The organism is Halomonas sp. YLB-10, assembly GCF_003856855.1.
Taxonomy (GTDB): domain Bacteria; phylum Pseudomonadota; class Gammaproteobacteria; order Pseudomonadales; family Halomonadaceae; genus Halomonas; species Halomonas litopenaei.
Genome location: NZ_RRCU01000002.1, coordinates 1 through 57,671, shown reverse-complemented (window position 1 = coordinate 57,671; position 57,671 = coordinate 1). Strand labels below are relative to the sequence as shown.

Annotated in this window: 44 protein-coding genes (1 of these 44 running past the window's edge); 28 read left to right on the top strand and 16 right to left on the bottom strand. The window is 64.0% G+C overall.

Annotated elements, in window-relative coordinates; all coding sequences use genetic code 11:
- A protein-coding gene (locus tag EBB56_RS04270; RefSeq protein WP_124803039.1) for a retention module-containing protein crosses the window boundary here: on the top strand, positions 1-4,166 show its 3' portion. Its footprint begins 2,518 nt before the window's first position; the window shows 4,166 of its 6,684 coding nt (coding positions 2,519-6,684); the start codon falls outside the window, past its left edge; it ends in the stop codon at positions 4,164-4,166.
- A 212-nt stretch (positions 4,167-4,378) separates the two neighbouring features.
- Here the strand turns inward: EBB56_RS04270 and cobO are convergent, their stop codons facing one another.
- Entirely contained in the window at positions 4,379-4,984 is a 606-nt protein-coding gene (gene cobO / locus EBB56_RS04265; protein WP_124803037.1) for a cob(I)yrinic acid a,c-diamide adenosyltransferase, read from the bottom strand.
- Positions 4,985-5,062: 78 nt separating this feature from the next.
- On the bottom strand, positions 5,063-6,625 hold the full coding sequence (locus EBB56_RS04260; protein WP_045992570.1) for a RimK family protein: 1,563 nt from the start codon (positions 6,623-6,625) through the stop codon (positions 5,063-5,065).
- A 317-nt stretch (positions 6,626-6,942) separates the two neighbouring features.
- Here EBB56_RS04260 and EBB56_RS04255 point away from each other — a divergent pair, with 317 nt between their 5' ends.
- From EBB56_RS04255 to pepN, 4 genes are all read left to right on the top strand, one after another.
- Positions 6,943-7,563 (top strand): GNAT family N-acetyltransferase, encoded by a 621-nt coding sequence (locus tag EBB56_RS04255; protein ID WP_124803035.1) that lies wholly within the window; start codon positions 6,943-6,945, stop codon positions 7,561-7,563.
- Between the two features lie 27 nt (positions 7,564-7,590).
- Positions 7,591-8,076 (top strand): YajQ family cyclic di-GMP-binding protein, encoded by a 486-nt coding sequence (locus EBB56_RS04250; RefSeq protein ID WP_124803033.1) that lies wholly within the window; start codon positions 7,591-7,593, stop codon positions 8,074-8,076.
- Positions 8,077-8,250: 174 nt separating this feature from the next.
- Entirely contained in the window at positions 8,251-8,631 is a 381-nt protein-coding gene (locus tag EBB56_RS04245; protein ID WP_231498735.1) for a YbaN family protein, read from the top strand.
- Between the two features lie 123 nt (positions 8,632-8,754).
- Entirely contained in the window at positions 8,755-11,388 is a 2,634-nt protein-coding gene (gene pepN / locus EBB56_RS04240; RefSeq protein WP_124803031.1) for an aminopeptidase N, read from the top strand.
- A 112-nt stretch (positions 11,389-11,500) separates the two neighbouring features.
- Here the strand turns inward: pepN and EBB56_RS04235 are convergent, their stop codons facing one another.
- Together EBB56_RS04235 and EBB56_RS04230 are read right to left on the bottom strand one after the other, a co-directional pair.
- Positions 11,501-11,794 (bottom strand): hypothetical protein, encoded by a 294-nt coding sequence (locus tag EBB56_RS04235; protein WP_045992573.1) that lies wholly within the window; start codon positions 11,792-11,794, stop codon positions 11,501-11,503.
- A gap of 297 nt (positions 11,795-12,091) precedes the next feature.
- Entirely contained in the window at positions 12,092-13,714 is a 1,623-nt protein-coding gene (locus EBB56_RS04230; protein WP_221621141.1) for a cation:proton antiporter family protein, read from the bottom strand.
- Positions 13,715-13,972: 258 nt separating this feature from the next.
- Between EBB56_RS04230 and yegS the strand changes: the two genes are divergently transcribed.
- Together yegS and EBB56_RS04220 are read left to right on the top strand one after the other, a co-directional pair.
- The gene (yegS, locus tag EBB56_RS04225) at positions 13,973-14,902 is read left to right on the top strand and encodes a lipid kinase YegS (RefSeq protein WP_045993797.1); all 930 of its coding nucleotides are present in this window, start codon (positions 13,973-13,975) and stop codon (positions 14,900-14,902) included.
- A 448-nt stretch (positions 14,903-15,350) separates the two neighbouring features.
- Positions 15,351-15,911, top strand: coding sequence for a hypothetical protein (locus tag EBB56_RS04220; protein ID WP_052704433.1), 561 nt, complete (start codon positions 15,351-15,353; stop codon positions 15,909-15,911).
- Between the two features lie 286 nt (positions 15,912-16,197).
- Here EBB56_RS04220 and EBB56_RS04215 read toward each other — a convergent pair whose 3' ends face one another.
- Entirely contained in the window at positions 16,198-16,404 is a 207-nt protein-coding gene (locus EBB56_RS04215; RefSeq protein WP_045993796.1) for a cold-shock protein, read from the bottom strand.
- A 357-nt stretch (positions 16,405-16,761) separates the two neighbouring features.
- Here EBB56_RS04215 and EBB56_RS04210 point away from each other — a divergent pair, with 357 nt between their 5' ends.
- The gene (locus tag EBB56_RS04210) at positions 16,762-17,187 is read left to right on the top strand and encodes a TM2 domain-containing protein (protein ID WP_185696381.1); all 426 of its coding nucleotides are present in this window, start codon (positions 16,762-16,764) and stop codon (positions 17,185-17,187) included.
- Positions 17,187-17,840, top strand: coding sequence for a LysE family translocator (locus EBB56_RS04205; protein ID WP_045993794.1), 654 nt, complete (start codon positions 17,187-17,189; stop codon positions 17,838-17,840). Before EBB56_RS04210 ends, EBB56_RS04205 begins: the two co-directional genes overlap by 1 nt.
- A gap of 157 nt (positions 17,841-17,997) precedes the next feature.
- Here EBB56_RS04205 and EBB56_RS04200 read toward each other — a convergent pair whose 3' ends face one another.
- The gene (locus tag EBB56_RS04200; RefSeq protein ID WP_124803029.1) at positions 17,998-19,941 is read right to left on the bottom strand and encodes a transglycosylase SLT domain-containing protein; all 1,944 of its coding nucleotides are present in this window, start codon (positions 19,939-19,941) and stop codon (positions 17,998-18,000) included.
- Positions 19,942-20,201: 260 nt separating this feature from the next.
- Here EBB56_RS04200 and EBB56_RS04195 point away from each other — a divergent pair, with 260 nt between their 5' ends.
- The 3 genes from EBB56_RS04195 (at position 20,202) to htpG (ending at position 23,921) form a co-directional block, all read left to right on the top strand.
- Positions 20,202-20,558, top strand: a complete 357-nt coding sequence (locus EBB56_RS04195; RefSeq protein ID WP_045993792.1) for a YkvA family protein — start codon at positions 20,202-20,204, stop codon at positions 20,556-20,558.
- 196 nt (positions 20,559-20,754) lie between these two features.
- The gene (locus EBB56_RS22105; RefSeq protein WP_240184312.1) at positions 20,755-21,774 is read left to right on the top strand and encodes a PaaI family thioesterase; all 1,020 of its coding nucleotides are present in this window, start codon (positions 20,755-20,757) and stop codon (positions 21,772-21,774) included.
- Between the two features lie 242 nt (positions 21,775-22,016).
- Complete coding sequence (gene htpG, locus EBB56_RS04185) at positions 22,017-23,921, top strand: molecular chaperone HtpG (protein WP_045993791.1); 1,905 nt, start codon at positions 22,017-22,019, stop codon at positions 23,919-23,921.
- 117 nt (positions 23,922-24,038) lie between these two features.
- Here htpG and EBB56_RS21835 read toward each other — a convergent pair whose 3' ends face one another.
- Together EBB56_RS21835 and EBB56_RS21830 are read right to left on the bottom strand one after the other, a co-directional pair.
- On the bottom strand, positions 24,039-24,944 hold the full coding sequence (locus EBB56_RS21835; RefSeq protein ID WP_185696380.1) for a tetratricopeptide repeat protein: 906 nt from the start codon (positions 24,942-24,944) through the stop codon (positions 24,039-24,041).
- Positions 24,944-25,444 (bottom strand): hypothetical protein, encoded by a 501-nt coding sequence (locus EBB56_RS21830; RefSeq protein ID WP_185696379.1) that lies wholly within the window; start codon positions 25,442-25,444, stop codon positions 24,944-24,946. Before EBB56_RS21830 ends, EBB56_RS21835 begins: the two co-directional genes overlap by 1 nt.
- A 370-nt stretch (positions 25,445-25,814) precedes the next feature.
- On the opposite strand from EBB56_RS21830, the gene pflB reads away from it, so the two are divergent.
- Both pflB and pflA read left to right on the top strand, forming a co-directional pair.
- Positions 25,815-28,091, top strand: coding sequence for a formate C-acetyltransferase (gene pflB, locus EBB56_RS04175; protein ID WP_124803025.1), 2,277 nt, complete (start codon positions 25,815-25,817; stop codon positions 28,089-28,091).
- A gap of 88 nt (positions 28,092-28,179) precedes the next feature.
- Positions 28,180-28,923 carry a pyruvate formate lyase 1-activating protein gene (pflA, locus tag EBB56_RS04170; RefSeq protein WP_124803023.1) on the top strand — a complete coding sequence of 248 codons (744 nt, stop codon included), beginning with the start codon at positions 28,180-28,182 and terminating at the stop codon, positions 28,921-28,923.
- Between the two features lie 126 nt (positions 28,924-29,049).
- Here the strand turns inward: pflA and sstT are convergent, their stop codons facing one another.
- The 3 genes from sstT to trpB all read right to left on the bottom strand — a co-directional run bounded on the left by sstT (position 29,050) and on the right by trpB (position 32,800).
- Entirely contained in the window at positions 29,050-30,270 is a 1,221-nt protein-coding gene (gene sstT / locus EBB56_RS04165) for a serine/threonine transporter SstT (RefSeq protein ID WP_045993786.1), read from the bottom strand.
- 429 nt (positions 30,271-30,699) lie between these two features.
- The gene (gene trpA / locus EBB56_RS04160; RefSeq protein ID WP_045993785.1) at positions 30,700-31,527 is read right to left on the bottom strand and encodes a tryptophan synthase subunit alpha; all 828 of its coding nucleotides are present in this window, start codon (positions 31,525-31,527) and stop codon (positions 30,700-30,702) included.
- 25 nt (positions 31,528-31,552) lie between these two features.
- The gene (trpB, locus tag EBB56_RS04155; RefSeq protein ID WP_045993784.1) at positions 31,553-32,800 is read right to left on the bottom strand and encodes a tryptophan synthase subunit beta; all 1,248 of its coding nucleotides are present in this window, start codon (positions 32,798-32,800) and stop codon (positions 31,553-31,555) included.
- A gap of 322 nt (positions 32,801-33,122) precedes the next feature.
- On the opposite strand from trpB, the gene EBB56_RS04150 reads away from it, so the two are divergent.
- The 6 genes from EBB56_RS04150 to EBB56_RS04125 all read left to right on the top strand — a co-directional run bounded on the left by EBB56_RS04150 (position 33,123) and on the right by EBB56_RS04125 (position 41,624).
- Positions 33,123-34,064, top strand: a complete 942-nt coding sequence (locus EBB56_RS04150) for a LysR family transcriptional regulator (RefSeq protein WP_124803021.1) — start codon at positions 33,123-33,125, stop codon at positions 34,062-34,064.
- A 177-nt stretch (positions 34,065-34,241) separates the two neighbouring features.
- Entirely contained in the window at positions 34,242-35,237 is a 996-nt protein-coding gene (gene folE2, locus EBB56_RS04145; protein ID WP_124803019.1) for a GTP cyclohydrolase FolE2, read from the top strand.
- Positions 35,238-35,917: 680 nt separating this feature from the next.
- Positions 35,918-36,394 (top strand): oxidoreductase, encoded by a 477-nt coding sequence (locus tag EBB56_RS04140; RefSeq protein WP_045993782.1) that lies wholly within the window; start codon positions 35,918-35,920, stop codon positions 36,392-36,394.
- A 24-nt stretch (positions 36,395-36,418) separates the two neighbouring features.
- Positions 36,419-38,683, top strand: coding sequence for an ATP-binding protein (locus tag EBB56_RS04135; RefSeq protein ID WP_124803017.1), 2,265 nt, complete (start codon positions 36,419-36,421; stop codon positions 38,681-38,683).
- Between the two features lie 103 nt (positions 38,684-38,786).
- Positions 38,787-39,281, top strand: coding sequence for a molybdopterin-dependent oxidoreductase (locus EBB56_RS04130; RefSeq protein WP_108133826.1), 495 nt, complete (start codon positions 38,787-38,789; stop codon positions 39,279-39,281).
- Positions 39,282-39,287: 6 nt separating this feature from the next.
- Positions 39,288-41,624 carry an ATP-binding protein gene (locus EBB56_RS04125; RefSeq protein ID WP_124803015.1) on the top strand — a complete coding sequence of 779 codons (2,337 nt, stop codon included), beginning with the start codon at positions 39,288-39,290 and terminating at the stop codon, positions 41,622-41,624.
- 54 nt (positions 41,625-41,678) lie between these two features.
- On the opposite strand, the gene EBB56_RS04120 is transcribed toward EBB56_RS04125, so the two are convergent.
- Both EBB56_RS04120 and EBB56_RS04115 read right to left on the bottom strand, forming a co-directional pair.
- Positions 41,679-42,938 (bottom strand): threonine ammonia-lyase, encoded by a 1,260-nt coding sequence (locus EBB56_RS04120; RefSeq protein ID WP_124803013.1) that lies wholly within the window; start codon positions 42,936-42,938, stop codon positions 41,679-41,681.
- Between the two features lie 125 nt (positions 42,939-43,063).
- Positions 43,064-43,765 (bottom strand): gamma-glutamylcyclotransferase, encoded by a 702-nt coding sequence (locus EBB56_RS04115; protein ID WP_045993778.1) that lies wholly within the window; start codon positions 43,763-43,765, stop codon positions 43,064-43,066.
- A 295-nt stretch (positions 43,766-44,060) separates the two neighbouring features.
- Between EBB56_RS04115 and EBB56_RS04110 the strand changes: the two genes are divergently transcribed.
- The gene (locus EBB56_RS04110) at positions 44,061-44,501 is read left to right on the top strand and encodes a YtoQ family protein (protein ID WP_045993777.1); all 441 of its coding nucleotides are present in this window, start codon (positions 44,061-44,063) and stop codon (positions 44,499-44,501) included.
- A 207-nt stretch (positions 44,502-44,708) separates the two neighbouring features.
- Here EBB56_RS04110 and trxA read toward each other — a convergent pair whose 3' ends face one another.
- Complete coding sequence (gene trxA / locus EBB56_RS04105) at positions 44,709-45,032, bottom strand: thioredoxin (RefSeq protein WP_045993776.1); 324 nt, start codon at positions 45,030-45,032, stop codon at positions 44,709-44,711.
- 334 nt (positions 45,033-45,366) lie between these two features.
- Here trxA and cysB point away from each other — a divergent pair, with 334 nt between their 5' ends.
- Positions 45,367-46,338 (top strand): HTH-type transcriptional regulator CysB, encoded by a 972-nt coding sequence (gene cysB / locus EBB56_RS04100; protein ID WP_124803011.1) that lies wholly within the window; start codon positions 45,367-45,369, stop codon positions 46,336-46,338.
- Between the two features lie 122 nt (positions 46,339-46,460).
- On the opposite strand, the gene EBB56_RS04095 is transcribed toward cysB, so the two are convergent.
- Both EBB56_RS04095 and pabB read right to left on the bottom strand, forming a co-directional pair.
- Positions 46,461-47,252, bottom strand: coding sequence for a phosphoadenylyl-sulfate reductase (locus EBB56_RS04095; protein WP_108133822.1), 792 nt, complete (start codon positions 47,250-47,252; stop codon positions 46,461-46,463).
- Positions 47,253-47,318: 66 nt separating this feature from the next.
- The gene (pabB, locus tag EBB56_RS04090) at positions 47,319-48,683 is read right to left on the bottom strand and encodes an aminodeoxychorismate synthase component I (RefSeq protein WP_124803009.1); all 1,365 of its coding nucleotides are present in this window, start codon (positions 48,681-48,683) and stop codon (positions 47,319-47,321) included.
- A gap of 221 nt (positions 48,684-48,904) precedes the next feature.
- Here pabB and EBB56_RS04085 point away from each other — a divergent pair, with 221 nt between their 5' ends.
- The 6 genes from EBB56_RS04085 (at position 48,905) to EBB56_RS04060 (ending at position 57,444) form a co-directional block, all read left to right on the top strand.
- On the top strand, positions 48,905-49,642 hold the full coding sequence (locus EBB56_RS04085; RefSeq protein WP_045993772.1) for a GntR family transcriptional regulator: 738 nt from the start codon (positions 48,905-48,907) through the stop codon (positions 49,640-49,642).
- A gap of 28 nt (positions 49,643-49,670) precedes the next feature.
- The gene (prpB, locus tag EBB56_RS04080; RefSeq protein ID WP_124803007.1) at positions 49,671-50,564 is read left to right on the top strand and encodes a methylisocitrate lyase; all 894 of its coding nucleotides are present in this window, start codon (positions 49,671-49,673) and stop codon (positions 50,562-50,564) included.
- 74 nt (positions 50,565-50,638) lie between these two features.
- A complete protein-coding gene (gene prpC, locus EBB56_RS04075; RefSeq protein WP_045993770.1) occupies positions 50,639-51,766 on the top strand; it encodes a 2-methylcitrate synthase in 1,128 nt (375 codons plus the stop codon).
- A gap of 173 nt (positions 51,767-51,939) precedes the next feature.
- Positions 51,940-54,531 carry a Fe/S-dependent 2-methylisocitrate dehydratase AcnD gene (acnD, locus tag EBB56_RS04070; RefSeq protein ID WP_045993769.1) on the top strand — a complete coding sequence of 864 codons (2,592 nt, stop codon included), beginning with the start codon at positions 51,940-51,942 and terminating at the stop codon, positions 54,529-54,531.
- Complete coding sequence (prpF, locus tag EBB56_RS04065) at positions 54,531-55,733, top strand: 2-methylaconitate cis-trans isomerase PrpF (protein ID WP_124803005.1); 1,203 nt, start codon at positions 54,531-54,533, stop codon at positions 55,731-55,733. The genes acnD and prpF overlap by 1 nt, the downstream gene beginning before the upstream one ends.
- A gap of 229 nt (positions 55,734-55,962) precedes the next feature.
- Entirely contained in the window at positions 55,963-57,444 is a 1,482-nt protein-coding gene (locus EBB56_RS04060) for a bifunctional 2-methylcitrate dehydratase/aconitate hydratase (RefSeq protein ID WP_124803003.1), read from the top strand.
- Positions 57,445-57,671: the final 227 nt, after the last annotated feature.

The window sequence follows — 57,671 nt, the reverse complement described above, 5'->3', positions numbered from 1 at the left end:
GCACCGCCAGCGACGCCGTGCAGGACGCCTTCAGCGTGGTGGTGACCGACTCCGACGGTGACGCCAGTGATCCGGCCACCCTGACCATCGACATCAAGGATGACGTGCCCGCGGCCAAGGATGACACCGCCGAGACCGACGAGAACCAGCCGATCACCGTCAATGTGCTCGACGGTACGGCGGGCGAGCCTGACGTGGCCGGGGCCGACGGTCCCTACACCTTCGTCACCGACAGCGTGAGCCTGGAAAGCGGCAGCGGCACCATCACCAACGTCGACGCCAACGGCAATATCACCTTCACGCCGGCCGACGGCTTCGAGGGTGACGCGGTGATCAACTACGCGATCCGCGACGCCGACGGTGATATCAGCAGCGCGACCCTGACGATCACCGTGGACGCCACGCCCGAGGTCGAGGTCAATCCCGAGTCGCCCAACGCCTCGGGCAACAGCGAGGTGGACGAGGCGGGTCTCGACGATGGCGGGAGCAAGGCCGCCACCGACCTCGAGACCGCTCTGGGGTCGCTCACCATCGACACCGGCAGCGACAGCCTGGCCAAGGTGGAGATCGATGGTATCGATGTGACCGACGGTACCGAGGCCAATCCGGTCGAGGTCGGCGGAGACCTCGGCACCCTGGAGGTGTGGAAGGATAGCGCGGGGACCTATCAGTATCGCTATACCCTGACCGACAACAGCACGGACCATACCAGCCAGGGTACCGCCAGCGACGCTGTGCAGGACGCCTTCAGCGTGGTGGTGACCGACGCCGACGGTGACGCCAGTGATCCGGCCACCCTGACCATCGACATCAAGGATGACGTGCCCGCGGCCGTCAATGACGAGGTCCAGACTGACGAGGGCGAGCCGGTCACCGTCAATGTGCTCGACGGCACGGCCGGGGGCAAGGATATCCCTGGTGCCGATGGACCGATCACCATGGATATCGACAGCGTGAAGCTGGAGAGTGGCAGCGGCACCATCAGTGGCGTCGACACCAGCGGCAATATCACCTTCACGCCAGCCGACGGCTTCGAGGGTGACGCGGTGATCAACTACTCGATCCGCGACGCCGACGGTGATATCAGCAGCGCGACCCTGACGATCACTGTGGACGCCACACCCGAGGTCGAGGTCAATCCCGAGTCGCCCAACGCCTCGGGCAACAACGAAGTGGACGAGGCGGGTCTCGACGACGGCGGGAGCAAGGCCCCCACCGACCTCGAGACCACTCTGGGGTCGCTCGCCATCGACACCGGCAGCGACAGCCTGGCCAAGGTGGAGATCGATGGTATCGATGTGACCGACGGCACCGAGGCCAGTCCGGTCGAGGTCGACGGAGACCTCGGCACCCTGGAGGTGTGGAAGGATAGCGCGGGGACCTATCAGTATCGCTATACCCTGACCGACAACAGCACGGACCATACCAGCCAGGGCACCGCCAGCGACGCCGTGCAGGACGCCTTCAGCGTGGTGGTGACCGACTCCGACGGTGACGCCAGTGATCCGGCCACCCTGACCATCGACATCAAGGATGACGTGCCCCAGGTGTTCTCCGAGGCGGAGCACGCCCTGGAGAGTGGCAACGGCACTTTGGACTTCGGGCCCAACGTCGGAGCCGATGGGGTCGGGGAGGTGGTCTTTGCCGCCGCCCTCGACGGACAGCCGGCGACGGATAGCCAGGGCAACGCGCTGCGGGTCGACGGCAAGCCGCTGAGCTATCGTTTGAGCGCTGATGGAACGACGCTGTATGCCGAAAGCGCCGACGGTGCCGAGGACGGCTTCAGCGTCACCCTCAACGCAGCAGGTGACGGCTACAGCGTCGAGGTGATCGGTGCGATCACCAATGGCGAGGCGTTCGACTCAAGCCCGGCAGATGCCCAGACGATCGGTGACTACCTGGCCTTGCACGCCGGTGATGACGTCGCGGTCAACGACCTCTTGCTATCGGGAACGACCGACCAGGATAGCGACGGCCGTATCGCCCTTGGTACCGACGGGACCCTACGCATCGATGCGCTCAAGGGCGTTAGCGCCTCCGGGACGACGCCCGAGTGGCAGGACCACGTTGGCCTGACGAGCTATTCGCAGAAGGTCCATGTGACCAACGGTGTCACCGCCGCTCTGTTGCTCTCTGCCGTCGTGTTCGATGCTGAAGGCGCAGGCAACGGTGATCCAGGGGCGACCAGCGGTGCCGCCATGGATCTGAGCGTCGATGACGTCAAGGTGTTCGACGCTCGGGGCGTGGATGTCACGGGAAGGGTGTTGTTGGTCGATACCGGCGATGGCATTGAGGTCGACGGCTTAAAGGATGGCTGGGAGGTGCGCCTGAGCACCGGTGACGATCGCCCCTTCGAGGCGGTCTCCATCGAGGCGCAGCAGAGTGGCAGTGAGTCCCCTGGCGATCTGTCACTGGGTGACATCAACCATCGCAGCGGCGAGCAGCGCGAGGACTTCGAGGTGCCCCTCGGTCTGGTCGGTGTCGATGGCGACGGCGATCGGCTCGAGAGCACCCTGACCCTTAACGGAGAGGCGCCGGATACCCTGTACGTGGATGACAACGACAACAGCGAACAGGCCGGTGGTGATGGCGACGACGTGCTGATCGGCGACGCCGGCGGGGTGGCCCAGGCGCAGCCGGAGAATTACAACCTGTCACTGATCATCGACAGCTCGGGCAGCATGGGCAATGCGTCGGGCACCGCCGGCAAGACGCGGATGCAGCTGGCCAAGGACGCCCTGGAGAATCTTCTTGTCCATCTCCAGACCTACGGTGGGACCATCAATCTGCAGATCGTGGACTTTGACAGTGGCGTCCGGGTTGGTACGGACGGTGGCGGTGTGGTCGGGGTCGATTCGATTACTATCGAAGACTTTGACGCTTCGGATCTGGCCGCCGCCATGGCCTTTATCGACGCCATGGTGGCCGAAGGCGGCACCAACTACGAGGCGGGCTTCCGTGAGTCTCAGGAGTTCTTCAGCGAACAATACACGTCGACACCCGGATACAAGAACCTGGCCCTGTTTCTCACCGACGGTGAGCCGACGTTCTATCTGGACGACGCTGATGGAGATGGCACCCCCGGCCGCTACGGCCCCGGGGGAAACAACAGCGTCCCCGTCATGAACAACTCCCTGGAAGCGTTCCAGGATCTTGCACCAACCACGCCGGGAGCTGGCTATCCGCAAGTCGAGGTGGCCGCTATCGGCATCGGCAACGGGATCAACGAGGAAACGCTTGAGTACTTCGACAACAGCAACGTCGATGGCACCGGAGGCCTGACCATTGGCGGTACGACGTTTAATGATCCGGTCGGCCAGGTTCAGATCGTCAACGACGAGGACGGTCTCAACAGTGCCATCCAGGAAGCCGCAGGAGGGCTTCTGCAACTTGGCGATGACGTCCTGTCGGGCGGAGGCGGCGGCGACATCCTGATCGGCGATGTGCTCAACAGTGACCATCTGGCCTGGACGAATACCGACACAGGTGAGGTCTTTACCGCGGGCGGGCATGACGGCCTGGGCTACGAAGGGCTCTACGAATACGTCAAGTGGGGAGTCAATGGTGGTACCGAACCCACCGATGGCGAAATGATCGGTTATATCCGAGACAATCTCGACGATCTGATCGACGACACGCGAAATGATGGCGGTAGCAACACCCTGGACGGCGGCGATGGCAACGATACCCTGATTGGTGGCGCCGGGGGGGATACCCTCCTTGGCGGCGAAGGTAATGACACCCTGGTTGGTGGCAAGGGCAACGATACGCTCGATGGCGGCGCGGGCAACGATATCATCGATCTGGGCACCGGTGCCGATGTGGTCGCCTGGAATGATGGCGACGCTGGGACCAGTGCTGCGCCTGCCAGTGATGAGATCAATGACTTTACCCTGGGGGAGGTCGGCAGTGACGCCGAGGCCGATCGCCTGGAGATGGCGGATCTACTCGATGGAGCGACCGAGGCAAGCGTCAATGACTATCTTTACGCCGAGGAGGACGGTAGCGGCAATACCGTGTTGTACGTGAAGAGCGATGGTGGCATCGGCAATACAGGAGGCGATGCCGATCAGGTCATTACCCTCAATGGCGTCGATATGGGGGGACAGGACTCGGCGACCTTCCTGCAGCAGATGATCGACGACGGCCAGTTGCAGGTGGAGTAGCAGGTGGAATAGCAGGTTGAGTTGCAGGGCAGCGGTCTCCCTCGGCGCACCCGGGGGAGGCCGACGCCGGGCAGGACTGTCCGGTCTCGGCGAGTGACAGGCAACAGAGCCCGGCTGGCGTCGGGCTCTGTGTCGTCGGGTCGAGCGGCTCTTGTGGCACGCGGCGCGAGGTGCCTATCGTCGCTCGCGGCGCTTGCTGGCGTCGGGTGTGGTCAGAAGTCGATGCCGCGGCGGGCCTTGAGGCCATTGGTGAAGCCGTGCTTGACCTCCTGCATCTCGGTCACGGTGTCGGCCATGGCAACCAGTTCGCGATGGGCGTTGCGCCCGGTGATGATGACCGTCTGCTCGGCAGGCCGGTTGGCGATGGCCGTGCGCACGGTGTCGATGTCCAGGTAGCCGAACTTGAGCATGTAGGTGATCTCGTCGAGCACCACCAGGTAGACCTCGGGGTCGCCCAGCATGCGGCTGGCCTCCTGCCAGACCTCGCGGCATGCCTGGGTGTCCGACTCGCGATTCTGGGTATCCCAGGTGAAACCGGTGGCCATGATCGCCACCTCGAGGTTGTCGTCGGCCTCGAGACGGTCGCGCTCTCCGCACTCCCACAGTCCCTTGATGAACTGCACCACGCCCACCCGGTAGCCGTAACCCAGGGCGCGGGTGACGGTGCCCCAGGCGGCGGTGGTCTTGCCCTTGCCGTTGCCGGTAAACACCAGCATCAGCCCGCGCTCCTCGTCGGCGGCGGCGACCTTGGCGTCGACGTGGGACTTGAGCTTCTCCATGGCCTTCTTGTGTCGGGTGTTTCTGTCCTGCTCGCTCATGCCGGCTCCCGCTGTCTGGTGAAAAGCGCAGGGTAGCCGAGGTGGACGCCGGCGTCAGCCCGGATACGCCTTTCCGCCTCAGCCGGGATCATTGGCTGGAAGGCTCTGGCGTCCCGCCTGGGGCGAAGCCGTGTTAGCCGAGCGTGCCTGTCGGCGCGCCTCCATGCGTCTGGCGAAGACCTCCATCAGGCGATCGTAGAGCGCCGCACCCAGCACGCTGTCCTCGATGCCCGCATCGATGTTGGGATTGTCGTTGACCTCGATCACCAGTACACGGTCGCCGACCTGCTTGAGGTCGACACCGTAGAGGCCATTGCCGATCAGCCGGGTGGCCTTGAGCGCCGCACGCAGCACTGCGGCCGGCACCTCGTCGATGGGGTGGCTGCTGAAGCCGCCGCTGCGGGTGCGAGCACCGGAATGATCGTAGATCTGCCAATGGCCGCGGGCCATGTAGTAGCGGCTGGCGAACAGCGGAGCACCGTCGAGCACGCCGATGCGCCAGTCGTATTCGGTAGGCAGCCATTCCTGCAGCAACAGCAGGTCCGAGCTCTTGAACAGGGTATCGGCTTCCCGCGCCAGCGATTCGCTGGATGTCACCTTGACGATGCCACGGGAGAAGGCGCCATCGGGGACCTTCAGCACCCTCGGGTAGCTGAGACCCTGCGTCTGCTCGAGGAGACGTGCTCTATCCGAACGCTTGAGCAACAGTCCCTCGGGAGCGGCGACCCCCCGGGTGCGAAGCAGTTCATGCAGATAGACCTTGTTGGTGCAGCGCAGAATGTCCTGGGGCGCGTCGATGACCACCAGGCCCTCGTGTTCGGCACGCCGGGCCATGCGCCAGGTGGGGTGGTCGAGGGCGGTGGTCTGGCGCAGAAACAGAGCGTCGAACTCGGCCAGCCGGGCGCTGTCGCGATGGGTGATCAGCGAGACATTGATGCCCTGGCGCCGACCGGCGCGGATAAATTGCTTGAGCGCGCCCTTGTTGCTGGGCGGCAGGTGTTCTTCAGGGTCGATCAACATGGCCAGGTCGAAGCGATAGCGCCTCCGCGCCCTGGGGGTACGCCAGATCTTCAGCGAATGGCGATTGAGGGCGCGAGCGAAGGCGTCCTGCTCGTCTTCATGAAGCCGCCCAAGCGCAAGCGGACGCAGCCGCACCAGTCGATAGCCCTGGGCGGTGCGATTCAGGCGCGCCTCCATCAGCGGACAGGGCAGGCGCTCGAACAGGCGGCGGGCGACGCGTGCCAGCAGGGGCTCGACGCATTCGCCGAACAGCACCCTGAAATGGACGTCATCGCCGAGTCGCTCGACTGCAGCGGGCCGGCTCAGCTCATCGAGCAGTCCGGTAAGGCCCTCGAGCTGCATGTCGGTGGTCGACTTGCGGCGCAGGGAGTTGAGGGTATCGACACTGGGGATCACTCTGGCGCCTCGCGCCTGGGCGAGCAGCGAGACATAGTAGCCTCGGCCCAGGTAGCCAAGGTCGGAACACAGGTTGATGACCTGTGCGCTGGTGGCGCCCGAGGTGGCCTTGGCATCGGCGATGTCCGCGGCGTCGACATAGTGGTCGGCGTCGATCACATCGTCACTGGGGTGGTAGGGCTGCCAGTCGCGCTGGCGGTCGACAACGATACGCAGGGCGCACATCGCAAGAATTCCTCGGCAAGGGGCGAGATAGGGGCGAGACAAGGGGCGAAACTGGGACGAGACAATGGCGGAGCAAGGGTGAAGCAAGGCCGAAACAAGGTGATAGCCCGAAGCCGGAGGACACCGCACGAGTCGGGGTAGAGGTCAGGGCCGACGGTGGCAGGATGCGCCTGGGTTGGCGGCAAAGCAATACGGCAAGAAAGTGAAAAATATTCATTCTGGCGGCGGCTGACAGCGCCGTGTGGGCCAGACAGAATCAACAGATAACACACGTCGCCCGAGTCGGGCGTCGGGCTGCCGAGACGGGACCTCTCACTATGCCACTTGCCTTGCGTTCGGCCACCCCAAGCGATCTCGATGCCCTGGAGGGACTGGAGAGTCGCGGTTTTTCGGGGGACCGCTTCACTCGTCGCCAATTGCGCCACCTGCTCCAGCGCGCCCATGGGCTGACCCTGATCGCCGAGGACGCCACCGGCTCCGTTTTGCCGCTCGGCTACGGTACCTTGCTGTTTCGCCGCAACAGCCGCGCAGCGCGCCTCTATTCGCTGTGTGTGGCCCCCGAGGCGCGTGGCCAAGGAGTGGGAAAGGCCTTGCTCGAGGCGCTCGAGCGTGACGGGCGCAAGCGTGGCTGCGAGCGCATGACGCTGGAGGTGCGGGCCGACAATCGTGTTGCTCTCGGCCTCTATCGACGGGCGGGCTTTCGCCTGGCTTGCTGGCTCGACGACTACTACGAGGATGGCTGTGCCGCCTGGCGCATGGTCAAGTCGCTGGGCCTGTCTCGAGAGCAGCCTGCCGTCGTGCCTCAGGGTTCACCGTCCGTGGCAGCTCCAGCGACATCTTCGGCGCCGTCTTCTACACCACCTTCCGAGCCGTCCTCCGTGACATCCGGGGAGGACTCGGTAGTGACACCCTGCGGGTCGCCGTCGATGGTAGACTAGCGTTTTTGTCAGCGGAGCAGAGCGAGCATGCCCTCTTTCGATATTGTGTCCGAATTCGATCGCCACGAAGCCCAGAACGCCGTGGACCAGGCTAACCGTGAGGTTCAGGGGCGCTTTGACTTTCGCGGTGTCGACGCCGGCTTCGAGCTGTCCGATGAATCCGTGGCGTTGCACGCCGAGGTCGACTTCCAGCTCAAGCAGATGCTCGACATCCTGCGCAACAAGCTGAGCGCCAGAAGCATCGACCCGCGCATCATGGACGTTCAGGACGCTGAGCTGTCCGGCGTCAAGGCGCGTCAGACGGTCGCCCTCAAGCAGGGGCTGGAGCAGAAGGAAGCCAAGGACATCGTCAAGCGCATCAAGGACTCGAAGCTCAAGGTCCAGGCCCAGATCCAGGGCGACAAGGTACGCGTGACCGGCAAGAAGCGCGATGACCTGCAAAGTGTGATGGCACTGCTGCGCGGTGATGAGGGCCCTGATCTGGCGCTGCAGTTCGACAATTTCCGCGACTGACAGGATCGGCGGCTGACATGTCTCTGTTGCCGGCATCGTGAGGCGAGTGGCCCTGCGGATTCGGCAGGCTACTGGCCTGATAGCGGCGTCCGATTGGCCTCTTCGCACCTGCTGCGTTTCAATAAGTGAATTCTTGACCAATTGGCGTGGCGAGTGCGCCGCCGGAGTTCGCCCTTGATTTCCACCACCCGTCGCCTGGCCTGGCAGTTGCTGGCCTGGACCAGCTTTGCCCTCGGTGTCATCGGGGCCTTCGTGCCGCTGCTGCCCAGCACCTGCTTTCTGCTGGTGGCGGTGTGGGCGGCGTCGAAGGGGTCGCCGCGGTTCGCTCGCTGGATTCGCAGTCATCCCCGGTTCGGCCCTGCGGTGGTGGCCTGGGAAGAATCCGGTGCGATTCCCCGTCATGCCAAGTGGATGGCGCTGGCGATGCTGTCACTGTCGGTGGTGGTGCTGTTGATCACGGTGTCACTGTGGTGGTTGAAGCTTGGGTTGACCGTCATGCTGATCGGGATCGCCATCTGGATCGTGACCCGGCCCGAGCCCGCCTCCTCGTCCTGACGTCTGCCGCCCTGATCCGTTTCGCCTGATGGTTCCGACGTGCTCCGGGTCGCGCCGGTTCTTTGAGCCCGGCACGTCCGTACCCGTACAATATCGACGACTTTTCTGATTGGAGCATCCCCGATGTCCGACCCCCAGCCGATCCATCTGAGCGACTATCGTCCGCCGGCCTACCTTGTCTCACGCACCGAGTTGACCTTCGACCTGGCGCCTGGCGCCACCCGCGTCAAGGCACGCCTGCATCTGGAGCGTCATCCCGAGCGCGAGGCCGGTGCACCGCTTTGGCTGGATGGCGAGCAGCTTTCGCTCAAGGCCATCGCCATCGATGGCCAGCCGCTGGAGGAAGGCGAGTACGAACTGACCCGCAAGGGACTGTCGATTACCGGTGCGCCGGAGGCGTTTGTTCTGGACACCGAGGTCGAGATCTCGCCCGAGGACAATACCGCGCTATCCGGCCTCTACCGTTCCGGTGGCATGTTCTGCACCCAGTGCGAAGCCGAAGGGTTCCGCCGCATCACCTTCTACCCGGACCGCCCGGACGTGATGGCGACCTTCTCGACCACCGTGATCGGCGACCTGACCCGCGAGCCGGTGTTGCTGTCCAACGGCAATCCGGTGGAGCGGGGTGAGCTGCCGGATGGCCGCCACTTCGTGACCTGGGACGATCCTCATCCCAAGCCCGCCTACCTGTTTGCACTGGTGGCCGGTGACCTGAAGAAGGTCGAGGACCGCTTTACCACCATGAGCGGCCGCGACGTCACCCTGCAGATCTGGGTCGAGGAAGAAAACCTCGACAAGACCGACCACGCCATGGGCTCACTCAAGCGTGCCATGCGCTGGGATGAAGAGGCCTACGGTCGCGAGTACGACCTGGACCTGTTCATGATCGTGGCGGTCAATGATTTCAACATGGGCGCCATGGAGAACAAGGGGCTCAACATCTTCAACTCGGCGGCGGTGCTGACCCACCCCAACACCGCCACCGACGCTGCCTTCCAGCGGGTCGAGGGAATCGTCGCTCACGAGTACTTCCATAACTGGTCGGGCAACCGCGTTACCTGCCGTGACTGGTTCCAACTGTCGTTGAAGGAAGGCTTCACCGTCTTCCGCGATCAGAGCTTCTCGGCCGAGGTCAATTCCGCACCGGTCAAGCGCATCGAGGAAGTGTCGTTCTTCCGCACCGCCCAGTTCGCCGAGGACGCAGGCCCCACGGCGCACCCGATTCGCCCCGACTCCTACATCGAGATCGGCAACTTCTACACCCTGACCATCTACGAGAAGGGTGCCGAGGTGGTGCGGATGCTATCCAACCTGGTGGGGCCGGAGACCTTCCGCGAGGGCTCGGATCTGTACTTCTCGCGCTTCGACGGGCAGGCGGTCACCATCGAGGACTTTGTCGACTGCATGGCCGAGGTGTCCGGGCAGGATCTCGAGCAGTTCATGCGCTGGTACTCCCAGGCGGGTACGCCGGAGATCGACGCCTTCGGCGAATACGACTACGCCAACTCCCGCTACCGCCTGATCCTGCGTCAGCGCACGCCGGCCACCCCCGGCCAGCCGGAGAAACAGGCGCTGCATATCCCCATTCGCCTGGGCCTGGTCGGCACCAAGAGCGGCCGCGACCTGTCGATGACCCTGGACGGCGAGAGCCTGGGTAGAGACGCCGTGATTCATCTGCGTGAAGACGAGCAGGAGTTCATCTTCAGCGATATCGAAGAGGCTCCGGTGCCCTCGCTGCTGCGCGGGTTCTCGGCGCCGGTCAAGCTGTCCTTCCCCTATTCACGGGAGGATCTGGCCTTCCTGATGGCCCACGACAGCGATGGCTTCAACCGCTGGGACGCCGGCCAGCGGCTGACCCTGCTGGCCTTGGATGATCTGATCGCGGCCCACCGCAATGGCGTCGAGAAGGTCATGGATACGCGCCTGGTCGAGGCCTTCCGTGCACTGATCGAGGAAGGCAATGACGACAAGGCGGTGCTGGCCGAGATGCTGCAACTGCCGAGCGAGGCCTACATCGCCGAACAGCAGCCGCTGGTCGACGTGGACGCCATCCACGCCGCGCGCACCTTCATCCAGCAGTCGCTGGCGCAAGAGCTGCGTGACGAACTGCTGGCACTGTATCGCGACAACCAGAGCGACGCCGCCTACGCGCCCACGCCCGAGCAGATCGGCCAGCGCGCCCTGAAGAATGTCGCGCTGTCCTACCTGATGAGCATCGAGGACGAGGTGGCGATCGAGCTGGCCCAGGCCCAGTTCGAGGCCGACCACAACATGACCGACGTGCGCCATGCGTTGACCCTGCTGGTCCACAGTAGCCGCTCGGATATCGCCGATCCGGCACTCAAGGCCTTCGGGCGCAAGTGGTCCCACGATCCGCTGGTGATGGACCAGTGGTTCAGCCTGCAGGTGACCCGTCCCCAGGCGGACGCCCTGGATCGGGTGCGCTATCTGATGGAGCACCCGGCCTTCTCGCTGAAGAACCCCAACAAGGTGCGCGCGTTGATCGGTGCCTTTGCCGGGCAGAACCGGGTCAACTTCCACCGCCTGGATGGCGAAGGCTATCGCCTGCTGGCCGACGTGGTGATCGAGTTGAACCGGCTGAACCCCGAGATCGCCGCACGCATCATCACGCCGCTGACCCGCTGGCAGCGCTTCGACGAGGCTCGCCAGGCGCTGATGCGCGCCGAGCTGGAGCGCATCCGTGGCGAGGAACTCTCGCCCAACGTCTACGAGATCGTGGAAAAGGCGCTGGCCTGATGTAGCGACGACGATCGCTGCTGGAGCCACCGTCACAAATGCCAACGCCGCCCCTCGGGGCGGCGTTGTGCTGTGTGCTACCGGCTCGGCTGGCCTTGAAGACCGTCCCGCTTCAGGGCAGCAGCATGCCCAGGGTCAAGAGGCCCAGCAGTGCCCACAGCAGGGCGGCGATGGGGGAGCCTGTGAGGATCGCGCGTAGACCCCGCCAAAGAAAGAAAAGGCCCAGCACCAGCAGCGCCAGGGTGAAGAAGGTCGGTGCGATGCCCAGCGAGCGAGACAGGCCGTCGATAAAGCCGGCGGCGGCGTCATCGATGCTGTTGAAGAAGGTGCCCAGAGTATCGACCACAAAGCGAATCAGGGTGCCAAGGGCCTCGCCCAGCCAGGTAAAGACGTCTTCCACCGCCATGCATCCTTGTCGTGGAGCTTGCAAAGGGCCTCGGCGCGCGCCTTGAGCACGAGCCTTGGCCATGGGAGCCCCGAGTATCCGCATCCGACCTGTCCACGGCAAGCCCCGTGGCCGAGCGCGTCTGGGTGTTGCACAGGTCTGCGCGCGCCACTTGCTAGGGCTTGTCTGAAAAGTGCCTGCGCTCGGTAATACGGCGTTAAAAATCGGATCAACATGCTCATTTACACCCCGTAAACTGCGCTGTCTCACCGATTTTTGCCTTGTCTAACCTTCGCTCGTCGACTTTTCGGACAGCGCCTAGCCGAGTTGTTCGGTACGCGAGATGATTCCCGCTTCCTCCGCCGCGCTGTCGGCCAGGGCGCGGCCGGCCTCGTCGTAGACGTGGTAGACCGCGTGGGCGCCCAGTTCGCGGATGGTGTCGATCTCCTCCAGGTACTCGACCACGGCGGTGATCTTGCCCGGGAAGTGGCGGCTTCGCAGCTGCTTCAGGGCGAACAGGTTACCGGCATGGTGGGGCATCGCCAGCACCACCAGTTCTACCTGAGAGGACATCAGCATCTTGTCCCAGAAGTCCGAGTCTACGGCGTCGCCCTCGACGATATTGAAGCCCTTGTCGGCCAGCATCTTCACGCTCTTGGGATTGGAGTCGACCCCCAGCACCTTGAGTCCATACTCCTTGGTCAGGCGACGGTAGACGCTGCGACCGATACGGCCCATGCCCAGCACCACCGCTTCGGCGTCGCCGACCTCGATGGGGCGGTCGCTGGGGGACAGCGACGCCTCGTCGACCGGTGGCAGGCGTGGCTCAAGCCAGCGGTAGAACTGCTCGCTGACGGCATTGAGGATCGCCGATACCACGAAGCTCAGCGCGACCGCGAGCGACACCACCACCAGCCACTGTGGCGCCAGCCAGCCGCTGGATACCGCGATGGCACCGACGATCAGACCGAACTCGGAATAGTTGCTCAGGCTCAGGGTGGCCAGCACCGAGGTGCGGTGGCGCATGCCGAAACGCATCAGAATAAACTGGTAGAGCAGGCTCTTCAGCGGCAGCAGCGCCACCAGCAGCAGGGCGATGCCGAACAGCGACCAGCTGGGCAGGGCGGTAAGGCCGATGCTCAGAAAGAAGCCGACCAGCAGCAGTTCCTTGATATTGAACATCGAGCGCGACAGCGTCTGGGCGGCGGGGTGGGGCGCCAGCAGCATGCCGATGATCAGCGCCCCGAGATCTCCCTTGACGCCGACCGCCTCGAACAGGCCGTAGCCCAGCACCAGGGCCATCACCACGCCACACAGCATCTGCATCTCGCCGTGGCCCATGCGGTCGAGCAGCCGTCGCAGCAGCGGCGCCAGCGGCAGCAGCGCGAACAGTCCCAGGGCCCAGGGGCTCGGCAGCTTACCGGTGGAGGCGGTGAGAAAGATCACCGCAAACAGGTCCTGCATGATCAGGATACCGATGGCCAGGCGTCCGTAGGCCGCATGGGTCTCGCTTCGCTTTTCGAGGACCTTGACCACGAAGACGGTACTGGAGAAGGACAGGGCGAACGCCAGCACCAGCAGCGTCGTCAGGTCGAGTCCGGCGAGCAGACCGTTGGGTGACGTCAGCCAGCCGAGGGTGACGATCGCCTTCAGGACAGCCAGAATACCTACGAACAGCACGACGCTTGCCAGCATATGCAGGCTGGCGCCTCCCCAGACGTCCGGGCGCAGCAGGGTCTTGACGTTGAGCTTGAGACCGATGGTAAACAGCATCAGGGTGACGCCAAGGTGGGCGATCAGCGTCAGGACCGGCGTTTCGTCGTAGCCGAGTGCATTGAGGATGAAGCCACCGGCGAGAAAACCCACCAAGGGTGGTAGTCTGAGGGCCATGGCGGCCAGGCCTGAAACAAAGGCGGTCAGCACAAAAATTGGTTCAATCATGCAGGAACTCGGTCGCAAAGGGGGGCGTGTCTTGATCAATTGTAAGGGAAATACGGGTCAAGTCAGCGCTATGGCTGCGATTGTGCCCGTCCCGCAACAGCATAGGTGCGGCGTCGGCAGCAGGACGTGGCTGGAGGCCGGCATGTGTCGGATCGCCGCTGCGGGCCTCCATGCCGGGGGAAGGATATGATGAAATAGGCGCCGCACAGGGAGGATGTGCGACTTTCATGAACCTCATGTGAAAAAGGAAGCGTCAGGATGACCCAGCCGCCGGGCACCAATCGGCTGATCCTCAACGGACAATCGGCGCAATTGCCGGAAGTGCGAAGCGCTGTCTTCGCCTGTCGGCGAGGCGGCCTCGATGTCGATGTGCGTGTCACCTGGGAAAAGGGCGACGGCGAACGCCAGGCCACCCAGGCTGGACGCGATCGGGTCAAGCGGGTCATCGCCGGCGGTGGTGACGGTACCGTGCATGAGGTGGTCAACGGGCTGATGCAGTTGCCGCGCGAAGAGCGTCCGGAGCTTGCCATCATGCCGTTGGGCAGCGCCAATGACCTGGCCAAGTCCCTGGGCCTGCCGCTCGGCCAGGCAGCGTCGCTGGACGCCGCCTGTCGTCTGCCCAGCCGCTGGGTGGATGTGCCAAGGATGAACGATCGCTATTTCATCAACATGGCCACCGGAGGTTTCGGTGCCGAGATCACCACATCGACGCCGAAGCCACTCAAGCGCTTGATGGGCGGGGGAGCCTACTCGGTGTTCGGTGCCTTCAAGGCCTGGCGTTATCAGCTCTACCAGGGCCACCTGGCCTGGGACGGCGGGGAGAGTCGAGCGGGCATCTTTCTGCTGGGTATCGGCAATGGCATCCAGGCCGGTGGCGGTCAGCAGTTGACGCCGGCGGCGCGACTGGACGACGGCCTGTTCGACGTGCTGCTGGTGCGTGACTTCCGCTCGCTGCGTCAGCTTCGGGCGATGATGCAGGAACTGCGGGCCAGGCCCTACCATGGGCAGTACGTCGACGCATTTCGCAGCGCCTGGTTGCGCTTTGAAGCCGATGGCGAGGCGCGCCTGCCGCTGACGCTGGACGGCGAAGCCTGCTATCAGCGCGCGTTCGAGGCCCGGGTCATGCCGTTGGCGCTGCGTCTGACCATGCCCGACAGCTGTCGCATGGCCTCACCCCGGGGAGAATGATCAGGGCGGGAGCCGCCATAGACGTCGCCCGATAGGCGAGATTGCGGCGTGCTGCAGCGCCAACGCAAGTTGCGTGGCCGGGGTGGCTTTGTTGCAATAGCGCGCGATCAATCATGGAGATTGGGCGCATGGACAAAGGCTTTATGGAGAGAAGACGATGGCAATGACCCCTCGAATGGCGGCGGCCCTGGTGGCGCTGAGCGTACCGCTGTGGCTGGTTGGGTGTGATGGCGAGGAGCCCCCGGCGTCTCAGAGTGAGCCTTCAGCTGCTCAGGAAGAGCCTTCAGCTGCTGAGAAAGAGCAGTCAGCAACTGACGAGGAGCCTTCAGCTACTGAAGAAGAGCCTTCAGCGACTCAGCAAGAGCCCTCAGCTACTGACGAAGAGCCCTCAGCTACTGACGAAGAGCCCTCAGCGACTCAACAACAGCCATCCGATTCCGAGAGCGGGATGTCCGCAGCCCAGTCAGAGTCATCGAGTGAAGCGGCGTCGAGCGGGGCCGACGGGGCGCAGAGCAACAGTGACGCCGATGGGGCCGATGTAGACCTCGGCAGCAGTGCCACCGACACCCTGGAGCAGGGCCAGGCGCTGCCGGGGGAAAGCACCGAGTCAGATGTCGATGCCATCCTCGAGGAGACCGAGCGTCGCTTCGAGGAAGCGCAACGCAAGATCGACGAGACCTATAAGCAGGCCGAGGCAACGAGCGCTACCCAAGGCACACCGGACAGTGAAGGGCAGCAGAGCGACGCAGGCGGCGGAGAAGCCTCGGCGCCCTCGGTGCCGGACCCTGTCGAGGAACCGGTGCAACTCGAGGGATCGAGCGAGGAGGTCGACGCCATCCTTCAGGAAACCGAACGCCGGTTCGAGGAAGCCAAGCGCAAGATCGACGAGACCTTCGAGCAGGCCGAGCGCCAGGTCCCCGAGGAGGTGCCCGCCGACGCGGACGCGTCCTTCGATGCCGACGTCAACGCCGAAGGCGACGTCGAGACCCGTACCGACAACGCGCCCTGAGCCAGTATTGGCAGGGCATCAGGTCCGGGTGGCTTAGTCATTCATGGCTTAGTCATGGCTTAGTCATGGGCCCAAGGCTTGCAGGCAAGCTCTTACGGCATCCGATCGGCCCCCCGGCAGGCTCTGCCGACCAACAAGAAAGGCCCACCGTATGGTGGGCCTTCTTGTCGCATGATCGAGGATCGTCACAACTTGCGGCAATCCTGCTCAAGCGCTGTTGCTTCACGGGGTGGCTAGATCACCTTGAATGCGATCTCCCCGTGACAAGGTCAGACAGGCACTAGGCTCAGTCGGCGACCTTGATGTTGGAGGCCTGAAGGCCTTTCTTGCCCTGAGTCACCTCGAAGGAGACCTTCTGGCCGTCCTGCAGGGACTTGAAGCCTTCAGCCTGAATCTCGGAGAAGTGGGCGAACAGGTCGTCTCCGCCGTCGTCCGGAGAGATGAAGCCGTAGCCCTTGGTATCGTTGAACCACTTGACAGTGCCAGTTGCCATTGTCGATTTCCTTAACTCGCTAAATGATGGTGCAGGCTCAACCACCCGGGGAGCTTTTCTCCCGTCGTGTGGTCTGAACCCTGTTGCGTGGGCATGACAAGAAAGAAGGGCGCATTGCGTGTTTCGACAATAGAGCGATCGAACTACCACTGCTGACGTTTCTACTTGCTGTCCTACGCTGCGGTCGAGTTCGCGATTCCGATCACCCGGGAAACGACACCTCTGGTGTCGACCACCCCTGGCAGGCGAGAATGGCTTACCTCGACTCGCCAAGTTACTGTAGATCGAAAGGCCAGCAGCGTCCAGCCGGACGCCCGTTGCTGCCTCTTAACGGAAAAGATGACACAAGGAATTCACATGACTGCCCCCGTGATCCATAGCGACGATACCCACTCCAAGGTGGTGGGCTACCTGTTGTGGCTGTTCGGTTTCCTCGGCGCCCACCGGTTCTATTACGGCAAGCCGGTGACCGGCACCATCTGGTTTCTGACCCTCGGACTGTTCTTCATCGGCTGGATCATCGACCTGTTCTTGATCCCGAGCATGGATCGCGAGGCCGACCTGCGGTTCCGCGGTGGTCCCACCAACTACACCCTGGCCTGGGTGCTGCTGACCTTCCTCGGGGTATTCGGCCTGCATCGTTTCTACATGGGCAAATGGTTGACCGGCATCATCTATCTGCTCACCGGTGGTCTGTTCTTGATCGGCATCCTCTACGACTTCTGGACGCTCAACGACCAGATTTCGCTGAAACACTCCGATAGCCTCGAGTCCGTGCGCTGATGGAAGGCTGGATCGATGCCCAGCTGCTGGGCTTCGTGGTGGCGATCACGCTGTTGAGCGTCACTCCCGGGGTCGACACCTTGCTGGTGATTCGCAACACCGCTCGGGGCGGTCTGCGCGACGGTGTGCTGACCAGCCTGGCGATCTGCTCGGGGCTGTTCGTCCACGCCACCATCTCCGCCCTGGGGGTATCGCTGATCCTGCTGCAGTCGGCCTGGGCGTTTTCGGCGTTGAAGATGATCGGGGCCGGCTACCTGGCCTGGCTGGGAGTCGCCAGCCTGCGTCAGGCCTGGGCCGGCAAGGGGCTCGCGGTGTCGGCGGCGAGTGGCGCCCGCCGCCAGCGCGTATCGCCGTGGCGGCCGCTGCGCGAGGGGTTGCTGTCCAACGTGCTCAATCCCAAGACGGTGGTGTTCTACATGGCCTTTCTGCCCCAGTTCATCGCCCCCACGGATCCGGCCTTGCTGAAGTCCCTGTGGCTTGCCGGTATCCACTTCGTGATTGCCAACCTGTGGCAGATCCTGGTCGCGGTGTTGGTGGGCAGCGCCAGCCACTGGCTCGCTCGGCCGGCGTTCTCGCGCGTGCTCAACGGCTTGACCGGCGGTGTGCTGGTGGCGTTCGGGGTCAAGTTGGCGTTGACGCGGGCGCCGTCCTGAGCCGATGCGATTGGCGCGGAGGTCAATAGCCCGAGACACAGGCCAGCGAAGCTACCGCAGAAGCCGGACCTCGACAGCAAGAACCCCCGACCACAGGCCGGGGGTTCTTGCTTTGCGAGGCGCTCTCACCTCATCGACGCACCGGGGCTCCGCTACATCATCGACGTACCATGGAACCGTCGTAGCGCGAGCTCTTCTCGGCCGCTGTCAGCACCTGCACGCCCTGGGTCGAGCCCTGGGCCAGGCTCTCGAACACTACCCGGTACTCGAGCACCGCGCGGACGTAGCGGCGGGTTTCCTTGAAGGGGATCTCCTCGACGAACAGGTCGAATTCGCCCGGCGCGCGGGCAAGCCAGGTGTCGACCCGGTGGGGGCCGGCGTTGTAGGCCGCCGCCGCGGCGATACGGTTGCCGCCGTAGCGCGCGATCATGTCACGGATATAGGTGCTGCCCAGACGAATGTTGGTGGCCGGGTCGAGCACGCCGTAGGGTCCAGGATCACCGATGCCCACCTGGCGTCCTACCAGCGCGGCGGTACCCGGCATCAACTGCATCAGGCCCCTGGCCCCGGCGGGTGATAGCGCTTCGGGGTTGTAGGCGCTCTCGCGACGGGCGATCCCCATCAGCAGGTAGGGATCGACATTGTTGGCCTGGCCCCAGCGGCGGAAGTCCTCCCGGTAGGCTTCGGGAAAGCGCCAGGGCAGGGCGTCGAGCATCTTGCCGACGATGGTCGTCTGCACCAGGCGTACGTGCCAACCGCGTCCTGCGGCGTAGTCCGCCAGGCGCCGGGCGTCGGTGGGGCCTGCGCTGCGTACCGCGTGATTCCACTCGAGGTTGGCAAGCCCTTCCTGTCCGACGCGCAGCAGCGCCTCGGTGCGACGCACCGTCGGCCAGCCGGCGACCTGGGCGCGCTCGGCTTCGCTGAAACGCGTGTCTTCCATGTTGAGATCGTAGGACTGGCCGAGGCGGTCGGCGGCGACGAAGCCGAAGAAGTCGCGTTGACCCGCTGCCCGGGCGTAGGCGGCCTGCGCGTCTGCCTGCTGCCCGCGCAGGGCCAGCGCGCGGCCCAGCCAGTATTGCCAGCGCGCCTTGGCCTGGGTCTCGGCGGGCATGATGCCAACGGTGCGCTCGACGGCGGCCCAGTCGCGATCGCGGATGGCCAGGCGTGCACGCAGTTCGAACACCTCCGGATCCTGCTGGCCGGCCAGGGCGCCGTCGATCCAGCCGAGCAGGCTGCGCTGGTCGCGGCGCAGGGCGTAATAGATGATCTCGCGCTCCAGCGCCTGGCGAGACTGGGCCGGCAGGCTCACACTGCCGGAGACCTGCTGCCAGGCGGACAGCGCCGCCGCCGGGGATGACTCTGCAGTGGCGATGATGGCGGCCCGCACAAAGGAGGCGGTGCCGGCGCAGTTGGGGCCGACGCAGCGCGCTACGCTTGCCAGTCGCGACGGGTTGGCGGCCACGCTTTGCTGCGCTGCTGCAGCGGAGCTCCAGGCGGGTCCCAATTGACGGCCAAGATAGCTGACCAGTCCGTCTTCGCCGTTTTCCCAGGCCAGCATCATGCGCTCGAAGATTTCCGTGCCACCGATCTCGCCGCGGGCGCGCAGGGTGGAGAATAGGGAGTCGCAGGCATCCGGCTGGGAGCGACCCACCAGCCATAGTTCGCGGCCGCCCTGAGCGGCGACGGCGGGGCTTTGGCCCAGTTGCGCGGTGTAGTAGTAGCACTGCTCGGCGGTGGTCTCGGGAACGCCGCCGGCGACGGCCAGCAGATCGCCGTAGCGCCCGGCCTTGCCGTAGCGCAGGATGGCCTGCTCACGCATCCAGTCACCCAGCGGCGCATCGGCATTGGCCGAGATGTAGCTGAGAACTTCCTGAGGGCTGGCGTTGGGCAGGCGATCGCGCAGACGATAGTACGCCACATAGCCGGCCAGTTCGTGGCCGCGAATGGCGGCGTCGTTGATGTTGTGGAAGTTGCCGCTACGGGCGGCTTCCAGGGCGCTGCGCATGGCGCCGTCACTGCCCTGGGCGGTAGCCGTCAATGGCATGCACAGTGCCGTGGCTGCCACCAGCGGCACGAGGCGACGAAACAAGGCGAATGGCATGGAGACCCTCCTGGTCTGTGAAGAAGAAGACATTGCTGCCTTTTTGTGCCGTAGACGGCGAATCGATGTCGGATCGAAGCCACATGGTGACCGAACCGGCGGGCCTTGAACAGTTGCCCGGCCAGGTTACGAGACTTGACCCCGGTCAGCTTCGCCCCCATGTTGCGATAAGACGACGTCGACGCCATGAAGATAGCCGTTGACACCCGATAAATACCATCGGCAATCGTTGGTGCTGAATTGAGTCGAGGAGACTATCCATGGCCCTGTTTGATCGAATCCCCGTTATTGGTCGCTTTACCCAACGCACCCGAGCGTTCAAGCATATAATGCGGGCGCTCAAGCTGTTTATCCCGATGCTGCAGGACGTGCTCAGCGGTCGCTACCGCCCGGTGCCCTGGGCGGCTTTCGGCTGGATGGCGGTGGCCTTTGCCTATCTGGTGTCACCGCTGGATCTGATTCCCGATGTGCTGCTGCTGTTCGGTCTTCTCGATGATGTGGTCATCGTCGGCTGGTTGCTGACCAAGGTGGACAATAGTCTGGCCGACTATCGCGCCTGGCGTGGTATTGGCGAGGACGATGCTCCGCGGGAGGAGCGGGATATCCACGACATCTAAGGTGCCTTGTTCTTGATTTTCTGGCTCGAAGTGTGCGGATTCGAGCTTTTTGCGTTTGCTTCAGGGTACGTCGTCTGTTTCTGACGCTTGGCGAGCATTTGGCGGGTAAAAGGTAAAAATGCGGACCAAGGACCTATTGTGGCGTCGGCGGGCTGGGTCTAGATTGTCAGTCAAACGTTTGAATTCGAGCCCGCTCATGTCCTCCTCGCACCGCACCCTGCAGCCACCCTCCGTGTCGCTCTGGCGGCAGGCGCTTCAGCGCTTTGTCGATGTCATTCCACATACCCAGGCGCTCGGCATGCGCGTCGTTGCGGTGGATGCCAGCGGCGTCACCCTATATCTGCCCGGGGGCGCCGAGTTATGCGGTGATCGCTCGAGAAGCCTGGTGCACAGCGGGGTGCTCAGCGTACTGCTGGACACCGCCTGCGGTGCCTCGGTCCTGCCGGCACTGCCAAGTCCTGAGGTCTGTCCCACCCTGGATCTGCATATCAGTCATCGTCGCCCTGCCTGTCAGGGGGCGTCATTGTGGGTACGTGCCGAAGTGGAGGCCATCACCGACTCGGTGGTGTTCACCGAGGCCCGGGCCTGGCAGCACGAAGGACAGGTGGTGGCCTGCGCCCGCGGGCACTTTGCCCGGCTGGGGCCGCGCAACACGCCAGCAGGTTTTGCCGAGGCCATGTTCGCCGGTCTTGTGGAAGACGAGGGCGATCCCCTTATCGAAGAGAAGGCCCCAGTTGGCGATGCCGACAGTGGTGCGATAGCGGCGGCTCCACACGAGAGTGTCAGCGGCTTGCTGGAACGTGGGCGTGCCAGCGGTGAGATCAACGCCTGGCTTGGCGAGGTGCCCTACGCCGACTTCATCGGGGTGAGGGAGGACCGCGATGAGCACGGCAGGCGCTTTGTACTGGAGACGCGTCCCCACAACGTTGGCAATCCGATGCTGCCGGCGCTGCACGGTGGTGTGGTGTCGGCCTTTCTGGAGACTGCTGCAGCGCTGGATACCCTGGCGCAGACCCGTGAGCCGCGCCTGCCGAGGCTGGTCAACGTCACCGTGGACTACCTCAGTTCGGCCGGGGTGAAGCCAACCTTCGCGCGTTGTCGTCTGGTGCGCGAAGGGCGGCGCATGGCCAATGTCGAGGCATGGGCGTGGCAGGACGACGAAGACGCGCCGGTTGCCCGGGCTCGCTTGACCTACGTGCTGGGGGCGCCGGCGTAGGTGAGAGCCGGCCTGGGCAGCCGTTAGCCGGGTGACCACGGCCAGGGACGTCGGCCCAGGTCTGGCCAGCCTTGATGTGAAGGTGCCAGCCTTGACTTGGTGGCGCCAGCCTTGAAAAGCGCAGCACGGACCCCATATCGATTGTCATCTTGAATGACGTGCGGCGCGAGCCGTGCACTCTGGACCGCCAGCGAGCCATCGCTGGCCCGGAAATCGCCATGTCGAAAGGGGTTCGATCTACCATGACCACCGCTACCCACGAAGAAACCCTGGGCTTTCAGACCGAGGTTAAGCAGCTTCTCAACCTGATGATCCACTCGCTGTACTCCAACCGCGAGATCTTTCTTCGGGAGCTGATCTCCAACGCCGCCGACGCCTGCGACAAGCTGCGTTATCAGGCGCTGGACAATGATGCGCTCTACGAGGGCGACAGCGAGCTGCGCGTCGAGATCGAGCACGACAGCGAGGCCGGCACCGTCACCCTTCGTGACAACGGTATCGGCATGAACCGCGAGGACGTGATCGCCAACCTGGGCACCATCGCCAAGAGTGGCACCGCCGAGTTTCTCAAGCAGCTTTCCGGCGAACAGCAGAAGGACGCCCGGCTGATCGGCCAGTTCGGGGTCGGCTTCTATTCTGGTTTTATTGTCGCCGACGAGATTACCGTGCGTACCCGCAAGGCCGGTGACGCCGCCGATGCCGGCGTCGAGTGGCGCTCGAAAGGCGAGGGCGAGTTCGTGGTCGCCGAGATCGAGCGCGAGAAGCACGGCACCGAGATCATCCTCCACCTCAAGGAGGACGCCAGGGAGTTCGCCGACGACTATCGCCTACAGAGTCTGGTGCGCAAGTACTCCGACCATATCGAAGTACCGGTGAAGATGCCGCGTACCGAAAAGGCCACCGACGACGATGGCAACGAGGTCGACGGTAGCGAGGTCACCACCTGGGAGACCGTCAACGAGGCGACCGCGCTGTGGGTGCGGCCCAAGAGCGAGGTCTCCGAGGACGAGTACAAGGCCTTCTACAAGCACGTGGCCCACGACTTCTCCGACCCTCTGACCTGGAGCCACAACAAGGTCGAGGGCAACCTGGAGTACACCAGCCTGCTGTACGTGCCGGGCCGCGCACCCTTCGACCTGTACGAGCGTGACGGCGCCCGTGGGGTCAAGCTGTACGTCCAGCGCGTGTTCATCATGGACGATGCCGAGCAGTTCCTGCCGCTGTACCTGCGCTTCATCAAGGGGGTGCTGGACACCCGCGATCTGTCGCTGAACGTGTCCCGTGAGCTGCTGCAACAGGACCCGAAGGTAGAGAAGATCAAGTCCGCGCTGACCAAGCGTGCCCTGGACATGCTCAAGAAGCTGGCCAAGGACAAGGAAGCCTACCAGACGTTCTGGAACACCTTCGGTTCGGTGCTGAAGGAAGGCCCGGCGGAGGACTACGCCAACCGCGACAAGATCAGCGGCCTGCTGCGTTTCTCTTCCACCCACACCGACAGCGCCACCCAGGATCAGTCCCTGGCCGACTACGTGGAGCGGATGAAGGAAGGTCAGGACAAGATCTACTACATCGTCGCCGATGGCTTCAACGCCACCAAGAACAGCCCCCACCTGGAAATCTTCCGCAAGAAGGGCATCGAGGTGCTGCTGCTCCACGATCGCATCGATGAGTGGCTGATGAGCCATCTCACCGAGTTCGATGGCAAGAAGTTTGCCGATGTTGCCAAGGGCGATCTGGACCTGGGGGACGTCGAGGACGAGGACGAGAAGAAGGCGCAGGAGGAGACCGCCAAGTCCAAGGAGGATCTGGTCAAGCGGGTCAAGGAAGCGCTCGGCGAGGAGGTTCAGGAGGTCAAGATCACCCACCGCCTGACCGATTCACCGGCCTGTGTGGTGCTGCCCGAGCACGAGATGGGCTTCCAGATGCGCCGTATCATGGAGGCTGCGGGCCAGAGCCTGCCCGAGGTCAAGCCGATCCTCGAGCTCAATCCGGACCACGCTCTGGTCGCTCGCCTGGAAGGGGCCGACGGTGACGGCTTTGGTGATCTGGCGCGGATCCTGCTTGATCAGGCGATCATCGCCGAGGGCGGCCATCTCGACGATCCGGCCGCCTACGTCAAGCGTCTTAACGCCCTGTTGAGTGCCTGACAAGCTGGCTGCCTAACTCAAGAGCTCAAGCGCCCCAACCACGACGCCACCTTCGGGTGGCGTCGTTGCGTTCAGGCAACTGCAAGGCGACGTCCTTGCCGCGCCGATGGCGGTTGTTCAGCGTTTCAGGCTGGCGAAGAGCTCGGGGCACTGGCGCTGCAGCTCCCTGTCGTCGAGCATGGCCTCACGCTGACGCTGGATGGCGTGACCTCGGCGCTTGAGCACCGCATCGATGTCATCGCCGCTGGCGCAGCTCACCTTGAGCAGGTTGATCAGTGCGTCCAGCCGCTGGGGAGAACTCGCCAGGGCCGCCTCGATATCCGCCCGGGCCCTGTCGTATTGGCCCAGGCGGTAGTAGGCGTAGCCGCGGTAGGAGAGCGCGTCGTTGTTGTTCGGGTCGATCGCAAGCGCCCGGGTGTAGTCGGCCACCGCCCCCTCGAAGTCGCGCTCGATGCGCTTTCCACGTCCCGCGCTGACCTGCTGCTGGGCCGACTGCATGGGGGCCTGGCGGGTGATGATGGTCAGGTAACGCGGCGCCACATCGCTGCCGAGGGCCAGTGCGGCCTCGAAGTAGCTTCGAGCCTTGTCGAGCTCACCGGCGGAAAAGGCGTTGATGCCAGCGTTGTTGAGGGTCTTCAGGCGCACCTCACGCAAGCCGTCATGACCTTGACTCGCCCTGAGCGCCTGCTCAAACAGCGCTGAGGCGTCAGCGTGGCGGCCTTCCCGATAGAGAATCCAGCCCTGGGCGTTCAAGCCTTCCATCCGGGCCAGCGGATCAGGACTTTCGAGCAGAGGACGTAGTTCGCGCAGGGCGGCCTGGTTGTCACCCTGCTGCAACAGCGCCTTGGCCCTGGACAGCGGGGCCTGCTGGGCAGCCACCGGCCACGCCACCCCGACGCTCAGCAGCACGATCAGCAGGGCGTTTATCGTAGACGTGGGGTGGCGCCGTCGTTTTCCCTTCGCTGGCCCGGCCAGGTCTGTCGCCATCGCGCGCGACGCCAAGGCGCCCTGCCTGTTCTTCATTAGAAGCCTACCTGCGGAGAATCTCGCTCCGCTGCAGCGATGACGTCGGCCAGTTGGCTCTTCAAGGCGTCGCGCTCCTGCTCGATGGCGATCAGCCGGCCGTGCAGATCGTTGTTCAAGATGCGCAGCACATTGTCGTCCTGGACCTTCAGCACGACCGTGCCCCGGCCATCCAGCGGCATGTCCCGCTCCTGCAGGCGGATGACCGGCAGCACGCCTTCCGGCGGGGCGATGGAAAGATTGACCTGGCTCGAGGGTTTCATCATTGCCATGGCCAGCCCACCGACGAAGAACAGCATACTCAGCGCCATGAACAGCCTGGCGTTCTTGGAGATCTCCTGCAGATAGCGAATGCGCAACTCGGTGCCCTCTCGGGTCTCGCCAGAGCGCTCGTTTAGCAACAGGGTGTGGGTCTTGTTGAGCAGGTGGTAGCCGAGGATCAGCAGCACCACGGCGAAGCCTGGCAGACCGTACTCCAGAAGCGTGGGAAAGCTGTTCATCACGGGCACCCGGCGGTGGGACAGGGCTCAGGCCTACGTATGCCCTTGTCAGCATAGCGCAGGCGGCCGTCCTCGCCGCGCGAAATTGGCCTGGTACAGGTTTCTTGGCCGCTTCGCTCGCGCTGTATCGCCGTCCCGTGGCGCCATGATGCGGGTCAAGTAGGGGCGACGGGACTACTGCTAAGGTCGAATTGTGCTCTCGAGGGCAGGTGTTTTTTCGCCGATCGAGAAGCGTGCAGCACACCCGCCGCCTCCGATGCGGCGACCGCTGCTGCCACCGAACAGGCGGGTCGGCTGCCATCTCCGAGGGATGGCCGTCGCTCAGCATGCAGGACTAGCGTTGTCATTTACTCTGTTGAGGTGCAAGTCGATGAAAGAGCAATTCGCGCGAGCGTGGGAAGGGTTTGCCGGGGGCGAGTGGAAGAAGGGCGTCGACGTACGAGACTTCTTGCTGGCCAACGTGACCCCCTACGAGGGTGACGAGCGTTTCCTGGTCAGCGAGCCGGCGGCCAGCACTCGCGAGCTGTGGGACACTGTGATGGAAGGCGTCAAGCAGGAAAACGCCACCCATGCACCGCTGGACTTCGACACCTCGCTGGTCTCGACCATCACCGCTCATGACGCCGGCTATATCGATCAGCGTCTCGAGACCATCGTTGGACTGCAGACCGACGCGCCGCTGAAGCGGGCGATCATGCCCAACGGCGGCATCAAGATGGTGGAGGGCTCATGCCAGGCCTACGGTCGTGAACTCGATCCTCAGGTCAAGAAGGTCTTCACCGAATTTCGCAAGACCCACAATCAGGGGGTGTTCGATGTCTACACCCCGGACATCCTCAAGTGTCGCAAGTCAGGGGTGCTGACCGGACTGCCGGACGCCTACGGTCGTGGACGCATCATCGGTGACTACCGCCGGGTCGCCCTTTACGGCGTCGACTTCCTGATGCGTGACAAGCAGGCGCAGTTTGCCTCGCTGCAGCAGCGCTTCGAACAGGGCGAGGACCTGGAGGCGGTGATCCAGCTGCGCGAGGAAGTCGCCGAGCAGCATCGTGCACTCGGCCAGCTCAAGGAAATGGCCGCCAAGTACGGCTTCGACGTCTCGGTCCCGGCTGCCACCGCCCAGGAGGCCATCCAGTGGACCTACTTTGGCTACCTGGCGGCAGTGAAGTCGCAAAACGGCGCCGCCATGTCACTGGGACGTACTTCCAGCTTCCTCGATATCTACCTGGAGCGTGACCTGCGCCAAGGCGTGATCGACGAAGCCCGCGCCCAGGAGCTGGTCGATCACTTCATCATGAAGCTTCGCATGGTGCGCTTCCTGCGCACCCCTGAGTATGACGAGCTGTTCTCCGGCGACCCGATCTGGGCCACCGAATGCCTGGGCGGGATGGCACTGGACGGACGCACCCTGGTCACCCGTACCAGCTTCCGTTTCCTCAACAGCCTCTACACCATGGGCCCGAGCCCGGAGCCCAACCTCACGGTGCTGTGGTCCGAACAGTTGCCCGACGGCTTCAAGCGCTACTGCGCCAAGGTGTCCATCGATACCTCGTCGATCCAGTACGAGAACGATGACCTGATGCGCGTGGACTTCGCCTCCGACGACTACGCCATCGCCTGCTGCGTGTCTCCCATGGTGATCGGCAAGCAGATGCAGTTCTTCGGTGCCCGAGCCAACCTGGCCAAGACGCTGCTTTACACGATCAACGGCGGCGTCGACGAGAAGCTGAAGATCCAGGTCGGCCCCAGGAGTGAGCCGATCGCCTCCGAGGTGCTCGACTTCGACGAGGTGTGGGCACGCATGGATGGCCTGATGGACTGGCTGGCCCGCCAGTACGTGACCGCTCTCAATGCCATCCACTACATGCACGACAAGTACAGCTACGAGGCGGCGCTGATGGCGCTGCACGACCTCGACGTCAAGCGCACCATGGCCTGCGGCATCGCCGGGCTGTCGGTGGCGGCGGACTCGCTGTCGGCGATCAAGTACGCCAAGGTGCGCCCGGTGCGTGATCCTGACGGCGTGGCGGTGGACTTCGAGATCGAGGGTGACTACCCCTGCTTCGGTAACAACGATCCGCGCGTCGACGATATCGCCTGCGAGCTGGTCGAGACATTCATGAACAAGATCCGCAAGCTCAATACCTACCGTGGCGCCGAGCCGACCCAGTCGGTGCTGACCATCACCTCCAACGTGGTCTACGGCAAGAAGACCGGCACCACGCCGGACGGTCGTCGCGCCGGCGAGCCCTTCGCCCCGGGTGCCAACCCCATGCACGGGCGTGACACCAAGGGTGCGGTGGCCTCGTTGACGTCGGTGGGCAAGCTGCCCTACGCCCACGCCAAGGACGGGATCTCGTATACCTTCTCCATCGTGCCGAGGGCGCTGGGCAAGGACGAGGGCGCCCAGCGCAGCAACCTGTCAGGCCTGCTCGACGGTTACTTCCACCACAGCGAGCGTCAGGAAGGCGGACAGCACTTGAACGTCAACGTGCTCAACCGCGAGATGCTCGAGGACGCCGTGGTCAATCCGGACAAGTATCCTCAGCTGACCATTCGCGTGTCCGGCTACGCGGTGCGCTTCAACTCCTTGACCGCGGAACAGCAGCGCGACGTGATCTCCCGGACCTTCACCGAAACGCTCTGAGTCGATAGTCGTCTCGCCCGGGGCCGCGACAGCGGTCCCTTTCCGGGCTCCGGGTCTCTCCCGGAGCCCCTTTTCGTGAGGAGTCCCGATGATGATCACTGGCCGTCTCCATCACCTGGAGAGCTGTGGTGCCGTGGATGGCCCAGGCATTCGCTTTCTGGTGTTTCTACAGGGCTGCGTGATGCGCTGTCAGTACTGCCACAACCGCGACAGCTGGGATCGCCAGGGCGGACGTGAGGTGACGGTGGACGAGATACTCACCGAAGCCAGGAGCTATCTGCCGTTCATGCGGGCGTCGGGGGGCGGCATCACCTGCACCGGCGGCGAGGCGCTGCTGCAACCGGCGTTTGTGCGCGACCTGTTTCAGGCGGCCAAGGCCGAGGGCATGCACACCTGCCTCGACACCAATGGCTACGTCTGCCACTACGATGAGGTCCTCGACGAGTTGCTTGCCGCCACCGACCTGGTGCTGCTGGATCTCAAGCATCTCGACGAGGGCGTGCACCGCGAGCTCACCGGTATCCCCCGACGCCGTCCCCTGGCCTTTGCCCGTCATCTGGCGGCGATCGGCAAGCCCACCTGGATTCGTCAGGTGATCGTGCCTGGCTTTACCGACAGCGAGGCATCCATGCACCTGCTGGGGGAGTTCGTCGAGACCATGGACAACGTCGAGCGTATCGAGCTGCTGCCCTATCACGCACTTGGCGAGTACAAGTGGCAGGAGCTGGGAGAGCACTATCCGCTGGCAGGAGTGGCGCCACCGAGTGGCGAGACCATGCAGCGCCTGGTGACGATCGCCTCGCGGTATCATCCGGAGGTCATCGCTGGCTGACGTGGCGATGTCGCCCGCTCGAACAACACAGCGAGCCCCTTTCACCCTTTGGTGAGAGGGGCTCGCTGTTGTTTCAGGAGAGCTGTTGTTTCAGGAGATGAGCAAGCGCGGCAGCGCCTCTGGGCGTCAGTCGCTCAGTTCGCCCCTGCGGCTGGCGGCGGCGGTGAACAGCACATCGGTGGAAGAGTTGAGGGCGGTCTCGGTGGAGTCCTGGACCACGCTGATGACGAAGCCGATGGCGACCACCTGCATCGCCACGTCGGCGGAAATGCCGAACAGGCTGGCGGCCATGGGAATCAGCAGCAGCGAGCCACCGGCCACGCCGGAGACGCCGCAGGCGGCCAGGGCGGAGACCACGCACAGCAGCAGGGCGGTGACGAAGTCCACGCTGATGCCCAGGGTATGGGCGGTGGCAAGCGTCATGACGCTGATGGTGATGGCGGCACCGGACATGTTGATGGTGGCGCCGAGCGGGATCGAGATGGAGTAGGTGTCCTCATCCAGCTTCAGACGCTTGCACAGCTCCAGGTTGACCGGGATGTTGGCTGCGCTTGAGCGGGTGAAGAAGGCGGTGATGGCGCTACCGCGTAGACAGCTGAAGACCAGCGGATAAGGGTTCTGGCGAGTGGCCAGGAAGACGATCAGCGGATTGGTCACCAGGGCGACGAACAGCATGCAGCCGACGATCACCGACAGCAGTTGGGCGTACTCCAGCAGCGCACCGATTCCGGCTTCGGCCAGGGTGCCGGCGACCAGTCCGAAGATACCCAGCGGTGCCAGACGAATGACCCAGCGCACCAGGGTCGATACCGCCTGGGACAGGTCCTCGATCATGCCCTTGGTAGCGGCACTGGCGCTGCGCAGCACCAGGCCGAGGCTGACGGCCCACACCAGGATGGCAATGAAGTTGGCGTTCATCAATGCGCTGACCGGGTTGGCCACGGCGCTCAATAGCAGGTTGCGCAGGATCTCTACCACGCCGCCTGGCGGATTGCCGCTGGCCTGAGCGGTATTCAGGGTCAGTTCGGTGGGGAGGGCGAAACTGGCCACTACTGCCACCAGCGCCGCCACCAGGGTGCCGATCAGATACAGCACCAGTACGCTGTGGATCTGGGTCGGCTGGCCGCGCTGATGGCCGGCGATGGCGGCCATCACCAGCACGAAGACCAGCACCGGGGCGACCGCCTTCAAGGCCGAAATGAATACCTGGCCGAGCAGCGATACCGAGGCGGCGAGCTCGGGGGACAGGGTGGCGACGGCGATACCGCAGAGGATACCGATCACGATCTGAGGGATCAGCCCCAGACGATTCAGCGCCTTGAAGGGGGCGCTCAAGGAGGTGGACATGGCTCTGGTCTCGAAGCGTGGAGTGTGCATCGACCGTCGCGTCAGGACGGATGGGCGTCGGCTTGTGGCCGGAAGGAGGGCGATTCTATCACCGTCGGCCACACCCAACGGTTCGACTTAAGCATGATATCAGCAGTAAGAATCTGGCATGGATCAGCAGTTGCATAGATGGTGTGGCTGCATTCCAGGTGTCCGCTGAAAATATTGACTGGGTCGGGGAGATGTTCGGCCCGGTGGCAGCAAGCCCCGCCTGATCGGCGGGGCTTGCGTGGGGAAGAGAGGCTTCCCGGGAGTGGCTTGGCGCAAGGCCTGGCGTGAGTCTCCTCGAGGCGTCTTTCTGTCGAGCAGACGCCGACAGGGCCTTTGTACCGGGATCACGCGATAAGGAGTTCTTTACCGGGGTTCTTGACCGGGGTTCTTTGCCAGGGCTTAGCGGGCGCCGGTCAGCGCCTGGGCCAGCTCGCGCGTCAATTCGAGCACGGCTTGGGTACCTTCGGCGGGAGTGTCGCCGCTGGCCTGGGCATCGATCAGCGCCGAACCTACCACCACGCCGTCGGCGAAGGCGCCGATCTCTCTGGCCTGGGCGGCGGTGCGAATACCGAAACCGACGGCGATGGGAATATCGCTGTGCTCGCGGATGCGGGCTACCTCCTGTTGCACGCGTTCGGCGCTTGGCGCAGCACCGCCGGTGACCCCGTTGCTCGAGACGTAGTAGAGGAAGCCCGAGGTATTGGTGAGCACCCCCGGCAGGCGTCGGGCATCGGTGGTGGGGGTCGCCAGACGAATGAAGTTGAGCCCGGCTTGATTGGCAGGCAGGCACAGCTCGTCGTCATGTTCCGGCGGCAGGTCGACCACGATGAGACCGTCGACGCCGGCAGCCTTGGCCTGATCGAGAAAGCGTGTCACGCCACGGGCGTAGATGGGGTTGTAGTAGCCCATCAGCACGACCGGTGTCTGTTGATCGGTCCGACGCAGTTGGCGGACCATCTCGAGGGTCTTGTCCATGGTCTGGCCGGCATCCAGCGCCCGGCGGGTCGCATGCTGGATGGCGGTGCCGTCGGCCATGGGGTCGGTGAACGGCATGCCGAGTTCGATCACATCGGCGCCGGCCTCGCCCAGGCCCTTGAGAGTCGCGAGGCTGGTGTCATAGTCGGGATCACCGGCGGCGATGTAGGTCACCAGGGCGGCGCGTCCCTGCTGGCGAGTCTCGGCGAAGCGACGTGCGAGGCGCCCCTCGGCGGTAGTGGTCGTGGTCATGGTCTCTCTCCTGGAATCCGGGGTGTCAGTCCTGCTGGTCGGGCTTTCCCAGGCCCAGTTCATCGGCAAGACATTCGGTGGCGGTGGCCATGTCCTTGTCGCCGCGGCCGCTCAGGTTGACCACCATCAGATGATCCGCCGGCAGTCGCGGGGCGCGCTTGATCACCTCGGCCAGGGCGTGGGAAGACTCCAGCGCCGGGATGATGCCTTCCTTGCGACATAGCAGGGTGAAGGCGTCCAGCGCCTCACGATCGGTGGCCGCCACGTACTCGGCGCGCTCGATGGCATGCAGCCAGGCGTGTTCGGGTCCGATGCCGGGGTAGTCGAGGCCGGCGGAGATGGAGTGGGCGTCGCTGATCTGGCCTTCGTCGTCCTGCAGCAGAAAGGTACGGTTGCCGTGCAGCACGCCGGAACGTCCACCCTTGAGGCTGGCCGCATGGCGTGGGGTGTGGAGGCCTTCGCCGGCCGCCTCGACGCCGACCAGCGCCACTTCAGGGTCGTCGAGGAAGGGGTGAAACAGGCCCATGGCGTTGGAGCCGCCGCCGATACAGGCGACCAGCGAATCCGGCAGGCGTCCTTCCTTGGCGGTGATCTGGTCGCGCACCTCTCGCCCGATCACCGACTGGAAGTCGCGCACCAGCGCTGGGTAGGGGTGGGGGCCGGCCACGGTGCCGATGATATAGAAGGTGGAGTCGACGTTGGTGACCCAGTCTCTCAGCGCCTCGTTCATGGCGTCCTTGAGGGTTCCGTCGCCGGCGGTGACCGGAATCACCTTGGCGCCCAGCAGTTGCATGCGCTGGACGTTGGGCTGCTGGCGATGGATATCGGTGCTGCCCATGTAGATGACGCAGTCCATGCCGAAACGCGCGGCGACGGTCGCGGTGGCCACACCGTGCATGCCCGCGCCGGTCTCGGCGATGATGCGACGCTTGCCCATGCGACGGGCGAGCAGGATCTGGCCGAGGGCGTTGTTGATCTTGTGGGCGCCGGTGTGCATCAGGTCTTCGCGCTTGAGATAGATGCGCGCGCCGCCCAGATGCTCGGTCAGGCGCTCGGCGAAGTACAGCGGACTCTGGCGTCCGACGTAGTCGGCCGACAGCGAGGCCAGCTCGTCAGCGAAGCTCGGGTCCTGGCGTGCGGCGTCGTATTCCTGCTCGAGATCCAGAATCAGCGGCATCAGGGTCTCGGCCACGAAACGACCGCCGAAGTCACCGAAGAAACCACGAGGGTCGGGTCCGTGACGGAGGCTGGGAGTTGGGCGTTGCTGGTTCATGACGGGCTCCAAGGCTGACCAGGCGCGATCTGCGCCCCGAATGGCATGGACAGCAGCGTAGCGCTGCATGAGGCCGGAAAAAATCGAAATAACAGCCAGGATGTGTGAGAAAATCTCACTAGTTGAGGGGCAGCAAGACCACTCGGCCCTTCACTGTGGTCCCGAACTAGGCCGTGAGCCGTGCCCCGGAAGTCCGCACGCACGGCACGCGGTGGCACCAGTCAGCTGACCTCTGGGCGCCGGGGCACACCAAGCCCAGACAAGACAAGCCCAGACAAGATAAGACAAGACACCCCATGCCAAGCCGGGAGAGACGCTCGCCATGACATCGCACAACCAGGACGTCGCGTTGCCCTCGCTCAGGGCGCTCAGGGCCTTCGAGGCGCTGGCGCGCCACGGTAGCGTGTCGCGGGCGGCGGCCTCGCTGCACCTGACCCATGGTGCGGTCAGTCGTCAGATCAAGCTGCTCGAGGACCAGTTGGGGGTTGCCCTGGTCGAGAAGGAAGGGCGGGGGTTGAGACTGACCGATGCCGGCCGTGAGCTGGCCGACGCCGCCGGATTCCATCTTGGCGCCCTGGCACGGGTCTGCGCCGAGGTCGCTCGCACCAGCGTCCAGTCGCCCTTCGTGCTGAGCTGCCCAGGCTCCTTCCTGGCGCGCTGGTTCATTCCTCGACTGGCCCGCTTGAAGCAGGCTCTGCCGCAGTTGGAGTTGCATCTGACCGCCGGTGAGGAAGGTGTCGCGACGCTATCCGGGGTCGATGGTGTGCTGCGCTTTCAGCGCTTGCCGGAAGGGGAGCCGCCGGGCGAGGTCACCCGTATCCTCGGGCAGGAGCGCATCGGTCCTGTGCTCAGTCGTGAGCTTGAGCTGCATCGGTCCGGCGGGGCTACAGCAAGCCCGCCCGACCCGCGGATACTGCTCGGCCAAGCGCTGTTGCATACCCGTTCACGTCCCTCCGCCTGGGGCGACTGGAGTCGCCGCCAGGGGATCGCGCCGGAGCGGCTGACGATGGGCCAGGGCTTCGAGCACCTCAACTACCTGCTGGAGGCGACCCTGGTGGGGCTTGGGGTCGGCATTGCGCCGGACTACCTGGTGGAAGAGGACGTGCGCGCAGGGCGCCTGGTGGCGCCTTGGGGCTTTGTCGCCACCGACGCCTGCCTGGTGCTGGAACTGGCAGCCGGGCCTAGGGGGGCGCGCCATCCGCTGGCAAATGATCTGGCCGACTGGTTGGCGGCAGAGCTGGCCGAAGCGCCGGTGCTGGGCTGATACGAGGTGCTGGGCTGATACGAGGTGCGAACCGGCAATGGTGTGGCTCGCTACGCTGTGAACGGGTGCCAGGTCGCGCTGCTGCGTGCTGATGGTAGAGCAGGATGTCCGAATGCAGTCGTTGTTAATGTTATGTTATAACGTAGTTTTTTATCAGACTGAACCGGCGGTGAAAGGATGAATGACGCACAGATCGAGGCCAGCCAGGCCGTCAACGACACAGTCAGCGATACGGTCAACGACACGGTCAGCGACACAGACGCCCGGGGGAGGGAGCCCATCGACGATCCACAAAGGCTGTCGGATGTGGCCGTGCAGCAGGTGAGCCAGGGCGTCGCCCTGGACTGGGTCGGCATGGAGGGCATCGCGCTGCCCGTCGAGCTGGCGGGACAGCGGATCGAAGCCAGGGTGAACGCAGGGGTCAGTCTTGACGCCCCGGAGGCCCGCGGGATTCATATGTCGAGGTTGTACCTGGCGCTTGACGACCTGACCGAAGAAGCGCTGACGTTGCCTCGACTGGACGCCTGCCTGGCGCGCTTTCTCGACAGTCACGAGGGTCTCTCCCGGTCTGCCAGCCTGTCTCTCGAGGGACGTTTGCTGTTGAAGCGTCCTGCGTTGGTCAGCGACCTGGCTGGCTGGAAGGCCTATCCCTTTCACCTTGAAATCGAGCAACGAGGTGGCCTGCGGTCGGTAATCCTGCGTCTGGAGGTGGGCTATTCCTCCACTTGCCCCTGTTCCGCGGCGCTGGCGCGTCAATTGATCCAGCAACAGTTCAACCGTGACTTTGCCGCAGAGCCTCATCCGGCCCGTGATGAGGTGCACCGCTGGCTGGGGCAGGAGTCGGGGATCGTGGCGACGCCTCACAGCCAGCGCAGCCAGGTGATCATGGCGCTCAGGCTGGGCCTCGAGGTCGAGGACGTCCCCATGGTCGAAGTCATCGACAGGGTGGAGCAGAGCCTGGGCACGGCGCTGCAGACCGCGGTCAAGCGTCCCGACGAACAGGCCTTTGCATTGGCCAACGGGCAGAACCTGATGTTCTGCGAGGACGCCGCACGTCGTGTGCATGGTTGCCTGATGACCATCCCGGGGATCGATGGCTTCGAACAGAAGGTGATCCATGCCGAGAGCCTGCACGCCCACGACGCCGTGGCCCGCAGCAGTTGGCGCTGGTAGCGTGGGCAAGTACCTGAAGCGGCCTTGCCCTTGTATGGCCGGCCGGCAGGCTAGCGAGGATGCGTGCTGTGATCTGGTAGCGTGGGCAAGTACCTGAAGCGCACTTGCCCTTGTATGGCCGGCTGGCAAGTTCGCGAGGATGCGTGCTGTGATCTGGTAGCGTGGGCAAGTACCTGAAGTGCACTTGTCCTTGTATAGCCGGCCGGCAGGCTAGTGAGGATGCGTGCTGTGATCTGGTAGCGTGCGCAAGGGCCCGAAGCGGTCTTATCCTGGTATGGCCGGCTGGCAAGCCAGCAAGGATATGTGCTTCGGCACGCGTAGGAGACCACTTGGTGGGAGGGCAGGTCGAAACAGGGGTTTGAGACGTGGTTTTATAGGACGGAACACACCGTTCAGGGCGTGGTCATGACAAGGCCATGAAACATCAATGACGTTGCGAAAACAGCACGCCATTGTTGCCTGGTGGGTAGACGCGCCCGTGGCGACTGGTGTCTCCCGAGGGCCATCCTTCACCATGGAAGGGTAGTAGAGAGGCGCTTCAGGTTTCTAAACGTGACGGTTTGTGTCTTTTGCTTTACTCTTTTCACATCATCGGTAGCTGATTCAGCATATAAGCGAAGATTGCTTCCACGCCCAAGCAGGAGGCCATAGGGGGAGATGTGAGATATTGCTGGCGACTCATGGTCCTGGGGCTGACACTGGCGTCGCCCCTGTCGATGGCGCTCGAACCGCCCTCGGGCACGCCTTTGTTGAAGGTGTCCGGTGACATCGGGGTCACCAATGTCGGTGATCAGGCATGGTTCGACCGCGACATGCTCGAGGCGCTACCCCAGGGCACGATCACGACCCATCTCCCCTGGTTTGACGGTGCCTCTGTCTATCGGGGGCCTCTGCTCGAGGGGCTACTCGATGCGGTCCAGGCGCGCGGTACGGAGCTGCGTGTTTCCGCATTGAACGATTTTGTGGCGTCGGTTCCGGTGCAGGATGCCTCGACCTTCAACCTTGTGCTGGCGATGTGGCGCGATGGCGAGCGCCTGGAAGTGCGCAATCAAGGGCCCCTGTTTGTGATTTATCCCTTTGATCAGCATCCTGAAATTTACAACGCTGTCTACCTGACGCGGTCCGTCTGGCAGGTGGAGTCCATCGATGTCCACTGAGCCGCCGGTGGCCGAGGTCAGATTATGCTGAAACTGCCGTATCGCTCGAGGGTGGCGGCCACCGCAACGGTGCTGTTTTTTGTCGCGGCACTGGTGGCGGGTGGCCTGACCTTCGATCGGCAGCAGGAATTGCAGCATCGCATCCTCGATACCGTCACCTGGAACCTCTACCAGTTCGATCGCATGGTGCGCGAAATGCGCATTCAGGCCGCCGAGGTCAGCGCGGATGATATCGATAGCCTGGTCCTCGACTACGAGATTCTGCGCGGACGAAGCGACTTGTTGCGTCAGGGGCAGACTCGGGACTTTCTGCGTCAGACCAGTGCCTCCCAGGAACTGTATCGGCGCGCGGAGCAATTGATCGACGATCTGGGGGGGCGAGTCGAGCCTCTGGAGCAGGGGGGACGCCTGCTCGACGACGACAGGGATGCACTCAAGCAGACCCTGGGGCAGTTGCAGAACGTCAGTCGCGACATGCTGTTGCAACACAAGGCCAGTGTGGCCGAGTTGCGCACCCGAGATACCCAGTCGATGCTGCGTCTGTATGGTGTCGTACTGGCCTGCATCGTGCTGATCATGGTGACCGGTACCGTGCTGGTGCTGGCGCTGATGCGTGAGGGGCGTGCCCACACCCTCAAGGCGGAGTTGCTGCAGGCCCAGTCGCGAGCATTGAAGGAAGCGGTGGAGCGCGCCGAGAACGCCAGTCGCGCCAAGTCCGATTTCATGGCGATCATGAGTCACGAGATGCGCACTCCGCTCAGTGGCGTCATGGGCATGACCGATCTGCTGCGCGACGAATCCCTGAGCGATCAGGGCAAGCGTCATATCGAAGGCCTGGAGGCCAGCGCGACGGGACTGCGCTCGGTGATCAACGATGTGCTCGACTATACGCGGCTGGAGACCGGCCGGATCGAGGTCGAGCGCGAACTGTTTGCGCTGCGCCATATGCTCGACCAGACCACCCTGGGCTATCGTTCGCAACGCCTGGGCGATGTGCAGTTTCTGATGCGCCTGGCCCCGGACCTGCCCGCTTGCGTGGAAGGAGATCAGCATCGGCTGCGCCAGGTACTGCAGAACCTGTTGAACAACGCCTTCAAGTTCACCCGCCAGGGGTTCGTGATGTTGAGGGTTTCCTGTGCCCAGGATCAGCGCATTGCCTTCGTCGTCTACGACACCGGGTGCGGGATATCTCAGCTGGATGTCGAGCGCATCTTTGAGCCCTTCGAACAATCCGATCCGGTGATGGCCAGGCGTCATGACGGTGCCGGTCTTGGCCTGCCCATCGCACGTAGCCTGGTGCGCGCCATGGGGGGCGACCTCAAGGTGGACAGCCAGCTGGGCAGCGGTTCCAGATTCTGGTTCGAACTTCCCTTGCCCGCCAGCGATCAGAAAGAGGAGAAGGTCGAGGTGGCGTCTGCCCCGGCGCCGCTGGCGCCGCACCATGTGCTGGTGGTGGACGACAACCTTCTCAACAGGGAGCTGGTGGCCAGTATGCTGGCCCGCCTGGGCCAGTCCTGCGAAGTCGTGTCCAACGGCGAGCAAGCGCTGCAGGCGCTGTCACAGCGTGACTTCGATCTGGTGCTGATGGATCTGCAGATGCCGGTCATGGATGGTCTGGAGACGACCCGGCGCTGGCGCGAGCGGGAAGCGGCGATCCACCGTGGTGATGGCGACGACGACGCTCGGCTGCCGATCATCGCGGTGACGGCCAACGTTCTGCCGGAACATCGCCGGGCCAGCCGCGAGGCGGGGATGGATGACCTGATCGGCAAGCCTTTCACGCGTCAGGATCTAGGCCAGGTGCTTGGTCGCTTTCCCTCTCGGGTCTATCCCTCCCTCGACCCCGACGAAAACTTCTGGACGCCTCCGAGTACATCCGCCCACGAAGGGGCCTCCGCGCCCAGCCAGACGGCGACGGAAGAAAGAGTCGCCAGTGCCGACCTGCTGTCGCGAACGACGCTTCAAGAGTTGCGCTCGATGGTCTCGGCGGATGCTCTGGAGCGCATGGTACGCGGCTACCTGGCCCGCTTTCCTGCTCGCATCGCGAGGCTCTACACGGCCCACGAAGAAAGGGACTTCGACATGCTGGTCGGTGAGGCCAGGGAGCTTCATCATGCGTCAACCACCCTGGGGTGCACGGCAGTGGTCGCGGTGGTGGAGGCAATCATCGAGCACGGTGAGATGGGCCGTCACGAGCCGCTGGTGCCGCTGATCAAGGAACTGGAGGACATCGGCACCCGCACCGGTCTTGCCTGGCGAACCACCGGAGTGCTCGACAGCTTTCGCTGAATCCTGAGCGTGAATGCCTTCCCTGGCCGTTGAACTGGCAGTAGCATGTCGCTGGTACGGCAAAAATTCGTCGAGAATGCCGATTTTCAATGGGAGAGGCGTCATGGGATGGCGAACCATCGCGTTGGTGATGCTATGGGGAATGGTCGGACAGGCTCTTGCGCTGGACGCCCCCGGTGGCAGGGTGATCCTCGAGGTGGGTGGGCGCATCTCCGTGACCAATGTGAGTGATGAAGCCCACTTCGACCGCGCCATGCTCGAGGCGCTGCCCCAGCATGTCGTGGTGACCGGCAATCCCTGGATCGATGGTCAGTCTCGCTTCGAGGGGCCGCTGCTCAGCGATGTACTGGCGGCGGTGGAGGCCGAGGGCGACGAGCTCAGGGTGGCCGCCATCAAGGACTACGAGACGCTGATGCCGGTGAGCGACGCCCACGAACATGGCGTGATCCTCGCCATGCGCCGCGATGGAGAGCGCATGAGAATCCGCGACAAGGGCCCCTTGTTCGTGGTCTATCCTTTCGACGACCAGCCGGAACTCAAGACCAATATCTACTTCAGTCGATCTGTCTGGCAGGTCGCCCGCATCGACGTCAACTGAGTTCTCATGGCCCATCGTCTGCGCATCAGGATTCCTGCGATCGCCGCCGTCGTCTTCATTGTCGCCGTGATGGTGACAGGAGGGCTGATCTATGACCGCAACAAGGCGATCTACCACCGAGACGTCGACACCGTCACCTGGACCCTGTATCAGTACGATCGCTCGCTGCGCGATCTGCGGCTGGCCATCTGGGAGCGCGGCGATAGCCGGCTGGACGAGACCCTTTTGGATTTCGAACTGCTGTACGGGCGCTTCATGGTGCTGCTGGAGGGCCAGACGAGCAACTTCCTGGATCGCTACGCGACCGGTCGTGAGCTGATCGACGAGCTGGATCGTGGCATGCAACGGCTGGATCGACGCTTCATTGCGGTGGCCGATGGAGACGTTGCCTATGACGCTGCACTGCGACGCGAACTGATAGAGCGTCTCGGCGAAGCGCAGGAACTGAGTCGGCAATTGATGCTGCATCATGGTCGAATCGCCGCGGAAGAGCGCAGCGCGGACATGGGCGTGCTCGGGCGATTGTACATCGCGGTGCTGATCTCGATCCTGCTGTCGCTGATCGCCGGTGGCGTGCTGATTCGTGCGCTGGTGAAGGAGGCGCGTCAGCATCGTCACAAGACCCATTTGCTCGAATCCCAGTCCGAAACCCTGCGCGAGGCCTATCAGCGCATGGAAGTGGCCAATCGCGCGAAGTCCGACTTCATGGCCATCATGAGCCATGAAATCCGTACGCCACTCAACGGCGTGCTGGGCATGGCCGAGCTGCTGCACGACGAACCCTTGAGTGATCAGGGACGCCGCCAGATAGAAGGGCTGCGTGACAGCGCCGCTGGGCTGCGTTCGGTGATCAATGACGTGCTCGACTACACCCGTATCGAGGCAGGGCACCTGGCGGTCGAACGTCAACCCTTCCACCTGTCGAGAATGCTGGAGCAACTCGCGACCGGCTATCAGACCCAGAGCCGCAGCGGGGTGCAGTTCCTGATGCGTGCCGCTCCCGCCTTGCCCACCTGGGTCGATGGCGACGTGCATCGGCTGCGCCAGGTGCTGATGAATCTGCTCAACAACGCCTTCAAGTTCACCGAAAGTGGCTTTGTGATGCTCCGGGTCTCCGACAATGGGGACGGCCGGCTGACCTTCATGGTCTACGATACCGGCTGCGGTATCGCCCAGCAGGACCAGCAGCGCATCTTCGAGCCCTTTGCCCAGACCGATACCGCCCTGTCACGCCGTCATGAGGGTGCCGGCCTGGGGTTGGCGATCTGCTCGCAGCTGGTCGCGGCCATGGGCGGAGAGCTCAAGGTGGAAAGCCAGCCGGAGTCCGGCAGCCGATTCTGGTTCGATCTTCCCTTGCCGGTGGTGGCGGGGGTGGAAGAGGGTGCTGCCAGCACCGGGCAGCAGGAGCCGCTGGAAAGCCAGCACGTGCTGGTGGTCGAGGACAATGCCCTCAATCGTGAGCTGGTGGCCGCCATGCTGACCAGACTGGGACAGACCTGCGAACTGGTGGGCAATGGCGAGCAGGCGTTGGAGGCCCTGGGCCAACGACGGTTTGATCTGGTCTTGATGGACATGCAGATGCCGGTGATGGACGGGCTGGAGACCACGCGTCGCTGGCGCCAGCACGAAGAGGCTCTACGCGAACAGGGCCAGCGGGTCCAGCGTTTGCCGGTGATCGCGGTGACCGCCAACGTCATGCCCGAGCATCATCGCGCCTGTCTCGATGCGGGAATGGACGACGTCATCGGCAAGCCGTTCTCGCGCAAGGAGCTGTCTGCTGCGCTGCGCCGTTACAGCCGGGTGCACGCGGCACCGAGCTCCGCTGACGCGAGTCCATCAGGTGGCGACAATCCCGGCAGGGGTTGCGATGGCAGGGGTTGCGACGGTAGGGCGAGTGGTCCGGACCGCGACCTGGACAGCGAGACCTTAGGCGGCACTGTCGAAGCGGCACCCGCCGTCGTTGCCCCGATGCTCGAGGATCGGCCCCGGATCGACGAGACGCTGCTTGCCGGAGACACGGTAGAGGAGCTGCGTCAGGTGATGTCGCCCCAGGGCCTGAGTCGCATGGTGGCCAACTATCTGCAGCGTTTCCCGGAGCGGCTCGAGCAGATGCGAGAGGCGCTGTCTGTCGGCGACCACCAGGCACTCGGTCAGATTGCTCATGACGTCAAGGGCGTCTCTGCTTCGCTGGGCTGCCAGGCCCTGGAGGCGCAGGCCGCCCGAGTGGAGCGCATGGCAAACGACGGCCAGCAGGCGGAACTCGAGACACAGCTCGAGATACTCGCCCGGCTGGGCCCGGCGACCGGCCAGGCTCTGCGATCGGCGGGGCTGTTGCAGACCTGAAAGCGGCCCTGGGCGGGACCCTTCGATGAGGTGACGTCCCGCCGCTGGCGGGGCCTAGACGTCGCCGGGAGCCACGCCGCTGGCCCAACGTTCGTCCGGATGCACCTCATTGGCCGGCATCACCGGATCGTAGCCCTCATGGCGCAGGGCCTCGATGACCTCTCGGGTATGTTCGCTGCCCAGCGTCTCCAGGGTGGCTTCGACCTCGGTGGCGCGCAGCGACAGGTCGGTGAAGGTACGCTGGTGGGTGATGCTGATGACGTTGGCACGCTGCTCGGCGAGCAGTTGGGTCAACTCCGACAGCGAGCCGGGTACGTCGGAGATGCCCACGCGAACGCGCACGATGCGACCAGAGCGCACCAGGCCGCGCTGGATCACCGACGACAACGCCTGCATGTCGATATTGCCGCCGCACAGGACCAGCCCCACCTTGCGACCGCGGAAGCGCTCCGGCTGGCTCAATACGGCAGCGAGTCCCGCCGCACCGGCGCCTTCCGCGACCGTCTTCTCGATCTCCAGGAACATCAGGATCGCCCGCTCGATGGTGGCCTCGTCGACCAGCAGGATGTCACTGACGTGCTCGCGCACCAGTTCTCGCGTGATCTTGCCGGGCTGCTTGACCGCGATCCCCTCGGCAATGGTAGCGAGGCTGCAGTGGATCTTTTCACCCGCCAGCGCCTGCTGCATGGCGGGAAAGCGGGCGGTCTGCACCCCGATGATCTCGATGTCGGGATTGAGTCCCTTGGCGGCCACGGCGTTTCCGCCGATCAGGCCGCCGCCGCCGATGGGGATGACCAGCGCATCCAGATCCGCCACGTCTTCGAGCATCTCCAGCGCGATGGTGCCCTGGCCGGCAATCACGCGCTCGTCGTCGTAGGGGTGGACGAACACATAGCCGTGCTCCTCGGCCAGGCGAGCCGCGTAGTCTCCGGCCTCGTCCACCCCATCACCGACCAGGTGCACTTCGGCGCCAAGGGCCCGGGTATTGCTGACCTTGAGATTGGGAGTGTGGCGCGGCATCACGATGACCGCCCGGATGCCGAGCCTTGAGGCGTGGTAGGCCACCGCCTGAGCGTGGTTGCCGGCCGACATGGCGATGACCCCCCGCTGGCGCTCGTCTTCGGACAGGGACAGCAGGTGGTTGAGGGCGCCGCGTTCCTTGAAGGCGGCGGTGAACTGGTGGTTCTCGAACTTGATGTACAACTCGCAGCCGGCCAGCCGCGACAGCGTGGCGGAATGCAGAAAGGGAGTACGGGCGATATGGCCGACGGTCGCATCGGCGGCACGTCGAATGTCTTCAAGGGTCACACTCATCCGGGATCTCCAGCGGGTAACAGACAGATGGCCGGAGGTCGTCCGGCACAAGGTGTCGCCGGCGGGGTCGCCGGCTCGATCCGAGAGCCAGGCGTGGCCGGCATTGCCGAGGGGAAGGGCGGCGCTCAGTCGGTGGTAGCCGGGTGAGTCGCCGCCTGGCGCATTCGACGGCGCAGGGCGGCCGCCAGGCCGAAGACGTGGTCGTCTTCGCCACCCATGGCGTGCAGGGCGTCTGCCAGGTGCAGCAGGTAGTCTCTGTTGGGGCCGCTGGGGCCATGGGCGTGGGCGATCTGCTCGGCGATGCTGTCATCGGAGGCGTCACCGAGATAGGCCGGGTTGGCATCACCGGCGATGTAGACCAGCCCCTCGGCGGTCCTGGCGGTGGTCAGGCCGTCATCGTCGAGCGGGTCATCGACATCAGGCTGATCATTGTCGGCGAGATCGTTGTCCAGAAAATGCAGCGTGACACGCTCACGCAGATAGCCGTTCTTTTCACGCAGGTCCAGGGGGGCCAACACCTCCGGCCCGATCAGGTAGGCCATGCCCAGGCACCGCGAGCCCGGCTGGTGGATCAGCGTCGCGACGCGACCAGGAGCCTCAGGAGTGCCGCGATGATCGTGGGAGCCCTGCCAGAACCGGCGGGCGTAGCCTTCGATCAGCGCTGGACGACGTGCGCGATAGGCGAAGTCCGCCTTCCAGATCAGCGAGCCGTAGCCGAATAGCCAGATCGCCTCGCGAGAGCCGAAATGGTCCTGGCGTCGATTGGCTTCCCGGGTGTCCGCGCTGACAGGCGTTGGCCGGTTGGAAGGGGAGTCCTGCGGGTGCATCGAAGATCCTTGTCGAATGAAGTCAGACGGACTGGTGGTGCTCGAGTCGATACCGCCACGCCGTCACTGCGCCGGGCAACCGGTTTGTCAGTACAGGAGGCGCGGGTATGATGGTGAGCGCCACGCAAGAAGCCACGAGGGCCAGGTTCCTTGGACCGCCAATAGGCAAATTATCAGCTCCGAAGGCCAGGATGAAGCCCGAATGTCCTGGTCCCTCTTTCGGGTAACGGCCGGTGGCGGCGTCCTGGCACTCCGACAATGATTCATGCAAGACCGAGAAAAAGGAAATGAGGCCATGAGTTTTACCGTCTATCTGTCCGGTGAGATCCACACCGACTGGCGTGAAGAGATCAAGCAGGGAGCCAGAGACGCCGGGCTCGACGTGGTGTTCACCCAGGCGGTGACCGACCATGATGCCAGCGACGCCGCCGGAGACATGCTGGGCGTGCCGGAAAGTGGCTTCTGGCGGGATCACCAGTCTTCCAGGGTCAACGCCATCCGGACCCGGACCCTGATCGAGCAGAGCGATCTGGTGGTGGTGCGCTTCGGTGACAAGTACAAGCAGTGGAACGCGGCCTTCGACGCCGGCTACTGCTCGGCTCTCGGCAAGCCCTATGTGACGCTGCACGGCGAGGACATCGTACATCCGCTCAAGGAGGTCGATGCGGACGCCCAGGCCTGGGCCACGACCACCGACCAGGTGGTAGAGATCCTGCGCTACGTGCTGCGGGACTGATGCCGGCGCTGCCTCGAGCCTCGCACGATGGCATCCACTGGCGAGGGTGGGCACTGCCATTGCCCAAGCCCGTGGCTTCAGCGATAACGCTCGGGGCAGTAACGACATGGCCCGGAATCCTTAAGGAGGATCCCGGGCCATGTTTCAGGGGCCTTGGCCCCTGGCTGGACGTCCCGTCTGGTGACGGCAGAGGTCGACAGCGCTGTATCAGGCGTTCTGGTCGATGAACTGGGTCAGCTGGGACTTCGACTGGGCACCTACCAGGGATGCCACCTTGGCACCTGACTTGAACAGCATCACGGTGGGGACGCCACGCACGCCCTGCTCGGCGGCGATTTCCGGGGCATCATCGACGTTGATGCTGACGACCTTGAGGGCGCCGTCACGCTCCTCGGCGACTTCATCGACCACCGGTGCCATGACCTTGCAGGGGCCACACCAGGGAGCCCAGAACTTCAGCAATACCGGGGAGTCGGCCTGCAGAACTTCCTGCTCGAAGTTGGCATTGGTGACATCGACATTGTTAGCCATGTGTTTCTCCATCTACGTTGCGCTTCATCGAGCGGAATGTGGGACATGTCTGCCATGTCCGGTGGGACGATGGTAGCGGTCGGCCCATACGCTGGCAAATATTGGGTCGATAGTTTCTTAGTCAGCTTACGAATCGCTGCATCTCATCTCATTATGCTATAAAGTAATCACAAAGGTGGTTTTTTATGGCGCTTTGGCATGTTGTCATGTCCGAGGTCCAGTGCTTGAACCCGGGCAAGGACGCTGTCACGCCGCCAACGCGATGGCTCCAGTCTAGTCCGCTTCCGCGACCACCGTGCCAATCCGTCGACTTCGGACGAGGTAAGCCCCGGCCATGAAATTACAGCAGCTGCGCTATATCTGGGAGGTTTCCCGCCACAACCTGAATGTGTCGGCTACCGCTCAGAGTCTTTTTACCTCTCAGCCAGGCATATCCAAGCAGATTCGTCTGCTGGAAGACGAGCTTGGCGTGGAGATCTTCGCGCGCAGCGGCAAGCACCTGACTCGCGTGACACCCGCAGGGGAGGCGATCATCGAGCTGGCAGGCCAAGTGCTCAGGCTGACTGCCAACATCAAGGATGTGGCCCAGGAACACAGCGACGAGCGGCGGGGCAGCCTGTCCATCGCCACCACCCATACCCAGGCGCGCTACTGCCTGCCGCCGGTGATCCAGAACTTTACCCAGCGCTACCCGGATGTCGCTCTGCATATGCAGCAGGGGACGCCCAAGCAGATCGCTCAGATGGTCAGCGAGGGACAGGCCGACTTCGCCATCGCCACCGAGTCGCTGGAACTGTTCAATGACCTGGTGTTGCTGCCGTGTTATCGCTGGAACCGCTGCATCCTGGTGCCGCGGGATCACCCCCTGGCCGAGGTCGAGCGTCTGGGACTCGACGAACTGGCCAAGCACCCGCTGGTGACCTACGTGTTCGGTTTCACCGGACGCTCGCAGCTCGACGACGCCTTCCGTGCCCGTGGACTCTCTCCCAATGTGGTGTTGACCGCCGCCGACGCCGATGTGATCAAGACCTACGTGCGTCTGGGGCTGGGGGTCGGCATCGTGGCGCACATGGCGGTGGACGAAGTGCTCGATGAGGATCTGGTAGCGCTGGACGCCAGCCATCTGTTCGAGAGCTCCACGACCAAGATCGGTATCCGCCGCGGCACCTTCATGCGCGGCTACATGTATGACTTCCTGCAGCAGTTTGCCGACCATCTGGACCGTGATCTGGTCGACGCTGCCCTGGCAGCGGGACCGCGCCATGAACACGCGCTGTTCGACAAGATCAGCCTGCCGGTGCGCTGACCGCGGCGAGGTGGCACTAGGCGAGCTTCACTGACGTCGTCATGAACGGAAAGGCCCCGGACTCAAGCGAGTCCGGGGCCTTTGCGATCTTGTGAGGCTGTGCAGCCAGGTACCTCAGAGCGTCAACTGGTGGCCGCCTGGGGCAGGTTGAGGGCATGCAGCCCGCATTCCTTGCCACCCTGGTCTTCCCACCACCAGCGACCCTCACGTTCATGCTGGCCCGGCAGAATGGGGCGGGTGCAGGGGGCGCAGCCGATACTGACGTAGCCCTTTTCGTGCAGGGCGTTGTAGGGCACATCGAAGGAGCGAATGTAGTTCCACACGTCTTCGCTGGTCCAGTGGGTCAGCGGGTTGATCTTGTAGAGCGGTTGATCGTCACTGCCGAAGGCGGTGTCGCGCTCGGCGATCTGCAGCTTCGAACGGGTGCCCGGGCTCTGGTCCCGACGCTGGCCGGTGACCCACACCGGCAGGCCTGCCAGGCGCTGGCGCAGCGGCGCTACCTTACGGATGCCGCAGCACTCGTGGTGACCGTCCTGATAGAAGCTGAACAGTCCCTTCTCGCTGGTCAGCGCCTGCACTGCCTGCTGATCGGGGAAGCGAATATCGAGCTCGATATCATAGTGATTGCGGACTCGTTCGAAGAACTCGTAGGTCTCGGCGTGCAGACGCCCGGTGTCCAGGCTGAACACCTTGACCTTGTCCTTGGGCGCGACCTTGAGCGCCAGGTCGACGAGCACCACGTCCTCGGCGCCGGAGAATGACACGGTCAGCTCGCCGAAGGCCTCGTAGGCGGCTTTCAGGATATTCTTGGGTGTCGCCTGGTCATTGGCCAGGACGAACGCATTGGGGTCAAAGGACGTCACGGCGACCTCCACTGGGGGTTTTGCCGATACCCTACCAAAACCCGCCGCCATCGCCCCAATATCGATTGGTTCGGTTCTTATATAGCGTTTATCGATTAGCGGTAAGGTTTCTTATTACTATTTGGAAGGTGTGCCCAGGGCGGCCATTAGATGGCGAATCTTGTCCTGGGTTTCTGTGTACTCGGCCTGTTCCCGAGAATCCGCCACCAGGCCACCACCGCCCCAGATGTGCAGTCGGCCGGCATCGGCGACCAGGGTACGGATGGCGATGGACGTATCCATATGGCCACGCACATCGACGTAGCCGAGGCTACCGCAGTAGGCGCTGCGTCGATCCGGCTCCAGTTCGTCGATGATCTGCATGGCGCGAATCTTGGGGGCGCCGGTGATCGAGCCACCGGGGAAGGCCGCTTCCAGCAGCTTGAGCGGTGGCGTCTCGTCGGGTAGGCGTCCCTTCACCACGCTCACCAGATGGTGAACATTGGCGTAGCTTTCCAGTCCGCACAGTTGAGGGACCTTCACCGTGCCGGGCTGACACACGCGACCCAGATCATTGCGCAGAAGGTCCACGATCATCACGTTCTCGGCGCGATCCTTGATGCTCGAGGACAGCTCCTGTGCCAGGGCTGCATCCTCCTGCTCATTGGCTCCCCGTGGCCGTGTTCCCTTGATCGGACGCGTCTCCACCTCGCCCTGGCGGCTTTCGACGAAGCGTTCGGGCGACAGCGACAGCAGCGCCTGTTCGCGCCCTGCGCACTGCCAGGCCATGAAGCCGGCGAAGGGGGTCGGCGTCGCGTCACGCAGGCGGAGATAGGCCTGCCACAGGTCTCCTCGGTAATCCGCCGAATACCGTTGAGCCAGATTGATCTGGTAGCAGTCTCCGGCACGGATATAGTCCTGCACCCTGGCAAAGCGATCGCGGTAGCCCGCTTCGCTCAGGTTGGAGGTGAAGGCGGAGTTCAGCGAAAAGTCGCCGGCAGGTGTCGCTGTCGCCAGCCAGGTCTGTACCTGCTGGCGCCGTTCGGGGGAGGCGACGAGAAGGCAGCGGCGCTCCTGGTGGTCCTGGATCAGCGCCCAGTCATACAGGCCGAGCCGGGCCTGAGGCAGTGCGGTGGCGGTCTGTGAAGGCCCTTCGATTCCCGCCAGTTGCCGGCCCAGGTCGTAGCTCCAGTAGCCGATCAGCCCGCCGACGAAGGGAAGATCAAGCGGCTGGCGTGGACGGGGCAGGCGTTCGAGCAGGCGCTGCTGGGCGTCGAAGGCGGAACCCTCGAGGGCCCTGCCGCTCGAGTCTCTGGGCAGACCATGCTGATCGACTTCCAGCCATTCGATGGGGTCGCTCGAGAGGATATCGAATCGTCCGCCGGGGGCCTGGGGCCGGCCGCTGTCCAGCAGCACCGCTCCGGGCCTCGAGCGCAGAGACTCGAAATAGCGCAGGGGGGTCGCGTGGTAGGGCAGGGAGGTGGTCTGGAGCTCGGCGTTCATTCGGGGCCTCGGGCGTTGCAGGCGGCATATTCTACGGGCAACGACAGGGCTTGTCGTTGTGGAAGGATGGCGCGAGTCAACGCTGCATTGTCGACAGCACAAGGAAGATGGATGGCATTGTCTACAACCAATGGTTAAGGTTATGAGCCTGATCAGGCCATTGACCCGCGCCTTGGCGTATCTTACATTTCCGTTATCCCAACATTGTCGACAATGATCCCATGACCAGCGCCGAATACGAGACCCCCGCCACCCCCGAAGTCAGAACCCTCGCCGAGCGGGTCTTTCATCAATTGCAGGACGCCATCGTCCGGGGAGAACTGGCGCCGGGCAGCAAGATCACCGAGCCGGGACTGTCCAAGGCCTACGGTATTTCTCGTGGGCCGCTGCGCGAGGCCATGCGACGACTCGAGGCTCACCGGCTGATCGAACGAGTACCCCATGTGGGTGCCAGGGTGGTCAAGCTGTCCATGAAGGAGCTGATGGAGCTGTTCGACGTGCGCGAGGCGCTGGAAAGCATGGCCGCCAGGATCGCCGCCGAGCATATGACCGCCAGCGAGATCGCCGGCCTCCGAGAAGTGCTGGCAGTGCACGAGAAGCAGGCTGATCTGGCCAGCGGTGAGGCCTACTATCAGCGCGAGGGAGATCTGGACTTCCACTATCGTATCGTGGTGGGCAGCCACAATCGCATGCTGATGGCCCTCTTGTGCGACGACCTCTATTACCTGGTCCGGATGTACCGCACCCAGTTCAGCGCCAGCGGTGCACGTCCGCAGAAGGCCTTCGTCGAGCACCACCGTATCGTCGACGCCATCGAGGCGGGTGACGCCGAGCTGGCGGAGCTGCTGATGCGTCGCCACGTCAGCGCCTCCCGCGAGAACGTGATGGCGCGCTACGCCGCCTCGCTGGAGGGGCGCGACGAACCCCAGGTGGTCGCCGGCAACGGCCTGGTGACCTGATCTTACTTTCCCCTGACTGGAGCCCCCCATGACATCCTCGTCCACTTCGACCCCTGGTGCCCGCTTTCGTGCGGCGCTCAACGCCAATAGCCCGCTGCCCATCGTCGGCACCATCAACGCCTACACCGCGATGCTGGCCGAGCGGGTCGGGCATCAGGCGATCTATCTGTCCGGCGGTGGCGTTGCCAATGCTTCCTTCGGGTTGCCGGACCTGGGCATGACCACCATGAACGATGTGGTGGAAGACGCCCATCGCATCTGCGGGGCCAGTGACCTTCCGCTGTTGGTGGACATCGATACCGGCTGGGGGGGCGCCTTCAATATCGGGCGTACAGTCAAGGAGATGCAGCGGGCCGGGGTCGCTGCCGTGCACCTGGAAGACCAGGTGGCGCAGAAGCGCTGTGGCCATCGCCCCAACAAGGCGATCGTGTCCCGGCAGGAGATGGTGGATCGGGTCAAGGCGGCTGCCGACGCGCGCATCGATCCGGAGTTCTACCTGATCGCCCGTACCGATGCCTTCCAGAAGGAAGGACTCGACGCGGCCATCGACCGTGCCAACGCCTGCATCGAGGCCGGTGCCGATGCGATCTTCGCCGAGGCGGTGCACACCCTCGACGACTATCGCGCCTTCTGCGAGCGGGTGGATGCCCCGATCCTGGCCAACATCACCGAATTCGGCGCCACCCCGCTGTTCAGTCAGCAGGAACTGGCCGAGGTGGGGTGCAGCATGGTGCTCTACCCGCTGTCGGCGTTCCGCGCCATGAACGCTGCCGCGCTCAAGGTCTACCAGAGCATTCACGACAACGGACACCAGCGCGACGTGGTCGACACCATGCAGACCCGCGATGAACTCTACGACGTGCTGGGCTACCACGACTTCGAGCGCAAGCTCGACGCGCTGTTCGACGAGGGCAAGGACTGAGAGACCCTCGGGCGTCCAGCACGCCTTTCATGCCTTTTTATAACAACGACCAATGACGAAAATGGAGATACGCCATGGCTGATAAACCGATTGGAGGAGCCGGTCTGCGGGGACAGAGCGCCGGTGCGACTGCACTGTGCACCGTGGGCCAGAGTGGCTCGGGCCTGACCTATCGCGGCTACGACATCAAGGAACTGGCGGACAAGGCCCGCTTCGAGGAGGTGGCCTACCTGCTGCTCAAGGGCAAGTTGCCCAACCAGAGCGAGCTGAACGCCTACATCACCAAGTTGAAGGGCCTGCGCGGTCTGCCCGAGGCGCTCAAGACGGTACTCGAGCAGATCCCGGCGGACGCCCACCCGATGGACGTGATGCGTACCGGTGCTTCGATGCTCGGCAACCTGGAAACCGAGGCCGACTTCAGCCAGCAGCAGGACGTCTCCGATCGCCTGTTGGCGGCGCTGCCCTCGATCATCTGCTACTGGTACCGCTTCAGCCATGATGGCGTGCGCATCGACACCGAGACCGACGATGAGTCCGTGGGCGGGCACTTCCTGCACCTGCTGCGTGACGAGCCGGCCTCCGAGCTGCATGCCAGGGTGATGAACGTCTCGCTGATCCTCTACGCCGAGCACGAGTTCAACGCCTCGACCTTTACCGCTCGTGTCTGTGCATCGACTCTGTCCGACATGCATTCCTGCGTCACCGGGGCCATCGGCTCCCTGCGTGGCCCGCTGCATGGCGGCGCCAACGAGGCGGCGATGGCGATGATCGAGAACTGGCAGAGCGCCGAAGAAGCCGAACGCGAAACCCTCGGCATGCTCGAGCGCAAGGAAAAGATCATGGGCTTCGGACACGCCATCTATCGCGAGTCCGACCCGCGCAACGCCATCATCAAGCACTGGTCGAAGAAGCTCGCCGACGACGTGGGCGACACCCGCCTGTACCCGGTGTCCGAGCGGGTCGAAGCGGTGATGTGGCGCGAGAAGAAGCTGTTCTGCAACGCCGACTTCTTCCACGCCAGCGCCTATCACTTCATGGATATCCCGACCAAGCTGTTCACCCCGATCTTCGTGTGTTCTCGGGTGACCGGCTGGTGCGCCCACGTGTTCGAGCAGCGCGAGAACAATCGCATCATCCGCCCCAGCGCCGACTACACCGGCCCGGCCCACAGCGAATGGGTACCCATCGAAGAGCGTGACTGAGCCCGGGGCTCTCCCGAAGGTACCCCAACGGTATCCCGAGGCTCGAGCGGCGGGGCGCGCGCATGGTCATGGTTGTGGTCATGGTCATGCGCAGGCACAAGTGGCTCCGCCGCCTTCCTACCATATTCGCGCCGCGAGGGCCGTGCCCTCGGGCGCCCGAGACCGTGACGCCCATGAACACCGACTATCGCAAGCCCCTGCCGGGGACCGACCTTGACTACTTCGATACCCGGGAGGCGGTGGACGCCATCTCTCCCGGCGCCTACGACCGACTGCCCTACACCTCCCGGGTGCTGGCCGAGAACCTGGTGCGCCGCTGTCCGCCGGAGGATCTCACGGCGGCGCTGTCCCAGATCATCGAGCGCAAGCGTGAACTCGACTTTCCCTGGTTCCCTGCGCGGGTGGTGTGCCACGACATCCTCGGGCAGACGGCGCTGGTCGACCTGGCCGGCCTGCGTGACGCCATCGCCGAGAAGGGTGGTGATCCGGCCAAGGTCAATCCGGTGGTGCCGACCCAGCTGATCGTCGACCATTCGCTGGCGGTGGAGCACCCGGGATTCGAGGAGGGCGCCTTCGACAAGAACCGCGCCATCGAGGATCGGCGCAACGAGGACCGCTTTCACTTCATCAACTGGACCCGCGAAGCCTTCGAGAACGTCGACGTGATCCCCCCCGGCAACGGCATCATGCACCAGATCAACCTGGAGAAGATGTCGCCGGTGATCCAGGCCCGTGACGGCGTGGCCTTCCCCGACACCCTGGTGGGTACCGACAGCCACACGCCCCACGTGGACGCCCTCGGCGTGATCGCCGTCGGGGTGGGCGGGCTCGAGGCCGAAAGCGTGATGCTGGGGCGTGCCTCCTACATGCGACTGCCTGACATCGTCGGGGTGGAGCTCAGCGGCAAGCCCCAGCCTGGCATCACCGCCACCGATATCGTGCTGGCGCTGACCGAATACCTGCGCAGCGAACGGGTGGTGTCGAGCTATCTCGAGTTCTTCGGTGAAGGCGCGGGGCACCTGACACTGGGTGATCGTGCCACCATCTCCAACATGACGCCGGAGTATGGCGCCACCGCCGCGATGTTCTACATCGACGATCAGACCCTCGACTACCTCAAGCTGACCGGGCGCGAGCCGGAGCAGATCGAACTGGTGGAGACCTACGCCAAGGCCGCCGGCCTGTGGGCCGACAGCCTCGTCAACGCCGACTACGAAAGGGTGTTGCACTTCGACCTGTCCAAGGTGGAGCGCACCCTGGCGGGGCCTTCTAGTCCACACAACCGGGTCTCTACGCGGGAGCTTGCCAGTCGCGGTATCGCCGCTCCTTACGAGCAGAAGGACGGCGAGATGCCCGATGGCGCGGTGATCATCGCCGCCATCACCAGCTGTACCAATACCTCCAATCCGCGCAACGTCATCGCCGCGGGGCTTCTGGCCAAGCGCGCCAACGAGCTGGGCCTGACCCGCAAGCCCTGGGTCAAGACCTCGCTGGCGCCGGGGTCCAAGGCGGTGCAGCTGTATCTGGAGGAGTCGAACCTGCTCGGTGAGCTCGAGCAGCTCGGCTTCGGCATCGTCGGTTTCGCCTGCACCACCTGCAACGGCATGAGTGGTGCGCTCGATCCGGTGATCCAGAAGGAGGTGGTCGAGCGTGATCTCTACGCCACCGCCGTGCTGTCGGGTAACCGCAACTTCGATGGGCGTATCCACCCCTACGCCAAGCAGGCGTTTCTGGCCTCTCCGCCGCTGGTGGTGGCCTACGCCATCGCCGGCAGCGTGCGCTTCGATATCGAGAAGGACGCCCTGGGCGAAGACGCCGAGGGCAACCCGATCACCCTGAAGGATCTGTGGCCGGCGGATGACGAGATCGATGCGATCATCGCCGAGAGCGTCAAGCCGGAGCACTTCCGCGACGTCTACATCCCGATGTTCGACACCACCTTCGACAGGTCGAAGGACATCAGCCCGCTGTACGACTGGCGCGAGATGAGCACCTATATCCGGCGTCCGCCGTACTGGGAGGGTGCGCTGGCCGCCGAGCGCTCGCTGACCGGGCTGCGCGCCCTGGCGGTGCTGGGGGACAACATCACCACCGACCACCTGTCGCCGTCCAATGCCATCCTGCCGACCAGCGCGGCGGGGGAGTACCTGGCCAAGATGGGCCTGCCGGAGGAGGACTTCAATTCCTACGCCACCCATCGAGGTGATCACCTGACCGCCCAGCGGGCGACCTTCGCCAACCCCAAGCTGATCAACGAAATGGCGGTGGTCGACGGTGAGGTCAAGCAGGGCTCACTGGCTCGCCTCGAGCCCGAGGGCGAGGTCATGCGCATGTGGGAGGCCATCGAGACCTACATGGCGCGCAAGCAGCCGCTGATCGTGATCGCCGGGGCCGACTATGGTCAGGGTTCCTCCCGTGACTGGGCCGCCAAGGGGGTGCGTCTGGCCGGTGTCGAGGTCATCGTGGCCGAGGGCTTCGAGCGCATCCACCGCACCAACCTGATCGGCATGGGGGTACTGCCGCTGCAGTTCGAGGAGGGGACCACACGCAAGACCCTCGGCATCGACGGCAGCGAGACCTTCGATGTCCGCGGCGACATCCAGCCGGGGGCCAGCCTGACCCTGGTGATCAAGCGGCGTGACGGAGAAAGCGTCGAGGTGCCGGTGACCTGTCGTCTCGACACCTTCGAGGAGCTGTCGATCTACGAAGCCGGTGGCGTGCTGCAGCGTTTCGCCCAGGACTTCCTCGAATCGGAGGTGGCGTGATGGCCGCTTTTGCTCCGCAGCTCCGCATTCCCGCCATCTACATGCGTGGCGGCACCAGCAAGGGCACCTTCCTGCGCAAGGACGACCTGCCCGAGGCCGCGCGTGAGCCCGGCCCCGTGCGCGACGCCCTGCTGATGCGTCTGGTCGGTAGCCCCGATCCCTACGCCAAGCACACCGACGGCATGGGTGGCGCCACCTCCAGCACCAGTAAGGTGGTCATCGTCAGCGCCAGCGAGTCGCCGGATCACGATGTCGACTATCTGTTCGGCCAGGTGGCCATCGACAAGGCCTTTGTCGACTGGAGCGGTAACTGCGGCAACCTGTCCTCGGCGGTCGGTCCCTTCGCCATCGAGAGCGGACTGATCCCGCCTGAGCGAATTCCTGCCGACGGCGAGGTGGAGGTACGCATCTGGCAGGCCAACATCGAAAAGACCATCGTCGCCCGAGTGCCGATACAGGACGGTCAGGTGCAGGAAAGCGGTGACTTCGAGCTCGACGGCGTGGCCTTCCCCGCCGCCGAGATCGGCCTGGCCTTCAAGGACCCCGCCGACGGCGAAGGGCGGATGTTCCCGACAGGCCAGGTGGTGGATGAACTCGAGGTTCCCGAGGAGGTGGTGGCCGGAGGTCGCATTCAGGCAACCCTGATCAATGCCGGTATTCCGACCATCTTCGTCAGCGCGGCCGACCTTGGCTATGACGGCACCGAGCTTCAGGACGATATCAATTCAGACCCCGCCACCCTCGATCGGCTCGAGACGCTACGGGCCCACGGCGCGCTGAAGATGGGTCTGATCTCGAGACTCGAGGAGGCCGCGAGCCGTCAGCACACGCCGAAGCTGGCCTTCGTCGCCTCGCCTCGGGGCTACCGGGCGTCCAGCGGCAAGCAGATCGACGAAGGCGATATCGATCTGCTGGTGCGGGCCATGTCCATGGGCAAACTGCATCACGCCATGATGGGCACCGCGGCCGTGGCCATCGGAGTGGCCGCCGCGGTGCCGGGGACCCTGGTCAGCCAGGCCGCCGGCGGCGACGATGGGCGCAGTTCGGTGGTCTTCGGTCATCCCTCCGGCACCCTGCGGGTCGGGGCGCGAGCTGAACAGCTGGACGGGGAATGGACCGCCACGGAGGCGACCATGAGCCGCAGTGCCCGCATTCTGATGGAGGGCAAGGTCAGGGTGCCGGCTGACGTCCTCGATTCATAACGCTCTCGACCGATGAAGCCCGCCAGTGTCGATACTGGCGCCAGTGGCGCACCACGACGATACTGACAACGGACCTTTTGCATTAGCGCCGCCGCCAGGCGGCGCTGTCGTTCTCCCCCCATTCTCGAACCTCTCGCCATCCGCCCACGCTGGTCCTCGGACTCCCGGCTCTGGCTCAGGTGCAGGCACGCCGGCAGCGGGCGATAGCGCTCACTGGAAGGAGGCAGACATGAGCACCGTCGAATCCAATGTTCGTCCCGACTACGACGACGAACTCAAGGCCATCGCCGACTATGCGCTGGACGCCGTCATCGATAGTGACGAGGCCTTCGATACGGCGCGCCACTGCCTGATGGATACTTTGGGCTGTGGCCTGCTGGCATTGCGCTTCCCTGAATGCACCAAGCATCTAGGGCCGCTGGTGGAAGGCACCCAGGTGCCATGTGGCTCGCGGGTGCCTGGCACGTCCTATCGACTGGACCCGATCAAGGCGGCCTTCGATATCGGAGCCATGGTGCGCTGGCTGGACTACAACGATACCTGGCTCGCGGCGGAGTGGGGGCACCCGTCGGACAATCTGGGCGGTATCCTGGCGGTGGCCGACCATCTCTCACAGTGCCGCGTGGCCAGGGGCGAAGCCCCGTTGGTCATGCACGAGGTGCTCGATGCGATGATACGGGCACACGAGATACAGGGCGTGCCGGCGCTGGAGAACTCGTTCAATCGTGTCGGACTGGACCACGTGTTACTGGTCAAGGTGGCGTCCACTGCCGCTATCGCCAGGCTGCGCGGCGCCAGTCGTGAGCAGACGCTGTCGGCGCTATCCCATGCCTTCGTCGACGGTCAGAGCCTGCGCACCTACCGCCATGCTCCCAATGCCGGTTCGCGCAAGAGCTGGGCCGCCGGTGACGCCACCTCGCGGTCGGCGCGTCTGGTGGACATCGCGATGCGCGGGGAAATGGGCATACCCGGCGTCCTGAGCGCTCCCCAGTGGGGCTTCTGTGATGTCTCCTTCAGTCACTCCAATCGTGATCTCTCGCTGAAGCCCGAGGACACCCGGCGTCTACGTCTGCCTCAGTCGTTTGGCAGCTACGTGATGGAGAACATCCTGTTCAAGCTTTCCTTCCCCGCAGAGTTTCATGCCCAGACGGCCTGCGAGGCGGCGGTCACCCTGCACCCCGAGGTCAAGGGGCGGCTGGATGAGATCGAGCGCATCGAGCTGACTACCCATGAGTCGGCAATACGCATCATCTCCAAGGAAGGGGCGCTGGCCAACCCGGCAGATCGAGACCACTGCCTGCAGTACATGGTGGCGGTACCGCTGATGCTGGGTGAGCTTCAGGCCGAGCACTACGAGGATGACTTTCATCAGGCTCATCCGGAGATTGATGAGCTGCGGGAAAGGATGGTGGTCGTCGAGGACGAGGGCTATACACGGGACTATCTGGACCCGGACAAGCGATCGATCGCCAACGCGGTCAGGGTGGTGTTCACCGATGGTAGTGCGACTGACACGGTGGAGGTGGCATATCCCATTGGTCATCGCCGTCGTCGCGAAGAGGGCATGGCGGTGCTCGAGGCCAAGTGTCGACGCCACCTGGCCACCCGATTCGCCCCCGGACGTTGCGACGAGATCATGACGCTGTATCAGGACGCCGAGCGCCTGGCGACGACGCCGGTTCATCGCTTTGTCGATCTGCTGGTGCTGTAGAGACCAACGAGGGGAGGGCGGTGGCTTGGGCAGCGTGGGCAGCGCTGTCCCCGGGCGTACCCATGGGCCTGCAAAATCCGTCGCCGGGCAGGCTTAGCCTTTGGTCGAAATTTTTTTACACGAAGTGCTTGCCAAGGCCGGCCCCGATCCGTAAAGTACGCATCCGCTGCCGACGACGAGCAAACGTCACAGGCGGTGAAGAGTGGTAAAAGTGATTGTTTTGAAAA

What these genes read in the sequence shown, in the direction of transcription:
- pabB (WP_124803009.1), bottom strand. Translation starts at nt 48,683, where the DNA reads ATGAACGCCGAGCTCCAGACCACCTCCCTGCCCTACCACGCGACCCCC.
- EBB56_RS04120 (WP_124803013.1), bottom strand. Translation starts at nt 42,938, where the DNA reads ATGAGTGTGACCCTTGAAGACATTCGACGTGCCGCCGATGCGACCGTC.
- EBB56_RS04110 (WP_045993777.1), top strand. Translation starts at nt 44,061, where the DNA reads ATGAGTTTTACCGTCTATCTGTCCGGTGAGATCCACACCGACTGGCGT.
- pflA (WP_124803023.1), top strand. Translation starts at nt 28,180, where the DNA reads ATGATGATCACTGGCCGTCTCCATCACCTGGAGAGCTGTGGTGCCGTG.
- EBB56_RS04095 (WP_108133822.1), bottom strand. Translation starts at nt 47,252, where the DNA reads ATGGCGGCGGGTTTTGGTAGGGTATCGGCAAAACCCCCAGTGGAGGTC.
- EBB56_RS04085 (WP_045993772.1), top strand. Translation starts at nt 48,905, where the DNA reads ATGACCAGCGCCGAATACGAGACCCCCGCCACCCCCGAAGTCAGAACC.
- EBB56_RS04220 (WP_052704433.1), top strand. Translation starts at nt 15,351, where the DNA reads ATGTCCGCAGCCCAGTCAGAGTCATCGAGTGAAGCGGCGTCGAGCGGG.
- EBB56_RS04235 (WP_045992573.1), bottom strand. Translation starts at nt 11,794, where the DNA reads ATGGCGGTGGAAGACGTCTTTACCTGGCTGGGCGAGGCCCTTGGCACC.
- prpF (WP_124803005.1), top strand. Translation starts at nt 54,531, where the DNA reads ATGGCCGCTTTTGCTCCGCAGCTCCGCATTCCCGCCATCTACATGCGT.
- pepN (WP_124803031.1), top strand. Translation starts at nt 8,755, where the DNA reads ATGTCCGACCCCCAGCCGATCCATCTGAGCGACTATCGTCCGCCGGCC.
- prpB (WP_124803007.1), top strand. Translation starts at nt 49,671, where the DNA reads ATGACATCCTCGTCCACTTCGACCCCTGGTGCCCGCTTTCGTGCGGCG.
- acnD (WP_045993769.1), top strand. Translation starts at nt 51,940, where the DNA reads ATGAACACCGACTATCGCAAGCCCCTGCCGGGGACCGACCTTGACTAC.
- EBB56_RS21835 (WP_185696380.1), bottom strand. Translation starts at nt 24,944, where the DNA reads ATGAAGAACAGGCAGGGCGCCTTGGCGTCGCGCGCGATGGCGACAGAC.
- EBB56_RS04115 (WP_045993778.1), bottom strand. Translation starts at nt 43,765, where the DNA reads ATGCACCCGCAGGACTCCCCTTCCAACCGGCCAACGCCTGTCAGCGCG.
- EBB56_RS04135 (WP_124803017.1), top strand. Translation starts at nt 36,419, where the DNA reads ATGCTGAAACTGCCGTATCGCTCGAGGGTGGCGGCCACCGCAACGGTG.
- EBB56_RS04205 (WP_045993794.1), top strand. Translation starts at nt 17,187, where the DNA reads ATGGAAGGCTGGATCGATGCCCAGCTGCTGGGCTTCGTGGTGGCGATC.
- EBB56_RS04125 (WP_124803015.1), top strand. Translation starts at nt 39,288, where the DNA reads ATGGCCCATCGTCTGCGCATCAGGATTCCTGCGATCGCCGCCGTCGTC.
- EBB56_RS04210 (WP_185696381.1), top strand. Translation starts at nt 16,762, where the DNA reads ATGACTGCCCCCGTGATCCATAGCGACGATACCCACTCCAAGGTGGTG.
- EBB56_RS04140 (WP_045993782.1), top strand. Translation starts at nt 35,918, where the DNA reads ATGGTCCTGGGGCTGACACTGGCGTCGCCCCTGTCGATGGCGCTCGAA.
- EBB56_RS04260 (WP_045992570.1), bottom strand. Translation starts at nt 6,625, where the DNA reads ATGTGCGCCCTGCGTATCGTTGTCGACCGCCAGCGCGACTGGCAGCCC.
- cobO (WP_124803037.1), bottom strand. Translation starts at nt 4,984, where the DNA reads ATGAGCGAGCAGGACAGAAACACCCGACACAAGAAGGCCATGGAGAAG.
- folE2 (WP_124803019.1), top strand. Translation starts at nt 34,242, where the DNA reads ATGAATGACGCACAGATCGAGGCCAGCCAGGCCGTCAACGACACAGTC.
- EBB56_RS04130 (WP_108133826.1), top strand. Translation starts at nt 38,787, where the DNA reads ATGGGATGGCGAACCATCGCGTTGGTGATGCTATGGGGAATGGTCGGA.
- EBB56_RS04195 (WP_045993792.1), top strand. Translation starts at nt 20,202, where the DNA reads ATGGCCCTGTTTGATCGAATCCCCGTTATTGGTCGCTTTACCCAACGC.
- EBB56_RS04060 (WP_124803003.1), top strand. Translation starts at nt 55,963, where the DNA reads ATGAGCACCGTCGAATCCAATGTTCGTCCCGACTACGACGACGAACTC.
- EBB56_RS04150 (WP_124803021.1), top strand. Translation starts at nt 33,123, where the DNA reads ATGACATCGCACAACCAGGACGTCGCGTTGCCCTCGCTCAGGGCGCTC.
- EBB56_RS04255 (WP_124803035.1), top strand. Translation starts at nt 6,943, where the DNA reads ATGCCACTTGCCTTGCGTTCGGCCACCCCAAGCGATCTCGATGCCCTG.
- yegS (WP_045993797.1), top strand. Translation starts at nt 13,973, where the DNA reads ATGACCCAGCCGCCGGGCACCAATCGGCTGATCCTCAACGGACAATCG.
- htpG (WP_045993791.1), top strand. Translation starts at nt 22,017, where the DNA reads ATGACCACCGCTACCCACGAAGAAACCCTGGGCTTTCAGACCGAGGTT.
- prpC (WP_045993770.1), top strand. Translation starts at nt 50,639, where the DNA reads ATGGCTGATAAACCGATTGGAGGAGCCGGTCTGCGGGGACAGAGCGCC.
- trpA (WP_045993785.1), bottom strand. Translation starts at nt 31,527, where the DNA reads ATGACCACGACCACTACCGCCGAGGGGCGCCTCGCACGTCGCTTCGCC.
- trpB (WP_045993784.1), bottom strand. Translation starts at nt 32,800, where the DNA reads ATGAACCAGCAACGCCCAACTCCCAGCCTCCGTCACGGACCCGACCCT.
- trxA (WP_045993776.1), bottom strand. Translation starts at nt 45,032, where the DNA reads ATGGCTAACAATGTCGATGTCACCAATGCCAACTTCGAGCAGGAAGTT.
- EBB56_RS22105 (WP_240184312.1), top strand. Translation starts at nt 20,755, where the DNA reads ATGTCCTCCTCGCACCGCACCCTGCAGCCACCCTCCGTGTCGCTCTGG.
- EBB56_RS21830 (WP_185696379.1), bottom strand. Translation starts at nt 25,444, where the DNA reads ATGAACAGCTTTCCCACGCTTCTGGAGTACGGTCTGCCAGGCTTCGCC.
- pflB (WP_124803025.1), top strand. Translation starts at nt 25,815, where the DNA reads ATGAAAGAGCAATTCGCGCGAGCGTGGGAAGGGTTTGCCGGGGGCGAG.
- sstT (WP_045993786.1), bottom strand. Translation starts at nt 30,270, where the DNA reads ATGTCCACCTCCTTGAGCGCCCCCTTCAAGGCGCTGAATCGTCTGGGG.
- cysB (WP_124803011.1), top strand. Translation starts at nt 45,367, where the DNA reads ATGAAATTACAGCAGCTGCGCTATATCTGGGAGGTTTCCCGCCACAAC.
- EBB56_RS04215 (WP_045993796.1), bottom strand. Translation starts at nt 16,404, where the DNA reads ATGGCAACTGGCACTGTCAAGTGGTTCAACGATACCAAGGGCTACGGC.
- EBB56_RS04200 (WP_124803029.1), bottom strand. Translation starts at nt 19,941, where the DNA reads ATGCCATTCGCCTTGTTTCGTCGCCTCGTGCCGCTGGTGGCAGCCACG.
- EBB56_RS04250 (WP_124803033.1), top strand. Translation starts at nt 7,591, where the DNA reads ATGCCCTCTTTCGATATTGTGTCCGAATTCGATCGCCACGAAGCCCAG.
- EBB56_RS04230 (WP_221621141.1), bottom strand. Translation starts at nt 13,714, where the DNA reads ATGATTGAACCAATTTTTGTGCTGACCGCCTTTGTTTCAGGCCTGGCC.